This is a genomic window from Microcoleus sp. N9_A2 (assembly GCF_036701775.1).
GTDB lineage: Bacteria > Cyanobacteriota > Cyanobacteriia > Cyanobacteriales > Microcoleaceae > Microcoleus.
Window position 1 is genome coordinate 38,347 of sequence record NZ_JAUBRH010000025.1, and the last position, 45,148, is coordinate 83,494.

Genomic DNA, 45,148 nt, shown 5'->3' on the forward strand with positions numbered 1-45,148 from the left:
GAATCGGTGAATTTGGTGCTCTTCGGTGGCAATGTCGGCAGTAGTCCGTCAATTTTGACGATTAATGATGTGGCGCCAACTGGGACGATGGTAACTCCGACGCCAACTCCAACTCCAGCAACATCAACAGCAACCCAGTTTGTTTTTAGTGCGGCTACTTTCAGCACTCAGGAATCATCTGGCTTTGCTACGGTGACAGTCAATCGCATCGGCCCCAATACGGCGACCGGAACGATTAGCTACAGTACTCTTGACGGCACCGCCCTATCAACTGGAAGTGCGGTTGATTATTCCTCTAGTGCTGGTGTACTCACCTTTGGCCCTGGGGAAACTTCCAAGACGTTCAGCATCTTTGTCAATCCTGATACTGTGCCTGAAATGACTGAGACTGTTAACCTATTTCTCAACAACGGCCCCGTCGGCACTCCGTCAACAGCAAGACTAGACATTATTGACGGTAGCAGCAGTGCATCTGGCAATATCTTCCAGTATAGTGCGTCTAATTACGGCACGATCGCCACTCAGGGGGGCAGCACAACGGTTACAGTTACCCGCTCAAGTGGCTTAGGTGCAGCATCGATTGATTATATTATTCTGGCGGGTACTCCAGGCAGCGGCCCTGCACCTGTATATGGTGACTACCTGCTTAACCCGGGCGGCCCCACTGGCGGCACGTTGTCCTTCGCCGACGGCCAACTCAGCCAAACCTTTACTGTTCAAGACAACCCATTTAGTACCAATAATGGGACTGTGCGCTTAGGTCTTACTAACCCCACTGCGGGCTACAATTTCGGCAGTACAGCGGCAACAAGTATCACTCTCATCTAAGGCTGTTAGTAGGGCGAGGAATCATTGCTCTACTAATATGTCCCGCAATATGAGCAATTTCATCACCAACTCTTTCAATGGGGTGGCGATCGCTAATCCTAGTTTGACAGTCGCTGGCACCGACAACTAATGGGATTCACCTACAGGGCTGATTGTGGGCGGCATCGACCAGAATCCCATTGCTGGTGCTAGTTTCGTGGCTTTCAACCCATTTGCTACTTCGGTCTGATAGCACCCTTTCAAGGTCGTACTCTTAGATGCTACGCGCGTTATTCGAGTACGACCTTGAACCCTTGTATATTGAAAAAAGTAGATTGCAATTGGCTATTGGGTGGGGGTTTTTGAGATTGTCGGTTTGTGGTAATTATTGTTGGTAAAAACCCGCCCCTAAAATTATCACTTGGATATTTTTTTTTTGGTTTACCTACTTAATCCTTAATTTGTTGATAAGCTTGCTGACACTGTTCAAAGGTTGAGGCGTCAGCTTCGGTATTCCCGAAATATAGTTGCTGATGTATTGTTATCACAGTTTCGTAAGGCACTGGCTGGGGTAATTGCTGGATTAATTCTAAATATTCGCCATCAGTGCGGCTGGGTTGGTGAACCACGGTTCCCGCATCATTTAACCGCTGCAACAAAGCCATGTAAAGACAGCGGCAAGCTTGGCGGTATTTGCCTTGCTGCTGCAACTTTTGCGATCGCAACAACCACTCTGCTACCGACAAATCTTTTATTTTGTTTTTCGCACTTCCATCAGTTGTTTGATTCTGCTTTTTGAAATTATGAATATAAAAACGTAACAGTTGCCAAATCTGCCAACTCGCCCAGACTGCGAGCAATGCTAAGATTAACCAAAAGGCGGCTTTAGCGATCGCCCCCAAGATGGGGGAATCAAACCAAGATGGCAATTTGACATTCGGTATATTTTGGGCAGTTTTTAGTTCCCACCACTCCTCCACTCGCTGTTTCCACTGTCCTACTTGCCAACCGAAATTAGTTTTATCAAAGGAACTTTCAGACATAGCTTTACATCCTATCGATTCCGGTTGCACCGGAATCATTGTTGACTGTTGACTGTTGACTGTTGACTGATAACTGATGACTGTTGACTGTAGAAGGAGGGGTCAAAAAAATGAAAATTGCGCGAATTATTTGTTGGCCGCAGGATTCGACTTTACCCCCGACGATCAAGCGCAGATTTGATATCATTCCGGGGCAGCCGGAATTGATATCACTTAATGGATTTGGGCTTGTGGATTTGGGATTTTTTTATTCGATCATCTTACTGCACATTTTGTATAACTGTTAAGTTGCTACTAACTAATTGACTGCTGGATAGGAATTTCCCTGCAAAACTCAGTACCTCGATCGCCAAACCGATCGAACTCGGTTGCAATAGCACACATATTTGCTTTTTGTCAAGAATTTTATCTCACTTTTGGGATGCTTAACTGAGTGATAGGAAATTTGATAAAGATTTACAAAAAAAACGTGTCAGAATGAAGACAATAAGGTAATGGGTAAAAAGACAAGGAGGCACTGATGGTAGCGCTGACTGAACGAGTCCAACGCAGATTGACGGTGGAAAAAGTCGAAATTGCCTCTGATACAACGGCAATTCGATGCCTGGACTGGGATAGAGACCGCTTTGACATCGAATTCGGACTCAAAAACGGTACAACTTACAACTCATTCATCATTCGCGGTGAAAAAACAGCCCTCGTCGATACCTCGCACGAGAAGTTTCGCCAGCAATACATGGAAACTCTGACGGGGGAAATTGACCCCAAAGAGATTGACTATCTAATTATCAGCCACACCGAACCAGACCACAGCGGTTTAGTCAAAGACGTGCTGGCGCTGGCACCCCAAGCAATTGTCGTGGGGGCGAAAGTAGCAATTCAATTTTTAGAAAACCTTGTACACCAACCATTTGAGCGATTGGTAGTCAAAAACGGGGACAAACTAGATTTAGGAAACGGCCACATTATCGAATTCGTATCGGCGCCGAACTTGCACTGGCCCGATACTATTTTTAGCTACGACAACAAAACTCAAGTGCTGTTTACCTGCGACGCTTTCGGGATGCACTACTGTTCCGACAGCACCTTCGATGACGATTTAGCAGCAGTTGAGGAAGATTACCACTTTTATTATGAGTGCTTGATGGCTCCCAATGCTCGATCGGTACTCGCTGCGATGAAGCGGATGGCAGAGTTGGGAGAAATCGGTACAGTTGCGACCGGTCACGGCCCGCTGCTGCGGCACAATGTGGTGGAACTTACCGGACGCTACAAAAAGTGGAGCCAAGCGCAAGCTAAGGCAGAAACCACTGTAGCGGTATTTTACACCTCCGACTACGGATTTAGCGATCGACTCAGCCAAGCGATCGCCCACGGTATCACCAAAACAGGTGTCGCCGTGGAAATGATGGATTTGAGAATCGCCGACTTGCAAGAAGTTGCGGAACTTGTCGGTAATGCTGCCGGCATCGTAATTTGTTCGCCGCCGAGTAGTGGTACTGCTGCTGCGAATGCCGAAGCTGTTATCAACACAATTTTAGTTGCGGCTAACAACAAACAATCTTTCGGTTTGTGCGAATCCGGCGGTGGCGATGACGTATCTATTTACCCGCTGCGAAACAAGTTCAAAGAGTTGGGTTTAAAAGAAGCATTTCCCAACATTTTAATTAAAGAAACGCCGACAGAAGCGAGTTATCAACTTTGCGACGAAGCCGGCACCGACTTGGGACAGTGGCTGACGCGGGACAAAGCTGTCAAACAGATGAAATCCCTCGACAGCGACCTCGATAAAGCTTTGGGACGGATCAGCGGCGGACTGTACATCATTACCGCTCAAAAAGGCGAGGTTAGCAGTGCGATGCTAGCTTCTTGGGTAACTCAAGCTAGCTTTAAACCGCTAGGTTTAACAATAGCAGTTGCGAAGGATCGGGCGATTGAATCGATGATGCACGCGGGAGATAAATTTGTTCTCAACGTGCTGGAAGAAGGCAATTATCAAACCTTGATGAGGCACTTTTTAAAGCGTTTTGCTCCTGGTGCTGATCGATTTGCCGGAGTTAAAACTCAACCAGCAACCAACGGTTCTCCGATTTTGACAGATGCTTTGGCGTACATGGAGTGCGAAGTAGTCAGCCGGATGGAACTTTCGGATCATCATATCGTATATGCGATCGTCGATAGCGGCCGCGTCTCCAATCCAGATGCACTGCCTGCAGTTCACCACCGCAAAGTGGGAAATCATTATTAGGAAGTCAGTTAGCGGTTGACAGTTGACTGTTGACGGTTGACTGTTGACTGTTGGCAGTTGTCAGGTGCAAAGGGGAAATTCAACGATATATTGATCGACTGTCTGAATCAACACACCCCAAACGTATTAGTAAGGTGCGTCAGCCGATGTTTTATTCGACTTCATCATCGACTATCTACTGACGCACCCTACAATTACAGTCCTGGACAAGGTATTAGTAAGGTGCGTCAGCCGATGTTTTATTCGACTTCATCATCGACTATCTACTGACGCACCCTACAATTACAGTCCTGGACACAACTGGCTACGCAAAAACTCTCAACGTAAGGTGCGCCACCAGCACCTTACCGGGCAAACCGTTGTCATTTAGACTCCATTTTAACTAGGGGAATTGCCAATGCCTGCCAATCTTTTAGAAGACCGAGATTACACAATTATTATTGCCAGAAGCGATGCCAGCAGAGACCCTCACCATCCTTGGTACGAGGAGTGGGTAGAAGCACAGGCATCTCTCATCGACTTAGCAAAAAAATGTCAGGAATTTGACAGCGACGGCATCACCCTTTACGAAGCTTCTACTCCTATGTGGAAGTATAAAAATTCAAATGTTGCCCGGTTAGCTGAAATTTTGCAGCGACAAAATACGGAACCGGATTCAGAAAACCCGACTGCAACTAATTTGGAAGAAGCTCTGAAAGAAGCTTTCAGCGATTATTTTGCAGGTAAACCAAAGACCAAAGGGAAGAAAGGAGCAATAATTGTTGCAGTCCTAGATCAAAAACCAGAAAATACCGCTGCTGTCGCTGAAATTATTGTAAGTGCAGCAAATAAAATAGATAAAGACGAAGAAATTGGAGTGAGCTTTATCCAAATTGGGGATGATTTGACAACCAGGGAATTTCTGACTGACCTTGATACCAATTTACAGGGTAGAGGTGCAAGGTTTGACATTGTAGATACCAATTTTTGGCACGAAATCAAAAGAAGTTCTGTAGTTCAGTTTCTCATAGGTGCAATTAATGACTAACACTTTGACTCCTAGACTCGCATCTGATACTAAACCCCGCGACGTGCAGTTTATCCCGATCGCCCTCGATACTTTTATTGTGCGATCGCGGACTTGGGACAGACTCAAATTTGAAGTCGAGTATTCGCTGCAAAAGGGTACGACAGCAAATAGCTATATTATTCAAGCTGACAAAACTGCTTTGTTCGACCCGCCGGGGGAATCTTTTACTCAAAATTACCTGGAATTTTTGCAGCAACGGGTGGACTTGACAAAGCTGGATTACATAATTTTGGGGCATTTCAATGCTAACAGAGCAACCACGATTAAAGCTCTGTTAGAATTAGCTCCTGAAGTAGCTTTGGTTTGCACGAATCCAGCGGCAATTAGTTTGCGAGCCGCTTTTCCCGACCAAGAATTAAACATTATGGTCGTTCGGGGAGAAGAAACTCTCAATTTAGGAAAAGGTCACGCCTTAAAATTCATCGCGACTCCGACTCCCCGCTGGCCTGACCAACTTTGCACCTACGATCCGCACACTAGAATCGTGTTCACTGACAAACTATTTGGAGCTCATGTTTGCGGCGACCAAGTATTTGATGAAGGGTGGAGTGTTTACAGCGAAGATCGGCGCTATTATTACGATTCCCTGCACGCATCTCAGGCAAAACAAGTGCTGACGGCAATGGATAAATTCGCCGATTTACCCGCAGCATTTTATGCTCCAGGTCACGGCCCGATCGTCCGTTACGGCCTTAATGAACTGAGCAATTTGTATCGGGAATGGAGCCAGCAACAAAATTCAAAAGACTTGACAGTTGCTTTGATTTATGCTTCGGCTTACGGAAATACGGCTACTTTAGCGCAGGCGATCGCCAAAGGAATTACGAAAGCCGGCGTTGCGGTGGAAAGTATCAACTGCGAATTTGCCGAACCGGGCGAAATTCAAGAGGCGATCGAGAAATGTGCGGGATTTATCATCGGAACTCCCACGCTAGCAGGACACGCGCCGACGCAAATTCAAACTGCTTTGGGAATAGTTTTATCTACAGCAACTAAGAGCAAATTAGCCGGGGTTTTCGGTTCTTTTGGCTGGAGTGGAGAGGCGATCGACTTAGTGGAAGGCAAGCTGAAAGATGCTGGCTATCGAATTGGATTTGAGCCGATTCGAGCCAAATTTAAGCCCACGGCGACGACAATTCACGAGTGCAAAGAAGCGGGAACGGATTTTGCTCAAGCTTTGATTAAATCGCAAAAATTGCGGGCACCGAAACCGCAATTAGTAGCGGGGAGCGATCGCACTGAACAAGCAGTAGGGAGATTGGTTGGTTCCCTGTGCGTACTCTCGGCGAAGCGGGGGGAGGTTAGCAGTGCGATGCTGGCTTCCTGGGTGTCGCAAGCAACGTTTAATCCGCCCGGTGTGACGATTGCGGTGGCAAAAGATCGATCGATCGAAGCTTTGATGTACGCCGGGGATAAATTTGTGCTCAACATTTTAGCAGAAGGGCGACAGTTGCGGAAGTATTTCATGAAAAACTTTGCTCCGGGAGAAGACAGATTTGCCGGAGTCGAAACAATAGAAGCTAGCAACGGCTGTCCGGTTTTGACTGAGGCTTTAGCTTATCTCGAATGCGAAGTGATAAGTCGGATGGAATGCGGCGATCACTGGGTAGTCTATGCGGCGATTGACAACGGTCATTTGCTGAAAAATGACGGCGTGACAGCGGTGCATTACCGGAAATCGGGGACTCATTATTAAGCTACGGCTAGGGACACGGCAATGCCGTGTCCCTACAAATATATCGAAGTTTTTATCTACGTTAATCTGCGGTTTAAATAAAACTGATTTACTTGTCCTCAGCAGTCTTTTCCGGCCATAGATAAATAGCGCCAGAAATCAAAGTTAAAGCCACAGAAACCCAAAAAGCAATTAATGCGGGAAAATTCCACGCTTCAGACAAAGGAGCAATTAAAAGTGCGATCGCCACAATCTGACTTACCGTCTTCAACTTCCCCCAAATATTAGCTCCCGAAATCGTAGTTTTATTAACACGCCACCCCGCAATTGTCAACTCCCGACCAAAAATCACAAACACTCCCCAAGCCGGGATTTTCCCCAACTCAATCAATACCAAAAGCGGCGCGAGAACCAACAATTTATCCACCAAAGGATCGAGAAACTTACCCAAATCGGTAATTTGATTCAGTTTCCTAGCCAAATAGCCGTCCAGCCAATCAGTAGCCGCAGCTACCACAAAAATTGCGGTGCAAATCCAGCGGCTTTGCGCGCTTGGGTCGTACAAACCGTAGAGCAGAAAAGGCACTCCCAGTAAGCGAGAAAACGTAATCAAATTAGGCAAATTCATAATAGCAAGAAGTTCGGCAACGCGCAGTGTAAGGGATTTAACGGATGTAACAGATATCAGGAATAAATCAGAAGTCGCTCCTGCAATTCATTAACTGTCGATCCAGTTCTATGATATAGTCTCGGCCGTAAGATTGATTTTCTAATCCTTGTACCAGATTTTCTGGCAGGTCTTGGGCAATTTCACTGCTACAGGAACCAGCAGCTAAAGCAATAGTGGCTACTGTATCCACATCTCCAGAAAAGGCAATGCAATCTAGGAGCAGTTTGCTCATACTATCATTTCGCATGACAGCAGTAATAGCTGCTCTAACACAGACCAAACCTTTAACGCTGACTTGTCCTTGCCAAGGTATTGACCACTCACCAGCGACGTGCCTTTCTAGAAAATTCCCCAAATTTTTCTTTAAACCTAGCTGATAAATAAAGTAATGGGACATCAAAGCTGCTGCTATAGCTGCATTAATGCCATCAGGACTGTTGTGAGTAATGGCAGCTTGAATGGTAGCATTTTCGATGACTTTTTCAATAGTAGGAAAAATGCCGATCGGCCCGGCTCGCATCGCCGATCCGCTTTTATCGCTAGTGGAGTGAATTTTTTCTAAGAATTCTTTTCCGTCTTGAACTTGTAGCAAAAAATTGTACATTTTGCCAGCATAACCAAATCGCTGATCGCGGTGAAAAGCTGCAACAAATTTGCTGGCTAAAAGTTCCGGCGTCCAAGGTTCTCGACTGACGATCGCTTCTGCGACGGCTAAACTCATCTGCGTATCGTCTGTGTAACATCCAGGCTGGATGTCGTGACGGGGATGCTTGATGTAACTTCTGAGATTGTTGTACATTTCGATCGTCTGCTGGTCAACAAATTCAAAACCCGCACCATAAGCGTCACCCATCGCTAATTCTATTAACATATATTTAATCCATTTCCAACTATCTCATCCCGTGTTTTTTCCTAAAATTTAAAATCCCAAAACAACCCAAAACAGCAAGTCTATTAACACGCACCGTTTTTGCTGAAAACCACCCAAATTGTTTTGCAAATCAGAGTGATGTCGTAGACAACAGACCACTTACCCTGATAGTCGAGATCCATACGGACAATCTCGTCAAAGTCTTTAACTCCAGACCGTCCGTTGACTTGCCACTCCCCAGTCAGACCGGGTTTGACATCTAAACGTTGCCAGTGAAAATCGTCATAGGCAGCAACTTCATCAGGAGTGGGCGGTCGAGTTCCCACCAAACTCATGTCGCCGACTAACACGTTCCAGAATTGAGGCAACTCGTCCAAACTCGTGCTCCGCAAGAAGCGGCCGACGCGGGTAATTCGCGGATCGTTGTCATTCTTAAAAATGTGGCCGGTGGCTTGGTTGGTAACTAAATGTTTGAGCTTTTCTGCACCGACAACCATCGATCGAAATTTCCATATTCTGAAAGGTCGCCCTTTGAAGCTGCAGCGGACTTGACTGTAAAGCAGCGGGCCCGGATTGTCCAACAGCATCGCCACTGCCACCGGCACCGCTACCGCAGCAGTAATTGCCAGTCCCAGCAGCGAGCCCAAAATATCGATCGACCGTTTTACCTTGCTCGTTACGGATCGGTGAGCCTGTTGTTTTGATACACAGACTTTGCAAGTATATTCTTGAAAAAATAAGGACAGCATTTTTGATAATGATGATTTCGACGAGGCACCCATCGGAAATTTCATATGATTTGTCTCAACTTTAACGATTTCTTACATCCATCTTATTAGCCATCCCAAATCTGCAGAACCTGAAATACTCAGCTTTGCACAATCTTTAAAAAGCAATAACACTTTTATAAAGTTTCTATGTATTTTTTATAAAAACGTATAAAGTTTATGTAAACTTACGTAAATTTACAGGAAAAAGTTAGTCTTGGACGCAAAAAAACCTGGTTTCGACTAAGACTCTTCCCGGAAGACAGGGAGGATTATACTGAGAAACCGGGTTTTTTGCCGTTTAGCGATAAATATCGGTGCGAACATCCCAAGCAAGTGTTAGTGGCTCTAACAATTTTTGCTGGCTGCTAGAGGCGAGTTTGCCTAAATATTCGCGAACAACAGAGGCGTGTTCGAGATTCAAACGATAACCCCGTGAGACATCTTCAAAGAAAAGCGGCTCAGCCCAAATTGCTTCCCAATCAGGATTTTGCCTCGACTCCTCGGCGAGCAGCATGAAATCTTCCTCCGCAGGCACAACTCCCGCCGGCAAATTTCCTTCCAAAATCCGTAAAATCCGGGGCTCGCAGGTGCCGGTATTCACGCCCTGGCTCTCCAACAACTGCAAAATTTCCTGAAAGCTCAGAGTTTCCTCACCCAAAACCTGCATTAATTCCCACAGCAGAAAAAAGTCGCTGTACTGCTGCTGCGACACATCCAAAAGGTGAGGATAGAGAGCCAAACTCGCCAACCCGCAGGCAACTCGACCAATTTTTTGGGAAATATTTGTACTTTGAGATACAGAATTTAATGCAGAATTGTGAATCTCAAAAATATCTCGATCGCCCTGCAATTCCTGGTCTTGAACCACGATCGCATTCGGCAGCTTCTGCCGCAACCAGCGGGCGATCGCAGGCCAAGCACCCATACCCCCCGCATAAATCGCCTGATTAATTCCCGCCGGCGACATTCCCGCGCGGCTGAGCAAAGCATTCAATTCACGGTTCAACTGCTGCACAAAAGGCACTAAAACCAGACTTTCCAAATCTTTGCGATTGACATCCCAATGCTGCTGACCAATATCCAAACTAAAACTTTTTTGATGTTGCAAAATAACTTTTATTTGCCTTGCTGTTTCTAACAATTGCAGGCCAAAAGCAGAACCTTGTAACCGCTGCTGCAATTGATAACGACTCGGCAAATCAGGATGCCCCGGACGTGGCAAATCGATCGACATTCCCCACGTTTCATTTTTCGCCAACAACTGACAGATAATATCCTGATCGAAAGCCTCGCCCGCAAAACCAAAACTCTGGCAAGTAAAATCAGCACGAGTTAAATCTTGAAGATTGGACGGCAACTCAACTAAAGCTAATTCCACCGTCGCCGCCCCCGCATTCAAAATCAAAGTTCCCCCGCTAAAAGATGAAGCATTCACAGCCAGCGGTGCAGCTTCTTCAGTGCCCTTAGCAGAATCCGTGGCTGACGCCTCCACTTCCATGCCATTTTTCACAGGAGTTACAGCAGCAAGCAAAGTGGCGATCGCATCTTCCACCACAAAAATTTGCGAACCAGAAGCCACCAGAGACGCGCCCAAAACCGCCTCCCGCAGATTAAACCGATAAACATCCGACCAGTCGGCCGGAGTCCCCAAAATTACACCCTGCAAGTCTAAAAGCGCGGCATCGAGAGTTTCTGGCGTCAGTCCCGAAGCCCTACAAATTAAATTAGAAACTGGCACTCCTGCAAAATTCGCCGTCGGCATTGCAGAATCCAAAATTTCCCCTGATTCGGCAAATTTTTGTCCCCGCAAACTCGGATTCAAAGTAGCCAGCAGTGCCCGCACACATTGCAGCGGCAAGGCGATCGAAAAAGCCTGCAAGGGCGACCACTGCAACAGCGGTTCGTACATCCCAGCAGCCTCCCGCTGATAAGGAATGCCCACCTTTAAAGGCAATTTAAAATTTTCCAGTAAAAATTCTCCTGCAGCCAAAGCCTGGGGTCGGAATCCCACCGACCTGACTGTCACCTCTGACCCTGAGCTCCCTGGGGCTGTTTGGGCCAGCACCGCAGCCGAGGGAATCCGACAACTGGCGTCTGCTGCCCAAGCCTCAGCCTGCGATGCTTCCCAGTAAATCGGGTGCAACTGCCCGCTGGTACGATCGAGCAAAGCCGCAGACAGGCCACTGGAACCGAAATCAATGCCCAAATACCAGCTAGAATTCCGGCGTTCTCGGGATGGGGCGATCGCACCTGCTGCCGAATGCCCAGCCGCCTCTTGCTGCTGTGTTCCGGCAAACTCACTAAAATCGGTTTTCCCCTCAACAACTCCTGCTTTACTCTCTGTCGAAATTAGGTTTTTTTTTTGACTTTCTGGAGGACTCGATCGCAGTTCGTTAGTTTCGGCAGTTTCTGGAGGGGGAGAATCAGTCAAAGGTCGATCAGTCTCGGTCAAACTAGCCAAAATCTCGTCTAGCGTCAAATTCGAGTCGTCTTCCTCCGCAAACAAATCATCCTCAAGTTCGTTTTCCAAAACAAAGGGTTCATCATCAGATGAGAGTTCCAACACATCAGAGAACAAATCCTCCAGCGTGCCAAGTTCTTCCTCTGCCACCTCCGCAAAGGGATTTTTTGCACCGCCCTCCTCGGGGGAACTCGCCGATAAATCGAAGCTGTTAGTGGCTGAGGAATTCGATTGCCGGGAGCTAGTATTTTCCAATCCCTCCAGATTGTAGAGGTCTGCCTCCAAAAGTTCCAGAGTATTGTTGTCCAAATTTAGAGCTCGATCGAGGTCATCTTCTAATGCCTCGACCGGCAGTAAATCCTCGTCCGGCGAAGCTTGGATGTACCCATCATTGAGCCCCTGCGAGGATGAGTCGAACTCGCCAGCTTGAACATCGCCGACACTTGGCACAGCGGGCGTGGCACTGGGTCGGTGAGGGCTAATTTCTACAGGCGTTCTCAACGGCAAAGCTGCTGATTCAGGCACAGTAGCGCCGAACAGCTCGCTGAGGTTTTGACCCGTTTCTAGATTTTCTCGATCGTCCGCGTCAAGTTGCACCTCAGCATTTGAGGGTGATGCTTCTGAAACTTGAGGTACTGTTGCGACTTGCGGTTCAAATAAATCTGCACTATCTAAAGTTAGAGACTCTACAGAATTCCCCATTACAAAATCTGAATCTTCATCTACTAAAGTCTCTTCCAGAGATTCGCCTTCATCCAGCAGATTTACAAACAAATCTTCGGTCATTTTTAGCGATTCGGCAGTTTCCTGATTCGTCGCCGCTTGATATTCTACGCCTTCACTTTTTGTCTCACTTACAGTATTTTCTACCGGGAAACTTTCGATTTGTAATTCCACTTCAGGAACAGATTCTCCCGCGAACAAACTTGCATACAAATCCTCAATCTCTTCGTCTGTTTCTGTTAATCTCTTCTCCGATTCACCGCCAGTAAACCGAGTTGCATTTCGAGATATTTCGGGGGTAGAACCCAACAAATTATCTTCCAACTCCGGGAGCAAAATAGGGGCTTGAATGCGGTCGCGGTCGCGCCTCAACTGTCTGAATTGCGGAGAAATTTCTGTACCGGCGTAGGGAAATCTGTCTTGTTCTCCGAATTCGCCGGTGCGAATTTCCAGCACCGAGTCTCCCGTCAGAGTCTCTGCAGTATTTGAAAGGGCGGGAGCGACAGGAGATTGATCGGCTGCGGTGGGGGTGACGGTTTCGAGATTATTTGCTAAATCGATCGGCTGTTGAACGTAGGAAGACGCTTCTCGCCCCAACTGTGAAGCCAAGTGGTTGACCAAAGCCGCGAACATCGCCTCGCTCTGCTGGCTCAAACCGTACATATTTTCGAGTTCTTGTCTCAAGGAAGCTTGATAGCTTTGCAGATTTGCTTGCAAAGCCTCGAACACGATAGCCATCCTAGAATCGAGACTCATCAGCAGACTGTCAGCATGAGATTGGAACAGTTGCATTTGCTCCAACCTCTGAGCCGGCGTCAGCAGCGGGTGTTCTTCTGAGGTTTGTGGGTTAAGTGTTACGTCAATAGCCAATTGTTCATCAGGTGCACTGCCCAAAGAGTATGGTGCTGCGCTGCTTTGCAATAACTGATTTTCTAGCGAACTTAGAATTTGGGAGAAATCGCTAGTCAAGGTTTCTTCCAAGCGGGCAGTTAGTACCTGCAAGAATTCAGCAATGATTTGCTGTTGGTTGGCTTGTTGCTGAGCTAGGGATTGTTGCTGCTGCCGTTTTGCTTCTAGCTGTTTGATTTCTTGAATTAGAGCTTGCTGCTCTTGCCGCAGAGCTTCTATGTCTTCTTGGAGCGGCCCTGTCAGGCTTGAACGCAGGTGGCTGATTTCTCCGGTTACGGCAAGCATGATTTGCTCTGCGGCTGAGGGGCGAGGGGCGGGCAGAGGCACTTTGGGCACTGGAACTGGTTGCGGGGGCACATTTGGGCGGGCGGGGGCCTTTGCGGCCGTTAGCTTTGAGTCTGAGGAAACCAGATAAGCGCGAACTCGCTCTAAAAGTTGGCGCTGGTGGACAGTATCAAGAGAACCCGTCCAAGGCAAGCGGGGTGCGGGCTTGCTGAGTACCTCGTCTATCTCAGCAATCAATGCTTGAATTTTGTACTTCTGAGAATTCAAGGGCGGAACCTCTGGGAATGCGGCTGGGGAGAAACTTTACGGAAAAAAGACTGAATTCAGGCGGCAGCGATGCCAATAGATAGAATAATCTGAATGCGAGTCCGTCAATCGATTTTAGATTTTAGATTTTAGATTTAAGCATTGACCGCACGGATAAATTCGGGAGCTTGTTTATCGGATACAGGTTTTTTATTTCTCCGTCCTGAGTCTGCGAAGGAATGAATCCGGGGGCTTGTATCCTGAATGCGAGTCAGTCAATAATTTACTAATATTTTCTGACAACTGTTAATTAACGTTTTGTCTTCGGATAACTTCTATTGCCTTTGACATCCACCCCGGCGTAAACGCACGGGGATTCCTAAGACTCACGACTTAGGTTTCTGCTTCCGTCCCCTAGGGGATTTCGCACCAGCCTTAACAGATTTACTCTGTTCTGGTCTTACAGTCGCTCCACAGACTGCCACGGCAAGCCCTGCCGCCAAAATGTTCTTTGCTGCGTTGATGTCTCGGTCATGGTGCGTCCCGCAATTAAGACAATCCCATTCCCGGATATTCAACGGCATCTTGTCAACGATATGTCCGCAATTGCCACACCGTTTTGAACTCGGAAACCATCGGTCAATCTTAATTAAAGTACGACCGTACCAATCGCACTTGTAATCTAGTTGTCTGACTAATTCCCCCCAACTTGCATCACTTATAGCTAGAGCAAGTTTGGGATTTTTAATCATGTTATTCACAGCTAAGTTTTCTACGGCGATGGTTTGGTTTTCACGCACCAACCGCGTTGTTAACTTGTGAAGATTATCTTTCCTTGCATCAGTAATTTCTTGATGCACTTTCGCTACTTTAAGCCGTGCTTTGTGACGGTTGTTTGACCCTTTTTGCTTGCGACTTAAAAATTTTTGCGCTCTTCTAAGTTGCCGATATTTTGCCTTGAATCCTTTGGGATTGGCAATCTTTTCACCAGTGCTAAGAGCGAGCAAGCTTGTAACTCCCAGGTCGATACCGACTTGATTATCTGTTTTGGGTAATGCTTCAATTTCAACATCCACTAGCAGAGAAACTGACCACCTACCTGATGGTGCAAGCTTTACGCTTAAGGTTGAAGGTGTTGCACCATCAGGTAGTGTCCGACTCCAGCGAATTGGTAACGCTTGTGTGCTTTTTGCTAGGTAGACTTGTCCATCTCTGAACTTAAATGCTGACTTGGTAAATTCTGCACTACCACCATTGCGTTTCTTTTTGAAGTTAGGATATTTTGCCCGCCCATCAAAAAAGTTGGTATAAGCCGTTTGTAGATGACGCAAACACTGCTGTAACGGTACGCAACTAACCTCGTTGAGAAAATCTAGTTCTTCGGTTTTCTTCCATTCGGTTAACATTGAAGAAGTCTCGGCATAGCCTACCCGTTTCTGTTCTGCGTACCAAGCTTCCGTTCTTGTGGCTAAAGCACGGTTGTAGACCAAACGAACACAACCCAAAGTACGTCGCAACAAACTTTCTTGTTCCGGCGTTGGGTAGAATCGATAGCTGAAGGCTTTTAGTGTCATGCTGACCTTAACTACGCTATTTTACATACTCGCACGTCTTGTGTGAAATGGTAAAACTTAACAAAAATTCATGTAAAGCCGTCCTATAAGGACGGGGCTTGAATCCCATTATTGTTGGTCAAATTCTGTGGCTCAGGGGCGAGTTTCCTGACCCGGAGACTGATTCCTGCTCGTAAGAGCTGCGAGCCCGACGAACTTTTGCCTTCACCGGCTGGAACGGCGGGCAGCACACTGTCACCGCGAGTTTCGTTAGCATGGCGGCGCGTCACTGTCTCTTCATCTTTCACCGACTTGGAAAAAACCTCAAACAATTTGCGATTTGGGATACCAAGATTCGGGATTGTCCCCATATACTGGGTTTGAGTAACCTTTGATCATAGCCTTTTATCTGTATTGATGGCTAGATACTAATGGTACAATAATCTTGGGTAGCAGAAAAGTTTGCTGGGAAGTGGGTGGGTGTCGCTCGCCAAGAGCGCCAGTCTTTAGGCTCGCAATGGCTGTGGATTTTGCCGATCGTGCTGACATTTGCCAGGTTCTAGGCAGTTGCTCGGATTTGGGATCTGTCTACCGTGCTTGCAGGCTTGTACTCGGGGATTCTGCCTTCTCGACAGCAGGGCAAGAGTGACAACAAATCTCTCAGCAGTGTTAAGCTTGTCTTCGGTAATTTGATCGGCTCAGTCGTTTGCCACATTGCTAAAATTTTGTTAATAAAATTTGCTCAGTGGTATATATCTAAAAAATTATGGTATATTCTTTAGTCTCTAGCTCCCAATCAGAGCTTGAGGCTATTAATTCCCATATTGAGCCTTTGACCGCAAAACTTTAGAGGTAAAATTGCCGATTTTAGATCCTTGTTTCTCAAATCTTGAATCTCAAATCGAATGACTCGGCTGCAAGCTATTTGTAACTGCCCAGCGCAGCTCAAGCGCATAAATTAAAATGATGGCCTCATGGAAGACCGCTTTAACACCCGAGATCCGAATTCTAATATAAATCAATTGATAGTTTCTACTCCTTTTTTTGCAGGATTACCCGATCCTGTAATCGAGAGAGCAACTGTCCACATCGTTACCCGCAGTCATCCGTCAAATCAAGTGATTTTACTCGAAAATGACTGGGGAACATCAGTGTATTTTATATTGGATGGTTGGGTGAAAATTCGCACCTACAACCTAGACGGAAAAGAAGTAACACTGAATATTTTAGGGAAAGGAGAATTATTCGGGGAAATGGCCGCGATCGAAGAAGCACCGCGATCGACAGATGTGATCACCCTAGCCCCGACACTGATTGGCAATATGCCATCTCAGGATTTTGTGCAACTCATTCATACCGAGCCGCTAGCAGGCATTCGCCTAGCTCAACTGATGGCGCGTCGCCTGCGGCAAGTCAACCGCCGCCTGCGTTTGCGAGAGTCGGACAGTACATCGCGAGTAGCAGATATTCTATTATTTTTGGCCGAGGGGCAAGGGAAAATCATGTTAAGTGGAGGTACAGAAATTCCCAACCTCCCACACAGAGAATTAAGCAGTCTCAGCGGGCTGGCTCGGGAAACAGTAACGCGAGTGCTGAGCAAGCTGGAAAAAAAAGGAACTATTCAGCGCGAACGTGACGTTTTGTGCATTCCAGACCTACACGCATTGGAGCGTCTGTTAGTCTAGAAGTATCAGAGATTGCTAATTTGAATCAAATTCAAAAGCACTCTCTGTTAACTACTAATGATGATTTCCCGCCGGAGGTAAAGCTGTGAGTTTTAAGAAAATTTTCGCTGCCGTTGATGATTCCGATCTAGGCCACCGCGTCTTTAGTCAAGCTTTAGAATTAGCTGTGGGCGATCGCGCTCAGATGATGCTATTTCACTGCGTTACTGTCAACACGCTGGGCGAGACGGCAGTACCAATTCCAGTAGATTTGGGCATGAATGTCGAGTTAATGAATCAAGCTTATCAAGCTCAACGTTTGCGGCTGGAAAGCGAGGAAAAACAGGCTTCGGGTTTGTTGAAAAATTACTGCGACGCTGCCACTAAACAAGGATTGCAAGTGGAATTTGACTGCAAAATGGACGGCGATCCGGGGCATTCTGTCTGTGAATCTGCCGAAAATTGGGGCGCAGATTTAATAGTAGTGGGGAGGCGCGGCCGCACGGGGTTAACAGAAGCTTTCCTCGGCAGTGTCAGCAATTATGTTGTTCACCACGCATCTTGTTCGGTTTTGGTAATCCAGGAAATTAAACCGGAAAAATGATACTGCCAAAAAGTTGGGCTGAGAAAATTAATCTAAAATAAGACTGACGCAGGCATCTAAACCCGGTTTCTCCTAAAATCAAAAAGTCCAAATAGACGAACCATTGCAAAAATCAGAAAATACCCTGAAATTATCTGCGTCAATCTGTGTTGCATCTGCCCGATATCTGCGGTTTCTGGATCGAAGACTTCTGCAACTCAAGTCTAATCAAAAATCAAAAATCAAAAACCAAAAATCAAAAACCGGGAATCAGCCAGCGCCAAGTCCCTTAAAATCTAAAACTTGTACTGAGCGAAGCCGAAGTATCTAAAATCTAAAATCTAAAATCGGATGAGTGATTTTTTGTCAGCAGATGCCACGTCTAATTCCGGCAGTTCACCCAGTCAAAATAACGACCCCCAAACTGCGGATATTTCAGATTTGGCGGGCGATCGCACCAATCCCGATCCGGGGAAGCGCGCCTCTGGGGAAGCGCCTTTAATGCTGGTAGAAACGGCTTTTTTGGCAAGTACCGCTAGCTTAATTTGGCTGGTAAATTATTACTTTCCGCTAGGGCCTTTGCTGCGGGTTTTTTTCCCGATACCCATCGCCCTGGTTTACTTGCGCTGGGGCAACCGAGCAGCTTGGATGGCAGCTTTGGTATCGGGTTTGCTGCTGTCGGTACTGATGGGCCCGACGCGGAGCATTTTATACGTGATGCCTTTTGGAATTATGGGAGTTGCGCTGGGAGGACTTTGGAGGCGCAAAGCGAGTTGGTCACTCTCTATTAGTGTGGGCGCTCTCATTGGTACTGTCGGCTTCTTTTTTCGGTTTTGGCTGCTGTCAGCGTTGGTGGGTCAAGATCTATGGGTTTACGTAACGGCCCAGGTAACAGAGATGGTGGAATGGGTGTTTGTGAAGCTGGGCTGGCTTAATGTACCGAGTTTGAACACAATTGGGGCGATCGCCGCTGGGATGATTTTGGTTAACAATATTGTCTATTTATTTGTAGTGCATTTAGTAGCTTTGCTGCTGTTAGATCGTTTGGGAAATCCAATTCCGCGGCCGCCAAGCTGGGTGCAAGTTTTGATCGATTATGAAGAGTAGTTATTGAGCATGGGGCATGGGGCATGGGGCATGGGGCATGGGGCATGGGGCATGGGGCATGGGGCATCGGGCATCGGGCATGGGGCATCGGGCATTGCTAATTGCTACTAAAGAACTAATGACTAATAACTAATGACTAATAGACCTCTTTTGAAAAGCAAGTCTTGAACAGGCAGGATGCCTGTTCCATAATAATTATTGCAGAGATATAATGACTGCTAACTAATGACTAATGACTAATGACTACTGACTAATTTATGATTCATATTTATACAAAAATTGAACAGGGGCAGCGGTGGCTCGATCGCTATCAGGGACAAAAACCGATATTTGCCTGCGTGTTAGGATTTACCGCGACAGGCTTAATTCCGGGGATTTCAGCAGCAGGAGCAACCCCGCACGATCGACAATTTACTTGTTTGGCAGATGCAGAATTTTTGTATAACGGCCCGCAACCGTCGCCCCAATATCCTTTGCCGCCCCTAGAAGCGGGTGCCTCGCCGGTACTAATATCTCGCGCTGTAGTCGAAGCTTTGGAAATTCCGCTTTACCTGTTTAATGCAGGTTTACCCCTCCCGCCTCCGGTACCTGCAATTGATTTGGGCGGCACTGCGGCAAAGTGTCTGATTTCTGGGAATGCTTTAGAACTTGAAACAGTCAAACATTTGCTCGAACAAGGATTAATTTGGGGAGCTAAATTGGCTGCTCAAACTAATGGCAGCTATTTAATTTTAGGGGAGTGCGTAGTTGGGGGAACGACTACTGCTTTGGGTGTGTTAATGGGTTTGGGTATTGCAGCGGCGGGCAAAGTTAATAGTTCTCATCCTCGCTGCAATCACGGTCAAAAATTGGCTGCGGTGACAGCGGGACTCAATAATGCTGAGTGGGAAATTGGCGGAGAAAATAGCACTCCCCTGGATTTGGTAGCGGCGGTGGGCGATCCGATGCAGGTAGCGGTGGCGGGAATGGCGATCGCCGCGAGTCGCACTTGCGGGGTGCTTCTGGCCGGGGGTACGCAAATGCTGGCAGTGTACGCTTTGATGCAAGCCTTAGCCCGTGAATATGCTCTCTTTTGGTGTCCGGAACAAGTCACGGTGGGGACTACGCGCTGGGTGGCTGAAGACCCTACAGGGGACACGGTAGGACTCGCTAAGGATATCGGCGGTGTGCCTTTGTTGGCTGCACAGTTAAGTTTTGCTGGATCTTGCTACGGGCAACTGCAAGCTTACGATCGCGGTTATGTTAAAGAAGGTGTCGGTGCGGGAGCGTGTGCGATCGCCAGTGGCTTGGCTGCAAATTGGACTCCAACTCAACTCCTCCAAGCTGTTGAAGCTTTAGCCTCGCGGTGTGAAATTAAACATTAGAGAGTCCTGGAGGCAAAAAACCTGGTTTTTATTGAAAATATTGGGGTTTTGCAGCGACGAATACTCTCGCAAACCGGGTTTTTAGTTTTCTGTGCGTCCAGGAATGTTAGGAATTAAACATTAAAAATTCAGAGGCGGCGATCGAGCTGCGAACATGGTTGTGCTGCTCACCCAGCTTTGTTTGGGCTGAATAATTATATCACTTTCTGTAGCATTTCTGCTCTCAGATTTACAGAATTTTCTACACAATATCTGACTTTGATGTAGTATTCCCCCTGCTAATTGCGGGAGATAAAAAACTCTATGCAATGAATCTATAAGTAGACGAGCATACATCAACGCAACTTATATTTTTTTTTGATTAGTACCCGATCCCCGCTAGCAATATTTAATTATGCCCGCCTAGATGTTGGGAGTGCATTCTTTTGGAGAGCAACTGTTCTTCCAAGGCGGCAATTCGATTGTAAGCTGCTGTTAGCTGAGCTGTTAAGCGCTGGATTTGAATCTCTGCGCTCAGCTCTTTTTCCAAGCTTTGAGAATTCTTGTCGAAGTAGCTGTCATCTAACAGTATGTCTTTGTGTTCGAGGAGGCCGTCGAGACTGCTGTAGCTTTGATAGGGCGAGGTTTTGTCATTTCCTACCGTTCCAGAGCGATTGTTTCTCTGTTGCTGGGCTAGCTTCGTCTCCTGGGAGGACTCCAATAACTTTTCATTGAGATTTTCTATGAGTTTGTAGATGGCTTCTACTTGTTGCGTCAATACTGTAACTTGCTGGCGGAGCGCTTCCATACAATCATCCTTTGGCTCGTAACTTATATCTTTTCATTTTAGGTAAATCTTTACATAACTTGGATTTATCACTAAATTATTTAATTTTTGACGTAATTGTTGTGTTCCCAATCCTGACCGGAGATTTAGGGAGCCAGCTTGAAGATAATCGATCGGCATTTGTGAGTCGATTGTAGATTTTAGATTTTAGGTTTTACATAGTCTTGGACACAGGAACCGGGTTGGTTAACCCCCATACTTCGTTCAAACCTTCAATCAGAGTTAAAACGTCGGGTTCCTGAGAGTCGGATTGCAGAGCGTCCTATTAGATTGACTTCGCTCTCGCCAGTGCTTTCAGGATTCAAATGAATGGATTTTTAGTTTTTTTTAGTTATTAAGCTGTCGCGGATTTAAAAAGGATTTTTCACTTCGGTTGTGTAAAAAACCTCATCCAGCGGCAGAGGGCAGCGCTCTCGTTGTTTCGTTATATTAAAAAATGTAACACATATCCAGTCGATCGACCCGGCTGGCGAGCAAAACTGGCTCAAAGGAACTTGGGGCAGAGAAATTAGGCGTTAAGTTGACGGAGTTTTCCGCATCGGAAAGCTTGATCGATAAGGTAGAAGGTAAAATCAGGGCAAGAGTCCAACAGACTCTCTTGGCAGCAGAACCGAGTACAATGGCTCTGTGTTTGAAAAAGAAATAAGACAAATCGGCGCCAACTACCGGACTCGACAAACAATTATTTCCCGGGCTGTAGAACACAAAACGATCGCTTAATATTTAGATAAAACGGGTTCACAGGTGAAACGAAGGTCTTTGCTATTGGGTGCAGCCACCCTAACTTTAAGTCAATTGGCGGCAGGGTGCGACTCGAAGCCCATTCTCAAAATTCGATCGCTCAAAAACGGTATTCCGGCCCAACTGGTAAGCAAATTTAGCCGCGATTTACAACCGTCTCCGCTTTTGCAGGTAACGCAAGAAGCACAATTAAAAGAATTATTCGCTTTGTTGCAGCAGTGGAAACGGACACCCGCAGCCAAAAATCAAGCTGACTTGGTGATGTTGGGAGATTACTGGCTGACTTTGGCAATTAGGCAAAAATTGATTCAGCCGATCGATCCTGCTAAGCTTGCTAATTGGTCACAATTGCCCGAAAGATGGCAAAAACTCGTCCGGCGCAACGATGACGGTAAATTAGATCCTCAAGGTAAAGTGTGGGCAGCACCTTACCGCTGGGGAAGTACGGTAATTGCCTATCGAACCGACAAATTTAAGGCTTTGGGGTGGACTCCGACAGATTGGAGTGACTTGTGGAAGCCAGAATTGCGCGATCGAATTTCTCTGCCCGACAGCGCCAGAGAAGTTATCGGTTTAACCTTAAAAAAACTAGGAAAATCTTACAATACGCAGCAATTAGATCGAGTTCCAAACCTCAAAAAAGAACTCACAAATCTGCACGCACAAGTTAAACTTTACAGTTCCGACGCTTACCTGCAACCGCTAGTTTTAGGCGATACTTGGTTAGCTGTCGGTTCCTCTGGAGACTTGCTGCCACTGCTACAAACTCAAAAGGATCTTGCTTTAGTAATTCCGGTTTCTGGAACTGCTCTTTGGACGGATTTGTGGGTAGAACCCGCATCGAAAAAAGCAGTTTCGTTAGCATCAAAATGGATTGATTTTTGCTTGCAGCCTCAAATTGCGCCTCAGTTATCTTTGCTGGCCAAAGCTAGTTCGCCGATAATTATTGGCATGAAACCCGAGGATTTGCCGGAAGCTGTTCGCACTAATTCTGTGTTGTTGCCAGATGCGAAGATTCTTGCTGCTAGCGACTTTCTGCTGCCGTTTGGGGATGCGGGGATTGCCCAATATCGATCGCTCTGGCAAGAAACTAGGCAAGTAGTGAAAAGTTAAAATGTAGAGTGCGTCAGCTCTTGATTTATCGATGATCCAGAAAATAACTCGCTGCTGACGAACCCTACTAAAATCCTTTGATTTTGCCTCGAAGCCCCGGATTTGACAGAGATTCTAAATCAATGCGACAGTTAAGCCGATCGCCCTTGCACGAATAAACCGCCAAAGCCTTCCCTTGACGGTTGCAAACTCGCAGATTGTAACCGTATTCGCTCGAAACCGTGCCGAAGCGGTTGACAAACTGATAGCGTTCGATATAGTCTAGCAAACTCCACAGTTGGCGGTTGACGATGATGATTACCAAAGCGTTATCGCGATCGACAAACCAGCGATCGAGCAATTTGCCGCCAAACAGTTTTTCAGCTAACCACAGACTCGGCACGCTTGGTTCGGCTTGCGAAAGCGGCGGCGGCGGCAAATTCGCAATGTTACCAGTCGGACAAACCTGCTGCTGGGAATACGCCGCAGATTGTCCCCACAGCAAGGCTGTGATGCAGGTAGAACTGGCAATTAGGAACAAAAATAAACTTTTTGTCAAAATGCTATGTCTGCGGGGACAAAATTGATTTTCGGGGCTAAATTTGTGGTAATTCATAATATTTTATTTCTGCAAAATTGTTAAAATTCCGATCGCCTAAACAACGAAGCAGGCAGACAAGCAGTAAAAGTAGAACCGCAATCTAACTCGCTAGTAACTTCAATATCGCCGCCCATCATCTGACAAAAACGCTGACTGATAGTCAGTCCCAAACCAGTACCGCCGTACTTGCGAGTAGTTGAATTGTCGGCTTGAGTAAAAGGTTGGAACAGTCGCTCTTGCTGTTCTTGTGTCATGCCGATGCCCCTGTCCGTCACTCGAAAAATTAAAAATTCTGCATCCAAAATTAACAGTTGAGCAACTCTCGGTTGATATTTATTTTTTAATTCTTCACTGGTAATTCTTTCGACAGTAAGCACGATCGCCCCATTAGCAGAAAATTTAGCAGCATTGCTGAGCAAATTCAGCATTACCTGCCGCACTTTCATCAAATCGCCGTGCATCGCGCCGATATTGTCAGAACTCAATACTTGCAAAGTATTGCCGTTTTTATCCATTAGCGGTTTGATAGTTGTTACCACCTCCTCGATTAAGCCTCCAACATCGAAGCTTTCGAGGTAAATCTCCATCTTGTCAGCTTCAATTTTGGAAATGTCGAGAATGTCGTCAATTAGGCGTAGCAAGTGTTTGCCAGCAGTGCGAATTTTGTCTAAATCCGAGACTACCTGTAAGTTGCCTAACTCTTCGGCATCTTCCGCCAGCATATCGCTGTAGCCGATAATTGCGTTCAGGGGAGTCCGTAACTCGTGGCTCATGTTTGCCAGAAAAGCACTCTTGGCGCGGTTGGCGAGTTCTGCGGCTTCTTTGGCCAACTGCCATGCTTCCTCAGCGTCTTTGCGTTCAGTGATATCTCGCAGTGTCGCCACCACCGCTTCGACGCTGCCGTCTGTCGCACAAAGCGGGCTGAGAATGTACTCGTAGTCGCGGGTTCCCCAGCTTGCCGTGGGGACAATTACTTCGCCTTTCACGGGTTCGGCTGTGGCAAATATGCCGTGGCATTCGTGGTGAACCCGCTGCATAATTGTTGGCGACCAGCCTAATTCCTGCCAGGTTTTGCCAATCATTTCTCTGGGGTTCATGCCAGCAGCTTGAGCGGCGGTGCGGCTGACATAGGTGTATTTTCCCGATCGATCTACTAGAAAAATTAGGTCAAGGGAAGCGCCGAGAATACCGTCAACTGTTCTGGCGTGTCGGGCTACCTGGGCGGTCATTTGTCTGACTGTGATGGCGCCGCGGACTCTGGCGGCGAGTTCAAACTGCAAGAGTTCGTTGGCTTGTTTGAGGAATAGAGTGCGCTGTTCGACTTCTATTTCTAGTTCGGCTTTGGCTTTTTCTAGGGTGAGTTCGGCTTTTTTGCGATCGCTCACATCTGTAGAAATTGTACCGACTGCATAAGCTTTACCTTCAGAGTTGCAGAGGGGAAATTTCAGAGAAATATAAGTGTGCGGGCCGTCGTCTTGAGGGATGATTTCTTCGAGGGTTAGAGGCGAGGAGGATTCGAGAACTTTCAGGTCATTTTCTCGCAAGGCTGCTGCTTTGTCTTGGGGAAAAATATCGCCGTCGGTTTTGCCTGTTATTTGCTCTTTGGCGATGTCGAACAAATTGTCAAAATGGCGGTTGGTGAGTAGGTATTTTCCCTCAACATCTTTGATGTAAATTACTGCTGTTGAGTTGTCTAAAATCGCTTGCAGCAGTGCTTCGCTCTTTCGCAGGGCTTTTTGAGTGTTTTGGCGATCGAGTATTTCTGGCTGCAATTCCCAGTTGAGGCGATTTAAGTCTTGCCAAGCTTGCTGGACTAGATTTAAGGCGATCGTGCTTTTTTCTACTTCTGTATTTGCCGGCCGCGAATGGTTTGAGACGGAGTTGGCGGGCAATTCTAGGGGTTGGAAAGCGAGCGGGATGTGGGGATTTGCGATCCTCTTCGAGGGCTGCGCTAACGGGCGAGCGGCCGCCAATTTTTTATTATATCGAAAATCTACGGCTAATTGACCATCTAAACTCGATTTTTTAGGGAATAAATCGGGGAATTCGCAGAAATTTAAATTGTCATAAATTAGATCAAACTTCCGGGATCGCTGCGGCGTTTCAGCGCTGGAGTTAGAGGGCCAATTCCCGTCTACTGTTGACAAATCTGAGTTAGCGGGTTTGGCAATCCGGCGGGTGACTGCAATTGCCAAGGCGATTGGCACCGCTAGAACTCCTCCACACAGTGCCAACAGCAGCCAATTGTTACCCAGATAGGTTTGGGGGATTCCCCGGACTAAAACTACTGCGGGTTTTCCGGCTAAATTGTTTAGAGATTTTGCTGCTACGGTATAAGTTTGATTGCCTATTTTTATTGGCTGAGCAACTGGTTTTCCACGAGCGGCGAGTGCCGATTTTAGTAGCGATTTGTCGATCGACTGTAAATCTGGCAACAGTTGATTTTTCGTAACGTTTTGTGTACTTACCAAGACATATTTGCCTTGATTAAGTGGTGCATAAATAGCGTAAAATCCCCCTGCGAGTGAATTGACAGTTTCACTGCTAGCAACCATCGGGATTTGGCTCAGATTTTTCCCTAGAAATAAAGTACCAATAACTGTCTGATTTTTGGGATTTTTTACGGGAATTTCAGTGTAACTAACCAGGACACGTTCGCTCAATCCAGACGCCAAAGCGGGCAATTGTTTCTGAATTTTCGATTTAACCAGAGTTTTGCTGGCTGTAATTGGCTCTTTTTTTGCTAATACTGGATAGGCTAGGTTACGAGGATTAAAACTTTGTCCTTCCTGGTTGAGATTAACGCTCAAAATTATCTTCCCATCTTTACCCACTAAAACAGCACTGTGTATTTCCCCTGTTTTGACTTGATTTTCCAGAATTTGCTTGACAGAATTTGGCAAATATGGTAATTTTTTGCCACTGTTATAAGCTATGGCTGTTTGGGCGATCGCAAGTCGATCGGAAGAGTTTTGCAAACGGTCAGCAGCGCGATCGAGTTTGAGATTATAGTTAATTTCACTAACAATTAATTCTGATTTAGCTTGATTTTGCCCTTGGATAATTCGCGCTGTCAATATCATCCAAAGCGCCGCTCCTGCAAGTCCGAGTGGCAAGATTATTGGTACAACTAGGAGTCCAATTAGTTGTTTGCGGGTGAGAGAAAAATTGTAAGTGCAAGGCATGACAACTGCTGCAAATCTGTCGGAACTTACTGCTGTAGTTGGCTGCGGACAATCTGACTGGAGGTTGTTTAAGTGAGTCTGAGCCATAGGAGTAGATGCTAAATCGGTAGTAGATGCGGGCTGCCAATTCATATAAACGATCAGAATGTTACTGTTTGAATTCTGCTGACCCAGATTTGGTTATTTAGTTATTAGTATGCTGTCGGATGTTCTTGAAAGCCTGTTGGCAGTATTGATCCCCAAAAACCGAGGTACTTTTTCGCTCAATTTTAGGTTTTCACCCAGGCTCAAAAACCCGGATTTTTGCTTGCAGTATGTAAATTCACTTAAAAACGAGTTTAACCTAATTGTTGCAGGAGTTAAAGACAAGACTTAGGCAGGGGAAGCCAAAAACCAAGTTTCTGTGCGGTATTTGGTGGCAGGTGCGATCGCCCTTTTCCCTGCTTCAGCTTTTTTTCAATCCCACAACCGCCTGCCTGCTTTGCCGCCCAGTCGCTGGTGAGTATCTTTGAGCAAGTTTGGGATGTCCAACTCTTCGGGACACCGGGGCAAACATTCGCCACAATCGGTGCAGCGGTTGCCTTTGTTGCCGGGGAACCAGTGGCCGGCATTTTCAAACATGGCGTAGCGGTATTTGCCAAAGTCAGTCATGTCGCACCCGACGGCGAGATTGCGGAGTCGCAATACTTCGGGAATGTTGATGTTTTCTGGGCAAGGCAAACAGGCATAGCACTGGCTGCATTTGTCGGTTTTCAAAGTGGCTGCAATCACCGATTCTAGCCGATCGAACGCAGCGATTTCGGCGTTGGTGAGGGGAAAGTCGCGATCGCAATATTTCAGGGGTTGCTCTAATTCTGTCGCATTTGCAGCCCCCACACTCAAAGTCCCAATCCTAGTATCGCTAAGTAAAAACCGATAGTTTAACTCTAAAGGCGAGAAAGGCGAGCACAATTGTGCGAGAGTTTCCGGGGGCGTGTAGAGTTGCCCTCCTTTATCGGCTGGGGAAATGATGAAAACGCCCATATCTTTGTGCTTGGCGAGTTCAATTGCCGGGGCGTTGCGCTGAAAAAAATAGTAATAATGCAGATTGACAAATTCAAACAAATCTGTATTGATTGCAGCCAAAATCAGATCCAGAGGCCCGTGAGTCGAAAAGCCGACGTGCCGAATGCGACAATCAGCCAGGGCTTTGCGTACAGATTCCATGCAGCCTGAGGGCGATCGCACAATCGCCAAATGTTCCCAAGTATTCAAACCGTGAATTGCCAGACAGTCGATATAGTCTAAATTCAGGCGTTTGAGGGATGCGTCGATGCAGCGTTCCATGGCTGCTGCATCCTCGGTTGGGGAAATTTTTGTAGTGACGTGGAGGCGCGATCGATCGACAGACAAACCGGCCGAAAGGGCCGCGCCAAGATATTCCTCGCTGCAACCGTAACCTGCAGCCGTTTCCAGGTGATTGATTCCCATAGACACCGCCTGTTGTACAGTCTGACAGGCAGTTTCCTCAGAAGCCAAATAGCGCATGGTTCCCAAGGAAAATACAGACAGGTGCAACTCCGTTTTGCCAAACCGTCGATAGCGCATAAATGTTAGGAAGTTTCGCCGGGGCTAAAGCCGCTTCTCTTGATCAAATCCTCTGGGCGGAGGTTTGAGATAAATTCCCGGAAGGCGCGGCGTTCGGCTTCATCAGCATCTCGATCGACAGGTATCGAAGCATCGGCGACGACTTCTTCCATCACCCAGATGGGGCAGTTCGTACGCAGGGCTAGGGCGATCGCGTCGCTAGGTCGGGCATCGATCTCTTTTTTAACTTCTCCCTGACGGACGATCAGCACGGCATAGAACGTGTTATCTTGCAGCGAGTGAATAACTATGCGCTCCAAGGTAAGACTCCATGCCTCTAAGAAATTGACCATCAGATCGTGAGTTAAGGGTCGAGGAGGCTTGTGACCTTCGATCGCGCTAATAATAGCCTTTGCTTGCTCCTGACCGATATAAATAGGCAAAGCCCGTCGCTCAGTAGCGTCTCTCAATAGGACAATAGGACTGCGCGTGGCTGCATCTAAGGCAATTCCAGCGACTTTCATTTCAATCATTCGATCGGCCTCATAGAATTAAGAAACTGTAAGGCAGTAGAGAACTTGGACATAAAGATCACCTAAATCCAGTATGACTTGATCTTCGCCTGAATCTGCAACAGATCTGGGACTGTCGATTTGAGATTTTAGATTGACTCCGGGGGACAGGGGGACGGCAAAACCTCCTGTCTCTGGTTTGTCCCTATGGTTTGATGTAAATAAGCGATCGACTACGGAAAAATACTTATGTTTACAGGACTAATTCAATCTCTCGGAAAGCTGAAGTCGCTAGGCAACGATTATTTCCAAATTTCCTGCACCTCCAACAACTCCTACCAGATTTTACAAGATTTAGCCATTGGGGACAGCGTAGCCGTGGATGGAGTCTGTTTGACGGTAGTGGAAGTTCTGCCGCAAGGTTTTGTCGCCGTCGCTTCCCCAGAAACCCTCCGCCGCACTACTCTGGGTTCATTCCCCGATGCTTCGGTGAACCTAGAAACCTCCCTGCGCGCCGGTAGCAAATTGGGGGGACATTTTGTGACGGGGCACGTAGATGCGATCGGCACTTTAGCAACATCCACCCAAACCGCCAACGCTTGGGAGATGAGGTTTACAGCCCCACCGACAGCAAATTCGGGATGGCAACGTCAAATAGCACCTTACATCGTTTCCAAGGGCAGTATCGCCGTCAACGGCATCAGCTTAACCGTGGCAGATTGCGATGCTGACGGAAATTGGTTTGAAGTTGCGGTAATTCCCCACAGTTTTGGTGAGACAAACCTCAGCTATTTGCAACCAGGAAGTTTAGTTAATTTAGAAGCAGATATTCTCGGCAAATATGTCGCCAAATTTCTCCGCAGTGGCTCAAAATCGCATCCAGAACCTTGGGAAGAAACCCCCGCCATCAACAGTTCGGGAACAATTACACCAGAATTCTTAGCAGAACACGGATTTATTTAATCATCTTGATTTATAAGTTTTTTAGGGAGGTAAGAAAGTTTATGTAGTAGCGGTTTAAACCCCCGACTCTCAAAGCTAATTTAGTGTTACTTATCTGAAAAATTGTTCTTTTCCCAGAACAATCCCGCTGCAATTGCTGCCTGTGACACTAAAAACAATGCTGCAATTAATAGCTTTTTAATACCCGGTGTGTGCGCCAATGGATAAGTGAGCAAATTGAAATAAAAGGATGGATGTTGCAGTCGGGAATTCTCAGCGCTTTTAGAAATATTTTGCTGAAACAAAAAAGCACCTTTACCGTAATTGAATTGCTGTTGCAAAAATTTGTGCAGTGTCATTTTGTGGGCATGATAGACTATAACTTCGGGAGCGTAAACCGCGCCACAGCCGGAATTGAGCCACCGATGGCAAAATTCCCGATCTTCTCCAGCGAAGGAAAAAGTTGTGCCAAAGCCGCCGATTTTTTGGAAGGAGTCAGCGGGAAGGGCAAAATTGTTGGAAGTGAAATATTTTGCGCGATCGGGAATAGCATTATAGTAACTGTAAAGGTAATCGATCAATTGCTGGCTTGCCGTAGAATATATGTTATCAGGAAGTGCGTTAATAATTCGACCTCCAATTAAGCAGTCTGGTGTTTTGGCCAATCTAGTTTCTAGAGTTTGCAGCCAGTCTGTGGCAACAGTACAGTCATCGTCTGTAAATACTAAAAATTTGCCTGTGGCTGCAAAAGAGCCAGTATTTCTTGCTATTGCTGGTCCTGAATTCGGTTGTGTTAAAAGTATGAGATTGAGCTGATTTTGAAAGGGAAAAATTGTAGATTCTAGAGATATTTCGGTGCTGTCGTTGACGACAATGACTTGAAAATTATCGCGCGGATATTCCAGTTCCACAAAAGACTGGAGACACGCCGCTAATTTATCGGGGCGATTGTAAGTCGGAACAATAATTGAAAATAGAATTTTAGCTTGGTTCATGATTAGGGCTTACGCACTCCGAACAAATAAACCAGGTTTTTTAACCGATATTGACGGTTCTAAGCAAGTATTTGGGTGGAAAAACCCGGTTTCTGAACACCCGTTCGTAACTCCTAATTATAACTGATATATTTTAATTTTTCAAGCGATATAAGACCGACTCAGTATTAAAATTTTTACCGAAAACTGGTTGCAGCGGGCCCTGGGCACTTGTCAGCCAAGATAAAGCTTTTCTGGTAGCTGCGTTTGTCTCAGTCAGCGGCCCGAATCCCACAGTCCTAATTTTATTTTGCCGCAGGTTGTCAATCCATGCCGAAAGTCGATCGGCTCTAAACGGCACATATAAAACTTGTCTGTCCAAATTTCTCCCGTAAAACAGGTAGCTGCGCGAACTTAAAAAGAAGCCTATTCTTTCATCTGGTACTGTATTTTTATCAATATACTCGTAAATACCACGATACAGCTCTGTGCGTGCAAAATCTCGCTTTTCCCTCCAATGACCAATTACTATCAATCCTATACACACACCAATTATTACTATATAAATTGATTTTCTTCGGGTGGGAAATAGATTATTCAGCCATCCGAAGCCAGGATTGATTTTCCACAATATCGCAGCCAGCGCTAGTGACACAAGATAAAATATCGTATAGGGTAATATATCTTGCCAAATGGGGCGTAATATTTTTACGATACTATTAATAGCTTCTACTGGATTAGACTTAAAATTGTCAATCAACAAACTCCCCCAAACAATGCTATCTCCGGTGAAAGAAGCATTTTTAATATAATCAAAAATTGTGTTGCTAGTAATTCCGAACAAACCACTAACCAACACCACTGCCAGAACAACTAGATTTGGAGTTTTCAAGAGAGTTGCTGTAGCTGCTGCGGCGATGGCGAGTACGCTTAAAAAGGGAAATCCGTATCTGAGGTTAAAACCGAGTATAGGGCTGAGTTGACCGATCGACTCTCCGGCCGTCCCGGAGGTGTAAGGTGTAATAAAATAGAGAATTCCGGTGCTGGCGAGAACTACGGTTAAGATGATATTATTTTGATTGATTATTCTAGTTTTATGTTTGATCAAGGCTAGAGGTGCTGCTAAGACCTGAAGTGCGATCGCCAGAAAGGGCAGTTGCAATCTAATGATAATTTGTAAGCCGACAGTTTGCCAGTGGGAAATATTGCTGGGATTAAATTGAGCTGCTAAAGTGCTTTGCCAAGCATTGAAAGACGGCGAAGCGGGCGGCTGCTGTACCGGAGGTGTTGGCCCAGGTACGGGAGACGGTAAGGAAAAAGGCTGTAAGGGAATTTTAAGAACGCCGACTTCGCCGACAGGATAATTGATTTGCAGCAAGTTTCTCGTATACCAAAAACCTCCTAAAAGCAAGCAACAAGCTATGCCGCACAGTAACACTGGTTTGAGAAAATGGCGAATTGTAAAATTAGCTGGTGTGGAATTTTTATTAACCGCAAATCTTTTACTTTCTAATATTGCTAATCCTCCTAAAAGTGAGGCTGCATATACTATCCCAGTGATTTTTATTCCGGCTAGCATTCCTGCGGCTGCCAAAAAGAGGGATAGTTCGGATTGCGAGCGGCTGCTATGATAAGATAAACCTAAATACAAACCCGCTGTAAATATTGCAGCTAGCGGTAAATCTGGGTGAATAGTGTTAACTTGGTTGAGCACCATCGGTACTGTCAATACTAAAGATGCTGCTGCCATACCGTGAATTCGGGTGGCTCCAAATTTTACGCTCAATAGATAAACGGCAATTCCCTCAAGTACCCACGCAATTAGCAGGGGAAAAGCTGTGAGAAAATCTTCTCGGAAGGGGAGCAAACACAAAGCAGACAAAACGTGCCAATTGTAGGGATATACTCGTGCTTGCTCGTGATCGAAAATCCAATTTCCGGCGGCATCTAATAATGTCAATGAATTGGTTTGATCCCATCGGGCGATCGCAGGCAGGTGAAACCACAATGAGTCATAATTGGTTGTGGGTTTGCTTGCTAGAGTTTCCAACAGCAAAACTCCTGCAACAGCGGTAGCAACAATAATTAGGGATTCTGATTTACCCAAAGGTTGCTTGAGTTGGGGAATCTGCCACTGCGAGAAGGTAAAAGTTTTGTGGTTTTTTGTATAAATCAGGATGAAACCGATCGCACAAATCAGAATTTCTACTATAATGACCGCAGAAATATTTAGTCGCTCGGCACTTCCTAAAATCAAGCCGATACAAACTTGTACAATGCTCCATCCCGTCAGGAGTACGAGGAGAAAATGGGGAAATGAATAGTTCTTGTTTTCGTTCTGATTCTCGAAGGCCAGAGACAAGCTTAAGGGAATCGGGCAGACTACAATAATCAGAAATAAAATTAATTCCCACAAATGCTGCGCTATTAGCATAAGCTGCAAGTTACCCATTTTTATTGGTTTTTCTTGGTTTTGAGTTTTTTTTTGGTAAAGAGAAATCCATCGGATCTGATATCAACACATCTTGCACCATGCTCAGCCACAGGCTAGGAGTGCCGATTTTACAAAACATCAATTTTCTTGCGGGGTGGGCGAATAGCCCGCCCCTAAAAAAATTAATGTATCCAAGCCGCCATTTTTACCTGTTAGCTTGCTTCTGAGGTTTGGGTTTGACTGCTTCAGTATCTTTGGGCTTCTTAGAAGTGTCAGCTTTTAACAGTTCCGGGAATGGCGGCTGGAGGTTGTGAACTTCGATGTCCATTCCCAGCGGCAGAGGTGGAAGCAGGGGCAGATCGTTTTCCAAATCCTTGAGTCCGTTAGCGGTTTGTATTTCCACCATTTTCGGCATTTGCGGTACTTTGGCGGTTTCCAAAGTGCCGATCATTCTTCCCAGAGCGAATTCTAGCTGAGAACCCGGGTCGATCGCCACCCAACCCTGGTCAGTCATTTGCCGAACCTCGAAGTGAAGGTGAGGCCCTGTAGACATTCCCGTACTCCCGACGCGGCCGATAGTATCTCCCTGTTTCACCACCTCTCCTGGTTTCACAAACAGTTCCGAAAGGTGAGCGTAGAGAGTTTCCTGAGACTGTTTGTTGTGGTTGAGAACCACCGTCAAACCGTAGCCACCCAACCAATCGGCGATCGCCACTTGACCCGCATAGGCTGCCAGGACGGGTGTTCCCATCGGGGCCCCCAAGTCAGTTCCGGTGTGAAACCTGCCGTAGCCCATAACCGGATGAGTCCGCCACCCAAACGGCGAAGTAATTGCCGAAGCAATAGATAGCGGAAACAGCAAGCTTTTGTTGCCATTTCCGGGGAGGCCTGGGGGACGCGGCGTGAGATTGTAGTAAGCAAAACCGGTATTGCTGCCGCTGCTGACACTAACGGCACCGACTTGAACCGGCCCGAGTCCCATGCTGGGCGCTGGAGGGCCGCCACCGTAAGATGCAGATCCGGCATAATACCCAGCGTCTGCGGAGTATCCAGTGTCTGCGGAGTAGCCGACGTTAGCCGAGTATCCAGTGTCTGCGGAGTATCCTGCGTCTGCGGAGTATCCTGCGTCTGCGGAGTAGCGCGGGGGTACGTAAGCAGATTCCGGTTGGTTTGAACCCCTCCAAACCTGGCTGCCTATTTGTTGAACGGCTTGACCGAGTTTACTGACAGGATTTCCGCTACTATTTCCGGCCACAGTTTCCCGAACATTGCCCGGAATGCTTTCTGGCAGATTTCGAGGAGGAGGGGCTGCAATATAGCCGTCGTCTGCGATCGGAGTTTCCTGTCTGTAGTTGGGTTCTCCTGCATCTGCCGTCACTGGCTCGGAAACAGCAGGAGGCGCACAACCGCCAACTCCTTCGCAGCCGGTTGATCGTTCTGCAAACTCTATTCTGGTTGGCGCTGCGTACTCTTCGTACTCGCTGGTAGCGCCAATGCTGTAGTCTGTTTGGTCGATTTCAGCGTGGGCTGGGTTAACTGGCGCTTCAAAAGGCGGCTCCTGGGCCGTCGCTTCTGGTAGGGGAATCAGCGCGGGCTCCGGCAGATAATATTGGGTGGGAGGTGGTTCGCTGGCGTACTCCGGCTCCCAGGCAGGTTCAGGATCGAAAGGCTCGGAGGGCGGAACTTCTGCCTGCGGTTCAGGGTAGGGTTCTGGTTCCACTTGGCTGAATTCGGGTTCCGGGGGCGGGAGAGGAGCTTCAAATAATGGTTGGAGCTCTGCTGCGCCGGGGACGGCTTGTTCTGCTGGCGGAGTTTCGGCTTGAGCCCAAACTAAGCCTTTGCTGAGTAGTCCCAGACTGGCAAGGCAACCCAGTCCCACCAGCAGTGAGCGATCGGACAAAAGGCGCGATCGAGTCCGAGCGCCTGTAGGGTTCTTTTTTTGCTGTTTGGTGTTCAAATGGGCTGTTATTTGCTTGTCTGGAACTGGTTTCACGATTTTTTTTCCCAACTCAACAGGGGGGACAAGGATCTCGAAGTCAGGATCGAATGTATGGCAATCCTTGTATTTATATACAGGCCTAACTGATTTTACCGGGCTTGAGGCAATTTTTTTTGCACATAGAACAAGCTCAAATGCCTTACGCATTCACTCGCGAGCGAGAGCCGGGTTTTGTTGATCCCGATTGCACTTGCTTAGGAACCTGTGACGGCCACACTGATGATAGCGCTTTGGCGTTCGTCTATGTTAATTTGTTGCCTATATTTATCGGGTCATGCAAAATTTCGGCGCAGTCGGTCGTCCTGAGATATTGCACCATTCTCAATAATCTTTTCAGGGCGGGCAGGATGCCCACCCCACAAGAAAATCTACTCTTTGCGGAACAGGCATCTTGCCTGTTCTTGAGAATGCTGCAAGATGTGAGTTGTCCTAAAACCGCCTCCTTCATCGCGATTTTTTCCTTAAAGCTGGCGCTGCCTTTAAACTTCGCGGACAAAATTGTTGATTGTTTAGAATACAAGCTAAATGATTCGCTTGGGGATGGATGGGTTTCATGACTGTAGCTGGCGATCGCTTGACAAATTTTCCTGACTCTGAAAGCGCCGGACAACCTGACGGTATCAGTTGGGACTGGCAGAGCTGGCAAGGCTTGCCTTATCTGACTTGTAGCTTGCTTTCTCGCTGGTCTCACGGCTTTTTTACGCGCGATTTCTCGCCGCAGGGGCCGATCGATCTGACGGAAGTTCTCGAACCTGGAGCTAAGGTTTACCGACTCCAACAGGTACACGGCAATGCGGTACTCAAAACCACTGAGTTGTCCCCGGTTGTGGCTCAGAACCCGGAAACCGCTGCCCCAAGCTATGCTGAGGCTGATGGCTTGGTGGCCGAGCGAGCATTGGAGGCGCTGTGGGTTTGCTCCGCTGACTGCGTGCCGGTGCTGATTGCTGACGATCGCACGGGACTGGTTGCCGCAGTTCACGCGGGTTGGCGCGGGACTGCTGCTAAGATATTACCAGAGGCGATCGCTCAACTTGTGGCACAAGGCAGTAAATTAGAAAATCTGAAGATTGCTATGGGGCCGGCGATCGCTGGAGAGGTTTACCAGGTATCTGTGGAAGTGGCAGCGGAACTGGGAGCCACCATTGCTCCTAAGAGTGCCGTTAGTGCGACAGCCGACGGCATTCTAGAGTTTTTGCATCAACTGCCCGAAACGCCTGTTTTGGCCGATCCGGAACCGGGAAAAGTACGCTTGGATGTTCGCCTCTGCAATGCTCTGCAATTGCAGCAGTTGGGAATCGATGTTTCTCAAGTGGCGATCGCTCCTTTCTGTACTTATTCTGACTCGGCTCGCTTTTTTTCGTACCGCCGCGATCGACTTAAAAAAGTCCAGTGGTCGGGAATTGTGAGCGCCTGCGGGACAAGTCCCTTCTGAGGGCATTTGGCAGAAGGTAAAATTTTAGACGGCCAAGATAAAAATAACAATCTTTGGATTCATTATTTTTTATTTACGAATGCCAAATGCCTTCTAGTTTCTATTTTCGTAAGGTTTGCTGGTTCCTGTTTTAAAGCACCAAAAACTAGCAGCAAAACTTTTGGGAAAGCGGCAGAGCCCCCGCCCCGCTTTCCTCTCTTGTTAAGATTGCTCTATAACGAGAGTCTTCAGCGGGTTATTACCATGAGTGAGCCAACTCCCTATCAACTGCTTGAAGTCGATGAAGATGCTTCCTTTGATGAAGTGCAAGAGGCCCGCACGCGCCTAGGTGAGCAGTACAGCGGTGACAAGAAACGTTTGGAATTGATCGAAGCAGCTTACGACGCGATCCTCATGGATCGCCTGCGGCAGCGACAGGAAGGTAAAATTAAAGTGCCCGAACGCATCCGCTTTCCTGAGCGGCTGACTCCCGCACCCGCAAGCTTTACTCCCTCTCCTCCTAGTGGCAGCCCTGCTTGGTTGAAGCGGCTAATCGATACTCCTAGTCGATCGGACATTTTGTGGCCGGCTGGGGTGTATGTGGGGTTAGGCGGACTGAGTATTTATCCGGCGGCTAATGATGGTTTACTACAGTTGACTCTGGCTCTTGGGGTCGGCTGTTGTCTTTATTTTGTTAATCGCAAGGAACAAAAATTTGGTCGGGCAGTGCTGCTGACTGTGGCTGGCTTGGTTATAGGTTTGTTGCTGGGAGGCTTTTTGGGTTCTTTGGTCAGTCCGGCATTTATAACAACAGAGAAATTTATCGCTTTGTTTACGTTTTTAATTCTGTGGCTGGTCAGCGGTTTTCTGCGATAGTCAGTTGACAGTTGACAGTTGACAGTTGTCAGTTGTCAGTTGTCAACAGTCATCAATCATTAGTCAAGCATCAACAGTCATTAGTTATTGGTAATTGTTGAGTGGTAATTAGTAATTGGTAACAATTAACTAACTACTAACACCTAAAACCTACGAACCAACCAATAACAATTAACCAATAACAATAATTAACCACTGCCAACTGTCAACTGTCAACTGTCAACTGACAACTGACTACTGACTATCTAAGATAATCTCAACTGCTTCGCTCAAATTGTTAGCAATTAAATCCGGTTGGTGCATTTCTAGTTGGGTGCGATCGCGAATTCCGCACAAAACACCAATTACCTTGACACCGTGCGTTTTTGCGGCTATAATATCCGCCTCCGTATCCCCAACCATCCAAAGGTCAGAAGCCGGCGGTAGTTCGGCAAGAGCTTTTGCCATCAACAGGGGCTTATCTTTGACATCCCCGGTTTTAACGTAATCGTTGGGGAGGCAATAGCGGCGGTTTTCTGGGAAAAAGTGCCCTAAATTGCAGCGGTTGAAGGCTTCATCTAGTTCCCTAACGCGGCGCATGGTCATCACCGCTAAGTCTACTCCAGCGCGCTGCACCTTTTCGAGAGTTTCCAGGGCGGTGGGAACTGGTTGATCATAAATCATGTAGGGTAGGGTGTGGACGGTTTGACGGCGTTTCTGGGCAAAATCGCGGGCTTGGGCAGCGTCTAATCCTGAGAGGATGCCAATTTCTGTTTCGGGAACCCGCGCGCGCTTCATGTCCCAAAACTCGGCTTTGGGGAGTTCGCGCACTTCTTGGCCCGAACGCTTAGTCTCGGCGAGACAATACTGGTAAACTCGGTAGTAGCGATCGGACACGTCCATGATCGGGCCGTCAAAGTCGGTAATAAGTCTCAGCATTTAGCAGAGTATTTTTAAGCTTTTATACAAATCCTTCGATACTATATCATTTAAAGGTAACACTTTCTTTACAGAAATTGACACAAATACCTAGGGGAGGTAAGGTCTATAGGAATGGTGCTAATTAAAGCAAACATTTGAATTAAACTGTGCTGTTCCTCAACTTTAGCGGTTGTAAGCCATATCGGGTAATTTAAAATTAAAATGTGTCGCACAAATAGTGTAAACCGCTACATATTGTTCACAAATCTCAACCTCAATCGAGGCTGATTGTGGCTGTGCTTTATCAAAAAAAGTTGGTCAAATTAATATTTGGTCTCATTTTTGAAATCAGCAAAAAAACTGCTTGGAGAATTTAAAGTGTACTGTTTGCATAAATTAGCCAGCGCTAACAGGTGATGACATCCGCCAGTATAAAAATTTTCATGATAAATCGCAGCCAAACAACAACTAACTTTACAGGCTAACCTTTGAGAGAGATGCTCTACAATAACGAGATGCTTCCCACATTTACTGTAGAGAGCAGCCCCAGAAGTATTAATATTCTTCTTTATAAGCTGTTATCCTTACGCAGGATTGAATACCTCACAGTCGATCGGGAACTTAAGATTAAAGAAATATCTTTGAAAGTGCAAGATTTTGCCTACATTCATGAGGAAGTAGGCGAAGGGAAAGACGTGCGCGATAGTTTTCCCGAACTAATCGGAATTGAAGGACTCCTTGAAGATATTATTGAAGAACGACAGCAAGATTGTCAGTTAAAATCAATTAGCCGAGTTCTCAAAGACGGCTCTTATTTGTATCTAAATTTGTACATTTTTGGTTATAAGGGACAAGCCAATGCTGACAGATTGATTATTTTATGCGAAGATGTGACAGATAGCATGGGATCTCAGCCAACCATCGTTCAGGCTGCCAAAAAAACAAGTATTAAAGGCGATAACTTAGCTGCGGCTGGCGATTATATTGACAAAATTATTAATTCCCTAGGGGATGTTTTGTTCGTAACAGGAACATCGGGGCAAATCAAAAAAGTGAATCAAGCTGCACAGCAATTATTTGGATATACCGAATCGGAATTAATCGGCAAATCCATATCCATGATTACGGCTGAGGAGGAATTGTTACGCAAAGTCAGCCAGCTACCTCCTGCACTTAAAAGCGAATATTGGCCTCAAGTAAAAGTAGCTTGCCAAACGAAAATAGGTTTAAAGCTGATTGTTGCGTTTTCATGCTCTAATTTTGAGACAAGCACAGGAAGCCCGGATGCAGATAGGGAGGTTATACAAGATTTTGTTTATATCGGCAAAGACATTACCAAGCAACAACGCATAAAAAAGTGTCAAGAAGCACAGTATGCTGTTACTCATATCCTGTCAGAATCAACTTCTCTAGATAGCGCAACTCCGAAAATTTTGCAAGCTATTTGCCAAAGTTTTGGGTGGGATTTTGGCGAACTTTGGACGCCTGCAGAGGCGGAGAAAGAAACTAGATTGGGTGAGGAAATAAAATCTGAAAAAGATCCGCTTTGGTGTCTGCCGCTTTGCTGTCCAATCGAGGAAAGTCCTTGTTGGCGGCGGGTTGTAGTTTGGCAGGCAGCGGAGGAAGTTAGGGAGTTTGCCGAAAACGATCAGCAGATTACTTTCGCTGCGGGTGAGGGTTTGCCGGGAGCGGTTTCCCGAAGCGGTTGTACGCAGTGGATTACTGATCTTGTGGGCGATCGCAATTTCGTGCGATCGCGCTTGGCCGAGGAAGCGGGACTGCGATCGGGATTCGGTTTCCCCATTCACGCTAAAAGCCAAGTTGTAGGAGTAATGACTTTTTTTTGCCGGGAAGAACTGCCACCGGATCAAGATTTACTTCAGATCATAGCTGTGGTAAGTTCTCAATTAGGGGAATTTGTCAAGCGCAAATATGCAGAGAAAGAATTGCAAGAAGCTGAAGCTTCAATCCGATTTTTGTACGAACAAGAAAAACGGCAAAGTGAAGAATTAGCTCGGCAAAATTTAGCTTTAGAACAAGCCAAATTAGAATTAGAAGCAGCTAACAAGGAATTGCAGCGGCTCGCTTCGGTGGATGGATTGACTCAAATTCCCAACCGCCGCTGTTTTGACAAAAAACTGGAGTTAGAATGGCAGTTGATGGAGCGAGAAAAAGAGTCGCTGTCTTTAATTTTGTGCGATATCGATTTTTTCAAACTTTTCAACGATCATTACGGGCATCAAGGAGGCGACGAATGTTTAAAACAAGTAGCCCAGATTTTAGCTAGCAACGCTCAGCGGGCAGGAGATTTAGCCGCCCGCTACGGCGGCGAAGAATTTGCGGTAATTTTGTCGCGAACTGATGTGCAAGGAGCAATGCGGGTAGCTGAATCAATTCGCAGCGATTTGAAAGCTGCCGCAATTTTTCATGCTGCTTCCAAGGTAAGTAAGTTTATAACTCTCAGTATGGGAATCGCTACTACTGTACCTGCTGCTGGTTTATCGATTGAGGAGTTAATTGGACAGGCCGATAGATCACTATATCGAGCTAAACTAGAAGGGCGCGATCGTATAGTTGGCCTAGACTTTAAAATAGAATTTCAGGGCCCGAAAGGAGTATTTTCTGATGATTGTGAGAGAAGCTAAAATCGCTGACGTACCTGCAATCGCACGGGTTAATCTAGATACTTGGCGGACAGCTTACCGAAAAATTGTACCGATAGATTACCTCGCGCAACTGTCCTATGAAAAAGCTGAAAGCCGTTGGCAAGAAATCCTGGCAAACGTCAAAAATACTGGGGTTTTTGTATGCGTTGCTGAGAATGAATCGGGAGAAATTGTGGGTTTTGCTGCCGGTGGTGGCGAGCGCACTGGCAAATATATATATCAAGGAGAATTATTTGCCATCTATATTTTGGAGGAATATCAGCGTCAAGGAATCGGACGGCAACTCGTGAGAACAGTTGCCACAAAATTGGCAGAATTAAGTTTGAACTCGATGCTAGTTTGGGTACTGGGAGACAATTCAGCCTATAGGTTTTATGAATTCTTAGGAGGTGAAAAAGTTGACGAAAAACAAACAAGTAGAGCAGGAGTTGCACTCAAAGAAATTGCCTACGGTTGGAAAGATATCGCAGTGCTGATTAACCCGCCGGTATGACCGAAAAAGTGGAATTTTTGTCAATCATCTCTCAAACTTCCCCTCTTCATTTGTTCCCGTTCAATTGCCTCAAACAAAGCTCGAAAATTCCCAGCCCCAAAACCTCCAGCTTGCACCTGTTTGCCGTCAACTAAAGTAACTCGGCGCTCAATAATCTCGAAAAAGAAAGTCGGTTCTGCAAAAATTGGCTGGGTAAAGATTTGCAGCAGCATCGCTGCGGGAATCTCTTCTTGCCAATCGGCCAAAACTTCAGAAGCTGCAATTGCTTGCCAATCTGCGGGCAAATAGTTTTGCCGCTGCTGCAATTCGGAGTAGTATGTTGGAGGAACCGGCAGAAAAGGCAAACCGCACGATCGCAAATCGGTAACAACCCCTACAATATCAGCAGTTTGCAAAGCCATGTGCTGAATTCCCGGCCCCCGATTTGCGCTCAAAAACTCTTGAATTTGAGAATTAGCTGATGCCGGTTCATTAATCGGGAATTGCACCCCGCCTTCAGCGTGCACCATAACTTGACTGCGTAAAGCCGACTTCTCAGTCTGAATATCAAAATTTTGCTGCGGCGCAAAACCTAATACTTTTTGATACCAACTAACAGCACTTGACAAATCGCCCACTTCAACATTTAACACTACATGATCGATCTTCGTGAACAAGGGAAGTTCAGCAGAATTTGGTAGCAGTGGATTCTCACCAATTCCCTCGATTAGCGTATGGCTCAAATCTCCCCAGCCAGCAATTTTTGCCCACTTAAAACAGCCTCTTTGGTTGAGACCTTCTTCAATCGGTTGGAGAACTTTAGCGCCCTCAGCGGCCGCTCTAGCTAGTGTTACTTCAATATTTTTCACCCTAAAACCGACATCGGCAATACCAGGAGGATGCAATTTCAACCAACTAGCGACGGGACTAGCGGATGTCAAGGGGGAAGACAAAACAAAACAGATATTACCACTATTCACAACTTCAGTATGAGTGTGGCTGCTTGGATACTGTGCTGTTGCTCGAAAGCCTAATTTGCTGACAAACCAGTCCCGCGATGCTACTGCATCTTCAGTATAGAATTGAATGCGATCGAATTCCATAATCAATAGTTGAAAATGGAAAGTGAATAATGGAAAATCGGCTGATTTTCAGTAGAAAACTGCAAGATAGGGACAGAGGAAGGGATATTTTTCATTTTTTTCTCGTGCGCGCAATTAATAATAACCTCAAGATTGAATATTATAACTCCCTCTCAAGGTATAAATACATCGGCACTTAAAAAAAATCGGAAGCATCTCAGTTTTGCATTTAAGTGCTGTCCCCGCTCGCGAGTTTGCGACAGCTCGCGAGCGGGGACGCTCGCACTGTAAAAAAATGCTTTTTTGCAAAACTGAGATGCTCCCAAAAACTCGGTGTCTGGGGTAACTTGAGTTTGGCTGCGATGCCTTCGCTAAGTAGATTTTAGATGTTAGATTTTAGATGTTAGATTCTTCGACTTCGCCGGCGTACAAGTTTTAGATTTTAGCTTTACTGCACAGATGAATCTGGAAGATTGAAATTTTGTCTAAAATGTTGGAAGAATTTATGAATTAAAGCTGGGCTTGTACCTATTTTGAGATGGATAAATCGGTGAAATAAGAACACCATACTTATTGCAAAAATCCGAAAATACCCTGAAACCATCTGCGTCCATCTGCGTCCATCGGTGTTGCATCTGCCCGATATCTGCGGTTGCTCTATGACTCGAAGATTATTGCAAGAGGTCTACCATACACACTGAATCGGTGCGCCGAGGCGCACTCTACAAACTATTAGAAGAACAAATGACTTTCGGGCTGAATATTAATCTCCAGCGGCACAGCTTGCGGGTCAGACGAAATAGCAAACATAATCGCATTTGCAGCGGTTTCGGTACTCAGCATTTTTGAACGGTCTACTTTCAAACTCACATTATCCCAAAACGGAGAATCCACCCCGCCAAAATAGAATAGCGTAAACTTAACACCGTAGCGACGCAACTCATCTGCCATGCACTTGCTGAAGCCAACTACTCCAAACTTGGAAGCGCAATAAGCAGTTCCCATCGCCATCGAATGCTTGCCCAAAATCCCGATGACATTGCAGATGTGGCCGGATTTCCGCTCTTTCATCACATTCGCGGCGGCTTGAGATGTGTAAAAACTGCCTTTCAAGTTCAAGTCAAGCATTGCATCTAAATCTGCGGGTTCTAACTTGTTCCACTGCTTGAGAATTCCGGCACCAGCGGCGTTTATGAGGGCATCAATTTGTCCGAAATGTTCGACAGTTTTTTGCATCAGCGTCTCGACTTGTGCCAAATCGGTGATGTCTGTAGGTACGCACAGTACCTCTGTTGTCGAAAGTTCGCTTGCTAAAGTGTTTAACTTACTGCTGTCTCTGGCGGCGAGCACTAGCCTCGCACCCGCATCTGCGAGTTTGCGGGCCACTGCTGAACCGATGCCGCCAGTCGCACCCACCACAACCACAACTTTGTCCTGCATATCCCTTTACATTTCTTTACGTCCAGATTGTATCATAAAACTTCATTAAGATTGTAAGCATCAATAAACAATGGTAGTATCAGATAGTCAAGAAAGTCCAATCCAAAATTGTTGCGCTAGTTAAAAAATGGAGAGTCGGGATGCAACTAGCAGAGAGGCACATCATTAAATCTACGGAACACCGTTTCGCCCAGATTGATGAATTAGCTTTTAAATCCAAGAATCTCTACAATGCCGCTAACTACGTCATTCGTCAGAGTTTTGTCTATGGATGGGGTTACATTAATTACAACGAGATGAACCGTTTAATGAAGTCTCATCAAGCCTACAAGGTTTTGCCAGCCAAGGTAAGTCAACAAATCTTGATGATATTGGACAAGAACTGGAAATCGTTTTTTGAAGCAGTCAAAGCTTACAAAGTTGATTCCTCTAATTTTACGGGTCGTCCGAAACTACCGAAGTACAAAGATAAAGTTAAGGGTCGAAATATTCTTGTCTATACGATTCAGGCGATTAGTATCAAGCAATTGAAGAAAGGAATTATCAAGCTTTCTGGTACAGAAATCTCAATACAAACCCAAATAAAACCCGATAGAATTTGCCAAGTTAGGCTGGTTCCCAAATGTGATTCCTATGTAATTGAGGTAATTTATAATGCTTGTACTGAGCGTAGTCGAAGTGAACCGGAGTCCACCGTCGAACAGATTCAAAAAGAAGCCGTAGCTAGTATCGATTTGGGACTAAATAATTTAGTGGCGTTAACTTCAAATCAGTCGGGTTTTACCCCTCTCCTGATTAACGGGCGACCATTGAAATCGCTCAATCTGTTCTACAACAAGCGTAAGGCGCAACTACAATCTCAATTAAAAGGAAGTAGTAAGACATCATCCCGTATTCAACGCCTAACTCGTTGTCGCAATCAAAAAGTCGATAATTACTTGCACTCCTCCAGCCGCCTTATCATTAATCTTCTCGTCGCACGAAAGATTGGGACGCTAGTAATTGGAAAAAACCTCCAATGGAAGAGGGAGATTAGCTTAGGGAAGCAAACCAATCAGAAGTTCGTAAGTGTTCCTCATGCCCGATTAATTGAAATGTTGGAATACAAAGCTGAATTGGTTGGGATAAAGGTGATTGTGCAAGAAGAATCCTATACTTCTAAATCGAACTTTCTAGCTTTAGACCCAATCCCTCTTTATGGGAAGTCTGGCGCTAATGATGTCGCATTTAGTGGCAAGCGAATTAAGAGAGGATTGTACAAAACATCGGTCGGTCAATTAATCAATGCGGATGTTAACGGATCTTACAAGTGCGATTCGTTCAGTCGAAACCGAGAAATCGGGGGATGACTGGCTTCTACAGGGTAATCCATCAGGATTGA

34 protein-coding genes are annotated in these 45,148 nt (G+C 46.3%); 16 read left to right on the forward strand and 18 right to left on the reverse strand.

Going from position 1 to position 45,148, the window contains the following annotated elements; translation table 11 throughout:
- A partial coding sequence (locus QUA44_RS16220) for a Calx-beta domain-containing protein (protein ID WP_333309795.1) occupies positions 1-828 on the forward strand: 828 nt, incomplete at its 5' end.
- A gap of 428 nt (positions 829-1,256) precedes the next feature.
- On the opposite strand, the gene QUA44_RS16225 is transcribed toward QUA44_RS16220, so the two are convergent.
- The gene (locus QUA44_RS16225; protein ID WP_333252302.1) at positions 1,257-1,850 is read right to left on the reverse strand and encodes a DUF4129 domain-containing protein; all 594 of its coding nucleotides are present in this window, start codon (positions 1,848-1,850) and stop codon (positions 1,257-1,259) included.
- A gap of 520 nt (positions 1,851-2,370) precedes the next feature.
- Between QUA44_RS16225 and QUA44_RS16230 the strand changes: the two genes are divergently transcribed.
- From QUA44_RS16230 to QUA44_RS16240, 3 genes are all read left to right on the forward strand, one after another.
- A complete protein-coding gene (locus QUA44_RS16230; protein WP_333252301.1) occupies positions 2,371-4,098 on the forward strand; it encodes a diflavin flavoprotein in 1,728 nt (575 codons plus the stop codon).
- 397 nt (positions 4,099-4,495) lie between these two features.
- The gene (locus QUA44_RS16235; RefSeq protein ID WP_333252300.1) at positions 4,496-5,125 is read left to right on the forward strand and encodes a hypothetical protein; all 630 of its coding nucleotides are present in this window, start codon (positions 4,496-4,498) and stop codon (positions 5,123-5,125) included.
- Entirely contained in the window at positions 5,118-6,863 is a 1,746-nt protein-coding gene (locus QUA44_RS16240; RefSeq protein WP_333252299.1) for a diflavin flavoprotein, read from the forward strand. Before QUA44_RS16235 ends, QUA44_RS16240 begins: the two co-directional genes overlap by 8 nt.
- An 88-nt stretch (positions 6,864-6,951) precedes the next feature.
- On the opposite strand, the gene pgsA is transcribed toward QUA44_RS16240, so the two are convergent.
- The 6 genes from pgsA to QUA44_RS16270 all read right to left on the reverse strand — a co-directional run bounded on the left by pgsA (position 6,952) and on the right by QUA44_RS16270 (position 15,701).
- Entirely contained in the window at positions 6,952-7,470 is a 519-nt protein-coding gene (pgsA, locus tag QUA44_RS16245) for a CDP-diacylglycerol--glycerol-3-phosphate 3-phosphatidyltransferase (RefSeq protein WP_333252298.1), read from the reverse strand.
- Positions 7,471-7,537: 67 nt separating this feature from the next.
- A complete protein-coding gene (locus tag QUA44_RS16250; RefSeq protein ID WP_333252297.1) occupies positions 7,538-8,383 on the reverse strand; it encodes an ADP-ribosylglycohydrolase family protein in 846 nt (281 codons plus the stop codon).
- Between the two features lie 83 nt (positions 8,384-8,466).
- Positions 8,467-9,132, reverse strand: a complete 666-nt coding sequence (locus tag QUA44_RS16255) for a sugar transferase (RefSeq protein WP_333252296.1) — start codon at positions 9,130-9,132, stop codon at positions 8,467-8,469.
- A 319-nt stretch (positions 9,133-9,451) separates the two neighbouring features.
- Positions 9,452-13,798: a hypothetical protein gene (locus QUA44_RS16260; RefSeq protein ID WP_333252295.1), complete on the reverse strand. Its 4,347-nt coding sequence runs from the start codon at positions 13,796-13,798 to the stop codon at positions 9,452-9,454.
- Between the two features lie 365 nt (positions 13,799-14,163).
- Positions 14,164-15,351 (reverse strand): RNA-guided endonuclease TnpB family protein, encoded by a 1,188-nt coding sequence (locus QUA44_RS16265; RefSeq protein ID WP_333252294.1) that lies wholly within the window; start codon positions 15,349-15,351, stop codon positions 14,164-14,166.
- An 83-nt stretch (positions 15,352-15,434) separates the two neighbouring features.
- Positions 15,435-15,701 carry a hypothetical protein gene (locus QUA44_RS16270; protein ID WP_333252293.1) on the reverse strand — a complete coding sequence of 89 codons (267 nt, stop codon included), beginning with the start codon at positions 15,699-15,701 and terminating at the stop codon, positions 15,435-15,437.
- A gap of 603 nt (positions 15,702-16,304) precedes the next feature.
- Here QUA44_RS16270 and QUA44_RS16275 point away from each other — a divergent pair.
- From QUA44_RS16275 to cobT, 4 genes are all read left to right on the forward strand, one after another.
- The gene (locus QUA44_RS16275; RefSeq protein ID WP_333252292.1) at positions 16,305-17,015 is read left to right on the forward strand and encodes a Crp/Fnr family transcriptional regulator; all 711 of its coding nucleotides are present in this window, start codon (positions 16,305-16,307) and stop codon (positions 17,013-17,015) included.
- Positions 17,016-17,100: 85 nt separating this feature from the next.
- On the forward strand, positions 17,101-17,598 hold the full coding sequence (locus tag QUA44_RS16280; RefSeq protein ID WP_333252291.1) for a universal stress protein: 498 nt from the start codon (positions 17,101-17,103) through the stop codon (positions 17,596-17,598).
- A 330-nt stretch (positions 17,599-17,928) separates the two neighbouring features.
- A complete protein-coding gene (locus QUA44_RS16285) occupies positions 17,929-18,684 on the forward strand; it encodes a DUF2232 domain-containing protein (protein ID WP_333252290.1) in 756 nt (251 codons plus the stop codon).
- A 257-nt stretch (positions 18,685-18,941) separates the two neighbouring features.
- Complete coding sequence (gene cobT, locus QUA44_RS16290) at positions 18,942-20,048, forward strand: nicotinate mononucleotide-dependent phosphoribosyltransferase CobT (RefSeq protein ID WP_333252289.1); 1,107 nt, start codon at positions 18,942-18,944, stop codon at positions 20,046-20,048.
- A 388-nt stretch (positions 20,049-20,436) separates the two neighbouring features.
- Here cobT and QUA44_RS16295 read toward each other — a convergent pair whose 3' ends face one another.
- The gene (locus tag QUA44_RS16295; RefSeq protein ID WP_333252288.1) at positions 20,437-20,835 is read right to left on the reverse strand and encodes a hypothetical protein; all 399 of its coding nucleotides are present in this window, start codon (positions 20,833-20,835) and stop codon (positions 20,437-20,439) included.
- 783 nt (positions 20,836-21,618) lie between these two features.
- Here QUA44_RS16295 and QUA44_RS16300 point away from each other — a divergent pair.
- Positions 21,619-22,728 (forward strand): extracellular solute-binding protein, encoded by a 1,110-nt coding sequence (locus QUA44_RS16300; protein ID WP_333252287.1) that lies wholly within the window; start codon positions 21,619-21,621, stop codon positions 22,726-22,728.
- 67 nt (positions 22,729-22,795) lie between these two features.
- Here QUA44_RS16300 and QUA44_RS16305 read toward each other — a convergent pair whose 3' ends face one another.
- The 4 genes from QUA44_RS16305 to QUA44_RS16320 form a co-directional block, all read right to left on the reverse strand.
- A complete protein-coding gene (locus QUA44_RS16305) occupies positions 22,796-23,323 on the reverse strand; it encodes a hypothetical protein (protein WP_333252286.1) in 528 nt (175 codons plus the stop codon).
- Between the two features lie 23 nt (positions 23,324-23,346).
- Positions 23,347-26,625, reverse strand: a complete 3,279-nt coding sequence (locus tag QUA44_RS16310) for a PAS domain-containing protein (protein ID WP_333252285.1) — start codon at positions 26,623-26,625, stop codon at positions 23,347-23,349.
- 324 nt (positions 26,626-26,949) lie between these two features.
- The gene (locus QUA44_RS16315; RefSeq protein WP_333252284.1) at positions 26,950-28,080 is read right to left on the reverse strand and encodes an aldo/keto reductase; all 1,131 of its coding nucleotides are present in this window, start codon (positions 28,078-28,080) and stop codon (positions 26,950-26,952) included.
- Positions 28,081-28,085: 5 nt separating this feature from the next.
- Positions 28,086-28,592 (reverse strand): bifunctional nuclease family protein, encoded by a 507-nt coding sequence (locus tag QUA44_RS16320; RefSeq protein ID WP_006635481.1) that lies wholly within the window; start codon positions 28,590-28,592, stop codon positions 28,086-28,088.
- A 228-nt stretch (positions 28,593-28,820) separates the two neighbouring features.
- Between QUA44_RS16320 and ribE the strand changes: the two genes are divergently transcribed.
- Positions 28,821-29,534: a riboflavin synthase gene (gene ribE / locus QUA44_RS16325; protein ID WP_333252283.1), complete on the forward strand. Its 714-nt coding sequence runs from the start codon at positions 28,821-28,823 to the stop codon at positions 29,532-29,534.
- 86 nt (positions 29,535-29,620) lie between these two features.
- On the opposite strand, the gene QUA44_RS16330 is transcribed toward ribE, so the two are convergent.
- The 3 genes from QUA44_RS16330 to QUA44_RS16340 form a co-directional block, all read right to left on the reverse strand.
- Positions 29,621-30,508, reverse strand: coding sequence for a glycosyltransferase (locus QUA44_RS16330; protein WP_333252282.1), 888 nt, complete (start codon positions 30,506-30,508; stop codon positions 29,621-29,623).
- Positions 30,509-30,641: 133 nt separating this feature from the next.
- Positions 30,642-32,939 carry a hypothetical protein gene (locus QUA44_RS16335; RefSeq protein WP_333252281.1) on the reverse strand — a complete coding sequence of 766 codons (2,298 nt, stop codon included), beginning with the start codon at positions 32,937-32,939 and terminating at the stop codon, positions 30,642-30,644.
- 187 nt (positions 32,940-33,126) lie between these two features.
- Positions 33,127-34,914 carry a peptidoglycan DD-metalloendopeptidase family protein gene (locus QUA44_RS16340; RefSeq protein ID WP_333252280.1) on the reverse strand — a complete coding sequence of 596 codons (1,788 nt, stop codon included), beginning with the start codon at positions 34,912-34,914 and terminating at the stop codon, positions 33,127-33,129.
- Between the two features lie 140 nt (positions 34,915-35,054).
- Between QUA44_RS16340 and QUA44_RS16345 the strand changes: the two genes are divergently transcribed.
- From QUA44_RS16345 to QUA44_RS16355, 3 genes are all read left to right on the forward strand, one after another.
- Positions 35,055-35,477 carry a hypothetical protein gene (locus QUA44_RS16345; RefSeq protein WP_333276599.1) on the forward strand — a complete coding sequence of 141 codons (423 nt, stop codon included), beginning with the start codon at positions 35,055-35,057 and terminating at the stop codon, positions 35,475-35,477.
- Positions 35,474-36,352: a peptidoglycan editing factor PgeF gene (gene pgeF / locus QUA44_RS16350; protein ID WP_333252334.1), complete on the forward strand. Its 879-nt coding sequence runs from the start codon at positions 35,474-35,476 to the stop codon at positions 36,350-36,352. The genes QUA44_RS16345 and pgeF overlap by 4 nt, the downstream gene beginning before the upstream one ends.
- Positions 36,353-36,595: 243 nt before the next feature.
- Entirely contained in the window at positions 36,596-37,207 is a 612-nt protein-coding gene (locus QUA44_RS16355; protein ID WP_333252278.1) for a CPP1-like family protein, read from the forward strand.
- A gap of 234 nt (positions 37,208-37,441) precedes the next feature.
- On the opposite strand, the gene QUA44_RS16360 is transcribed toward QUA44_RS16355, so the two are convergent.
- Positions 37,442-38,125, reverse strand: coding sequence for an HAD family hydrolase (locus QUA44_RS16360; protein ID WP_333252277.1), 684 nt, complete (start codon positions 38,123-38,125; stop codon positions 37,442-37,444).
- 479 nt (positions 38,126-38,604) lie between these two features.
- Here QUA44_RS16360 and QUA44_RS16365 point away from each other — a divergent pair, with 479 nt between their 5' ends.
- Positions 38,605-40,752, forward strand: coding sequence for a diguanylate cyclase domain-containing protein (locus QUA44_RS16365; RefSeq protein ID WP_333252276.1), 2,148 nt, complete (start codon positions 38,605-38,607; stop codon positions 40,750-40,752).
- Positions 40,733-41,266, forward strand: coding sequence for a GNAT family N-acetyltransferase (locus QUA44_RS16370; protein WP_333252275.1), 534 nt, complete (start codon positions 40,733-40,735; stop codon positions 41,264-41,266). Before QUA44_RS16365 ends, QUA44_RS16370 begins: the two co-directional genes overlap by 20 nt.
- A gap of 20 nt (positions 41,267-41,286) precedes the next feature.
- Here QUA44_RS16370 and hppD read toward each other — a convergent pair whose 3' ends face one another.
- Positions 41,287-42,348: a 4-hydroxyphenylpyruvate dioxygenase gene (hppD, locus tag QUA44_RS16375; RefSeq protein ID WP_333252274.1), complete on the reverse strand. Its 1,062-nt coding sequence runs from the start codon at positions 42,346-42,348 to the stop codon at positions 41,287-41,289.
- A 711-nt stretch (positions 42,349-43,059) separates the two neighbouring features.
- Positions 43,060-43,767, reverse strand: a complete 708-nt coding sequence (locus QUA44_RS16380; protein ID WP_333252273.1) for an SDR family oxidoreductase — start codon at positions 43,765-43,767, stop codon at positions 43,060-43,062.
- Positions 43,768-43,907: 140 nt separating this feature from the next.
- Here QUA44_RS16380 and QUA44_RS16385 point away from each other — a divergent pair, with 140 nt between their 5' ends.
- Positions 43,908-45,116 carry a transposase gene (locus QUA44_RS16385; protein ID WP_333252272.1) on the forward strand — a complete coding sequence of 403 codons (1,209 nt, stop codon included), beginning with the start codon at positions 43,908-43,910 and terminating at the stop codon, positions 45,114-45,116.
- The last annotated feature ends 32 nt before the right edge of the window (positions 45,117-45,148 follow it).

What these genes read in the sequence shown, in the direction of transcription:
- QUA44_RS16265 (WP_333252294.1), bottom strand. Translation starts at nt 15,351, where the DNA reads ATGACACTAAAAGCCTTCAGCTATCGATTCTACCCAACGCCGGAACAA.
- QUA44_RS16345 (WP_333276599.1), top strand. Translation starts at nt 35,055, where the DNA reads ATGCCTTACGCATTCACTCGCGAGCGAGAGCCGGGTTTTGTTGATCCC.
- QUA44_RS16385 (WP_333252272.1), top strand. Translation starts at nt 43,908, where the DNA reads ATGCAACTAGCAGAGAGGCACATCATTAAATCTACGGAACACCGTTTC.
- QUA44_RS16310 (WP_333252285.1), bottom strand. Translation starts at nt 26,625, where the DNA reads ATGAATTGGCAGCCCGCATCTACTACCGATTTAGCATCTACTCCTATG.
- QUA44_RS16225 (WP_333252302.1), bottom strand. Translation starts at nt 1,850, where the DNA reads ATGTCTGAAAGTTCCTTTGATAAAACTAATTTCGGTTGGCAAGTAGGA.
- QUA44_RS16230 (WP_333252301.1), top strand. Translation starts at nt 2,371, where the DNA reads ATGGTAGCGCTGACTGAACGAGTCCAACGCAGATTGACGGTGGAAAAA.
- QUA44_RS16305 (WP_333252286.1), bottom strand. Translation starts at nt 23,323, where the DNA reads ATGAATTACCACAAATTTAGCCCCGAAAATCAATTTTGTCCCCGCAGA.
- QUA44_RS16240 (WP_333252299.1), top strand. Translation starts at nt 5,118, where the DNA reads ATGACTAACACTTTGACTCCTAGACTCGCATCTGATACTAAACCCCGC.
- QUA44_RS16235 (WP_333252300.1), top strand. Translation starts at nt 4,496, where the DNA reads ATGCCTGCCAATCTTTTAGAAGACCGAGATTACACAATTATTATTGCC.
- QUA44_RS16275 (WP_333252292.1), top strand. Translation starts at nt 16,305, where the DNA reads ATGGAAGACCGCTTTAACACCCGAGATCCGAATTCTAATATAAATCAA.
- pgsA (WP_333252298.1), bottom strand. Translation starts at nt 7,470, where the DNA reads ATGAATTTGCCTAATTTGATTACGTTTTCTCGCTTACTGGGAGTGCCT.
- QUA44_RS16285 (WP_333252290.1), top strand. Translation starts at nt 17,929, where the DNA reads ATGAGTGATTTTTTGTCAGCAGATGCCACGTCTAATTCCGGCAGTTCA.
- QUA44_RS16370 (WP_333252275.1), top strand. Translation starts at nt 40,733, where the DNA reads ATGATTGTGAGAGAAGCTAAAATCGCTGACGTACCTGCAATCGCACGG.
- QUA44_RS16270 (WP_333252293.1), bottom strand. Translation starts at nt 15,701, where the DNA reads ATGGGGACAATCCCGAATCTTGGTATCCCAAATCGCAAATTGTTTGAG.
- QUA44_RS16380 (WP_333252273.1), bottom strand. Translation starts at nt 43,767, where the DNA reads ATGCAGGACAAAGTTGTGGTTGTGGTGGGTGCGACTGGCGGCATCGGT.
- QUA44_RS16360 (WP_333252277.1), bottom strand. Translation starts at nt 38,125, where the DNA reads ATGCTGAGACTTATTACCGACTTTGACGGCCCGATCATGGACGTGTCC.
- QUA44_RS16335 (WP_333252281.1), bottom strand. Translation starts at nt 32,939, where the DNA reads ATGGGTAACTTGCAGCTTATGCTAATAGCGCAGCATTTGTGGGAATTA.
- QUA44_RS16320 (WP_006635481.1), bottom strand. Translation starts at nt 28,592, where the DNA reads ATGATTGAAATGAAAGTCGCTGGAATTGCCTTAGATGCAGCCACGCGC.
- QUA44_RS16365 (WP_333252276.1), top strand. Translation starts at nt 38,605, where the DNA reads ATGCTCTACAATAACGAGATGCTTCCCACATTTACTGTAGAGAGCAGC.
- QUA44_RS16330 (WP_333252282.1), bottom strand. Translation starts at nt 30,508, where the DNA reads ATGAACCAAGCTAAAATTCTATTTTCAATTATTGTTCCGACTTACAAT.
- QUA44_RS16315 (WP_333252284.1), bottom strand. Translation starts at nt 28,080, where the DNA reads ATGCGCTATCGACGGTTTGGCAAAACGGAGTTGCACCTGTCTGTATTT.
- ribE (WP_333252283.1), top strand. Translation starts at nt 28,821, where the DNA reads ATGTTTACAGGACTAATTCAATCTCTCGGAAAGCTGAAGTCGCTAGGC.
- pgeF (WP_333252334.1), top strand. Translation starts at nt 35,474, where the DNA reads ATGACTGTAGCTGGCGATCGCTTGACAAATTTTCCTGACTCTGAAAGC.
- QUA44_RS16255 (WP_333252296.1), bottom strand. Translation starts at nt 9,132, where the DNA reads ATGCTGTCCTTATTTTTTCAAGAATATACTTGCAAAGTCTGTGTATCA.
- QUA44_RS16295 (WP_333252288.1), bottom strand. Translation starts at nt 20,835, where the DNA reads ATGGAAGCGCTCCGCCAGCAAGTTACAGTATTGACGCAACAAGTAGAA.
- hppD (WP_333252274.1), bottom strand. Translation starts at nt 42,348, where the DNA reads ATGGAATTCGATCGCATTCAATTCTATACTGAAGATGCAGTAGCATCG.
- QUA44_RS16355 (WP_333252278.1), top strand. Translation starts at nt 36,596, where the DNA reads ATGAGTGAGCCAACTCCCTATCAACTGCTTGAAGTCGATGAAGATGCT.
- cobT (WP_333252289.1), top strand. Translation starts at nt 18,942, where the DNA reads ATGATTCATATTTATACAAAAATTGAACAGGGGCAGCGGTGGCTCGAT.
- QUA44_RS16250 (WP_333252297.1), bottom strand. Translation starts at nt 8,383, where the DNA reads ATGTTAATAGAATTAGCGATGGGTGACGCTTATGGTGCGGGTTTTGAA.